This window comes from Pseudonocardia sp. (genome assembly GCF_035305885.1).
In the GTDB taxonomy this organism is placed as follows: domain Bacteria; phylum Actinomycetota; class Actinomycetes; order Mycobacteriales; family Pseudonocardiaceae; genus Pseudonocardia.
The window spans coordinates 1-56,380 of the sequence record NZ_DATGOP010000065.1; the positions used below are offsets into that span (position 1 = coordinate 1).

At 73.9% G+C, this 56,380-nt stretch carries 54 protein-coding genes (1 of these 54 cut by a window edge); 37 read left to right on the forward strand and 17 right to left on the reverse strand.

The window, feature by feature from the left end; all coding sequences use genetic code 11:
* Positions 1-184 (forward strand): transposase family protein (locus VKZ81_RS12950; protein WP_324240431.1); only part of this gene is annotated, 184 nt, incomplete at its 5' end.
* Positions 185-210: 26 nt separating this feature from the next.
* On the opposite strand, the gene VKZ81_RS12955 is transcribed toward VKZ81_RS12950, so the two are convergent.
* Positions 211-774, reverse strand: coding sequence for a TetR/AcrR family transcriptional regulator (locus VKZ81_RS12955; RefSeq protein ID WP_324241766.1), 564 nt, complete (start codon positions 772-774; stop codon positions 211-213).
* A gap of 49 nt (positions 775-823) precedes the next feature.
* Between VKZ81_RS12955 and VKZ81_RS12960 the strand changes: the two genes are divergently transcribed.
* From VKZ81_RS12960 to VKZ81_RS12975, 4 genes are all read left to right on the forward strand, one after another.
* The gene (locus VKZ81_RS12960) at positions 824-1,675 is read left to right on the forward strand and encodes a patatin-like phospholipase family protein (RefSeq protein ID WP_324241767.1); all 852 of its coding nucleotides are present in this window, start codon (positions 824-826) and stop codon (positions 1,673-1,675) included.
* A 29-nt stretch (positions 1,676-1,704) separates the two neighbouring features.
* Positions 1,705-2,532 carry an aldo/keto reductase gene (locus tag VKZ81_RS12965; protein WP_324241768.1) on the forward strand — a complete coding sequence of 276 codons (828 nt, stop codon included), beginning with the start codon at positions 1,705-1,707 and terminating at the stop codon, positions 2,530-2,532.
* Positions 2,533-2,577: 45 nt separating this feature from the next.
* On the forward strand, positions 2,578-2,883 hold the full coding sequence (locus VKZ81_RS12970; RefSeq protein WP_324241769.1) for an adhesin: 306 nt from the start codon (positions 2,578-2,580) through the stop codon (positions 2,881-2,883).
* Positions 2,884-3,006: 123 nt separating this feature from the next.
* Positions 3,007-4,011, forward strand: a complete 1,005-nt coding sequence (locus VKZ81_RS12975) for an aldo/keto reductase family protein (RefSeq protein WP_324241770.1) — start codon at positions 3,007-3,009, stop codon at positions 4,009-4,011.
* A 47-nt stretch (positions 4,012-4,058) separates the two neighbouring features.
* Here VKZ81_RS12975 and VKZ81_RS12980 read toward each other — a convergent pair whose 3' ends face one another.
* Entirely contained in the window at positions 4,059-5,696 is a 1,638-nt protein-coding gene (locus VKZ81_RS12980) for an ABC-F family ATP-binding cassette domain-containing protein (protein ID WP_324241771.1), read from the reverse strand.
* Positions 5,697-5,773: 77 nt separating this feature from the next.
* On the opposite strand from VKZ81_RS12980, the gene VKZ81_RS12985 reads away from it, so the two are divergent.
* Entirely contained in the window at positions 5,774-6,607 is an 834-nt protein-coding gene (locus VKZ81_RS12985; protein ID WP_324241772.1) for an alpha/beta fold hydrolase, read from the forward strand.
* On the opposite strand, the gene VKZ81_RS12990 is transcribed toward VKZ81_RS12985, so the two are convergent.
* A complete protein-coding gene (locus tag VKZ81_RS12990; protein ID WP_324241773.1) occupies positions 6,595-7,686 on the reverse strand; it encodes a spore photoproduct lyase family protein in 1,092 nt (363 codons plus the stop codon). The two genes, VKZ81_RS12985 and VKZ81_RS12990, sit on opposite strands and share 13 nt — an antisense overlap.
* 76 nt (positions 7,687-7,762) lie before the next feature.
* Between VKZ81_RS12990 and VKZ81_RS12995 the strand changes: the two genes are divergently transcribed.
* On the forward strand, positions 7,763-8,980 hold the full coding sequence (locus VKZ81_RS12995) for an MFS transporter (RefSeq protein ID WP_324241774.1): 1,218 nt from the start codon (positions 7,763-7,765) through the stop codon (positions 8,978-8,980).
* 11 nt (positions 8,981-8,991) lie between these two features.
* The gene (locus tag VKZ81_RS13000) at positions 8,992-9,348 is read left to right on the forward strand and encodes a MerR family transcriptional regulator (RefSeq protein WP_324241775.1); all 357 of its coding nucleotides are present in this window, start codon (positions 8,992-8,994) and stop codon (positions 9,346-9,348) included.
* Between the two features lie 10 nt (positions 9,349-9,358).
* Here VKZ81_RS13000 and VKZ81_RS13005 read toward each other — a convergent pair whose 3' ends face one another.
* The 3 genes from VKZ81_RS13005 to VKZ81_RS13015 are packed head-to-tail and all read right to left on the reverse strand — an operon-like array spanning position 9,359 to position 12,589.
* A complete protein-coding gene (locus tag VKZ81_RS13005) occupies positions 9,359-10,687 on the reverse strand; it encodes an MGH1-like glycoside hydrolase domain-containing protein (protein WP_324241776.1) in 1,329 nt (442 codons plus the stop codon).
* Positions 10,680-11,489 carry a sugar phosphate isomerase/epimerase family protein gene (locus VKZ81_RS13010; protein ID WP_324241777.1) on the reverse strand — a complete coding sequence of 270 codons (810 nt, stop codon included), beginning with the start codon at positions 11,487-11,489 and terminating at the stop codon, positions 10,680-10,682. The genes VKZ81_RS13005 and VKZ81_RS13010 overlap by 8 nt, the downstream gene beginning before the upstream one ends.
* Complete coding sequence (locus VKZ81_RS13015) at positions 11,486-12,589, reverse strand: zinc-binding dehydrogenase (protein WP_324241778.1); 1,104 nt, start codon at positions 12,587-12,589, stop codon at positions 11,486-11,488. The genes VKZ81_RS13010 and VKZ81_RS13015 overlap by 4 nt, the downstream gene beginning before the upstream one ends.
* Before the next feature lie 182 nt (positions 12,590-12,771).
* Here VKZ81_RS13015 and VKZ81_RS13020 point away from each other — a divergent pair, with 182 nt between their 5' ends.
* Genes VKZ81_RS13020 through VKZ81_RS13035 form a run of 4 tightly spaced genes read left to right on the forward strand, consistent with a single transcriptional unit; the run spans position 12,772 to position 17,287 of the window.
* Entirely contained in the window at positions 12,772-14,154 is a 1,383-nt protein-coding gene (locus tag VKZ81_RS13020; protein ID WP_324241779.1) for an ABC transporter substrate-binding protein, read from the forward strand.
* The gene (locus VKZ81_RS13025) at positions 14,151-15,167 is read left to right on the forward strand and encodes a carbohydrate ABC transporter permease (RefSeq protein ID WP_324241780.1); all 1,017 of its coding nucleotides are present in this window, start codon (positions 14,151-14,153) and stop codon (positions 15,165-15,167) included. The genes VKZ81_RS13020 and VKZ81_RS13025 overlap by 4 nt, the downstream gene beginning before the upstream one ends.
* A complete protein-coding gene (locus tag VKZ81_RS13030; RefSeq protein ID WP_324241781.1) occupies positions 15,167-16,090 on the forward strand; it encodes a carbohydrate ABC transporter permease in 924 nt (307 codons plus the stop codon). Before VKZ81_RS13025 ends, VKZ81_RS13030 begins: the two co-directional genes overlap by 1 nt.
* A 3-nt stretch (positions 16,091-16,093) precedes the next feature.
* Positions 16,094-17,287 (forward strand): ROK family transcriptional regulator, encoded by a 1,194-nt coding sequence (locus VKZ81_RS13035; protein WP_324241782.1) that lies wholly within the window; start codon positions 16,094-16,096, stop codon positions 17,285-17,287.
* Positions 17,288-17,643: 356 nt separating this feature from the next.
* Here VKZ81_RS13035 and VKZ81_RS13040 read toward each other — a convergent pair whose 3' ends face one another.
* Complete coding sequence (locus VKZ81_RS13040) at positions 17,644-19,524, reverse strand: glycogen debranching N-terminal domain-containing protein (RefSeq protein ID WP_324241783.1); 1,881 nt, start codon at positions 19,522-19,524, stop codon at positions 17,644-17,646.
* 102 nt (positions 19,525-19,626) lie between these two features.
* On the opposite strand from VKZ81_RS13040, the gene VKZ81_RS13045 reads away from it, so the two are divergent.
* Positions 19,627-20,343, forward strand: a complete 717-nt coding sequence (locus VKZ81_RS13045) for a PIG-L deacetylase family protein (protein ID WP_324241784.1) — start codon at positions 19,627-19,629, stop codon at positions 20,341-20,343.
* 10 nt (positions 20,344-20,353) lie between these two features.
* Positions 20,354-21,976, forward strand: a complete 1,623-nt coding sequence (gene menD, locus VKZ81_RS13050; RefSeq protein ID WP_324241785.1) for a 2-succinyl-5-enolpyruvyl-6-hydroxy-3-cyclohexene-1-carboxylic-acid synthase — start codon at positions 20,354-20,356, stop codon at positions 21,974-21,976.
* Here menD and VKZ81_RS13055 read toward each other — a convergent pair.
* The 5 genes from VKZ81_RS13055 to VKZ81_RS13075 are packed head-to-tail and all read right to left on the reverse strand — an operon-like array spanning position 21,948 to position 27,319.
* The gene (locus tag VKZ81_RS13055) at positions 21,948-22,895 is read right to left on the reverse strand and encodes a PfkB family carbohydrate kinase (RefSeq protein ID WP_324241786.1); all 948 of its coding nucleotides are present in this window, start codon (positions 22,893-22,895) and stop codon (positions 21,948-21,950) included. The two genes, menD and VKZ81_RS13055, sit on opposite strands and share 29 nt — an antisense overlap.
* Positions 22,892-24,328 carry a purine-cytosine permease family protein gene (locus VKZ81_RS13060; protein WP_324241787.1) on the reverse strand — a complete coding sequence of 479 codons (1,437 nt, stop codon included), beginning with the start codon at positions 24,326-24,328 and terminating at the stop codon, positions 22,892-22,894. Before VKZ81_RS13060 ends, VKZ81_RS13055 begins: the two co-directional genes overlap by 4 nt.
* Entirely contained in the window at positions 24,325-25,329 is a 1,005-nt protein-coding gene (locus VKZ81_RS13065; RefSeq protein WP_324241788.1) for an ADP-ribosylglycohydrolase family protein, read from the reverse strand. Before VKZ81_RS13065 ends, VKZ81_RS13060 begins: the two co-directional genes overlap by 4 nt.
* Complete coding sequence (locus tag VKZ81_RS13070; protein WP_324241789.1) at positions 25,326-26,027, reverse strand: GntR family transcriptional regulator; 702 nt, start codon at positions 26,025-26,027, stop codon at positions 25,326-25,328. Before VKZ81_RS13070 ends, VKZ81_RS13065 begins: the two co-directional genes overlap by 4 nt.
* Before the next feature lie 47 nt (positions 26,028-26,074).
* On the reverse strand, positions 26,075-27,319 hold the full coding sequence (locus VKZ81_RS13075) for an isochorismate synthase (RefSeq protein ID WP_324241790.1): 1,245 nt from the start codon (positions 27,317-27,319) through the stop codon (positions 26,075-26,077).
* A gap of 97 nt (positions 27,320-27,416) precedes the next feature.
* Here VKZ81_RS13075 and VKZ81_RS13080 point away from each other — a divergent pair, with 97 nt between their 5' ends.
* Positions 27,417-27,908 (forward strand): DUF3592 domain-containing protein, encoded by a 492-nt coding sequence (locus VKZ81_RS13080; protein ID WP_324241791.1) that lies wholly within the window; start codon positions 27,417-27,419, stop codon positions 27,906-27,908.
* Here the strand turns inward: VKZ81_RS13080 and VKZ81_RS13085 are convergent.
* The 3 genes from VKZ81_RS13085 to VKZ81_RS13095 all read right to left on the reverse strand — a co-directional run bounded on the left by VKZ81_RS13085 (position 27,905) and on the right by VKZ81_RS13095 (position 30,183).
* Complete coding sequence (locus VKZ81_RS13085; protein WP_324241792.1) at positions 27,905-28,312, reverse strand: MmcQ/YjbR family DNA-binding protein; 408 nt, start codon at positions 28,310-28,312, stop codon at positions 27,905-27,907. The two genes, VKZ81_RS13080 and VKZ81_RS13085, sit on opposite strands and share 4 nt — an antisense overlap.
* 10 nt (positions 28,313-28,322) lie before the next feature.
* Complete coding sequence (locus VKZ81_RS13090; protein WP_324241881.1) at positions 28,323-29,204, reverse strand: DMT family transporter; 882 nt, start codon at positions 29,202-29,204, stop codon at positions 28,323-28,325.
* Between the two features lie 145 nt (positions 29,205-29,349).
* Positions 29,350-30,183, reverse strand: a complete 834-nt coding sequence (locus tag VKZ81_RS13095) for an inositol monophosphatase family protein (protein ID WP_324241793.1) — start codon at positions 30,181-30,183, stop codon at positions 29,350-29,352.
* A 155-nt stretch (positions 30,184-30,338) separates the two neighbouring features.
* Here VKZ81_RS13095 and VKZ81_RS13100 point away from each other — a divergent pair, with 155 nt between their 5' ends.
* The 22 genes from VKZ81_RS13100 to VKZ81_RS13205 all read left to right on the forward strand — a co-directional run bounded on the left by VKZ81_RS13100 (position 30,339) and on the right by VKZ81_RS13205 (position 54,048).
* Positions 30,339-31,433: a glycosyltransferase family 4 protein gene (locus VKZ81_RS13100; protein ID WP_324241794.1), complete on the forward strand. Its 1,095-nt coding sequence runs from the start codon at positions 30,339-30,341 to the stop codon at positions 31,431-31,433.
* Between the two features lie 96 nt (positions 31,434-31,529).
* Positions 31,530-31,886, forward strand: coding sequence for a hypothetical protein (locus VKZ81_RS13105; RefSeq protein ID WP_324241795.1), 357 nt, complete (start codon positions 31,530-31,532; stop codon positions 31,884-31,886).
* An 11-nt stretch (positions 31,887-31,897) separates the two neighbouring features.
* Positions 31,898-32,590 (forward strand): demethylmenaquinone methyltransferase, encoded by a 693-nt coding sequence (locus VKZ81_RS13110; protein WP_324241796.1) that lies wholly within the window; start codon positions 31,898-31,900, stop codon positions 32,588-32,590.
* A gap of 130 nt (positions 32,591-32,720) precedes the next feature.
* On the forward strand, positions 32,721-34,013 hold the full coding sequence (locus VKZ81_RS13115) for a geranylgeranyl reductase family protein (RefSeq protein WP_324241797.1): 1,293 nt from the start codon (positions 32,721-32,723) through the stop codon (positions 34,011-34,013).
* A 103-nt stretch (positions 34,014-34,116) separates the two neighbouring features.
* Entirely contained in the window at positions 34,117-34,482 is a 366-nt protein-coding gene (locus tag VKZ81_RS13120) for an NADH-quinone oxidoreductase subunit A (protein ID WP_324241798.1), read from the forward strand.
* 1 nt (position 34,483) lies between these two features.
* Entirely contained in the window at positions 34,484-35,050 is a 567-nt protein-coding gene (locus VKZ81_RS13125; RefSeq protein ID WP_324241799.1) for a NuoB/complex I 20 kDa subunit family protein, read from the forward strand.
* Positions 35,051-35,056: 6 nt separating this feature from the next.
* Complete coding sequence (locus VKZ81_RS13130) at positions 35,057-35,923, forward strand: NADH-quinone oxidoreductase subunit C (RefSeq protein ID WP_324241800.1); 867 nt, start codon at positions 35,057-35,059, stop codon at positions 35,921-35,923.
* On the forward strand, positions 35,920-37,245 hold the full coding sequence (locus VKZ81_RS13135; RefSeq protein ID WP_324241801.1) for an NADH-quinone oxidoreductase subunit D: 1,326 nt from the start codon (positions 35,920-35,922) through the stop codon (positions 37,243-37,245). Before VKZ81_RS13130 ends, VKZ81_RS13135 begins: the two co-directional genes overlap by 4 nt.
* The gene (gene nuoE / locus VKZ81_RS13140) at positions 37,242-38,042 is read left to right on the forward strand and encodes an NADH-quinone oxidoreductase subunit NuoE (RefSeq protein WP_324241802.1); all 801 of its coding nucleotides are present in this window, start codon (positions 37,242-37,244) and stop codon (positions 38,040-38,042) included. The genes VKZ81_RS13135 and nuoE overlap by 4 nt, the downstream gene beginning before the upstream one ends.
* A complete protein-coding gene (gene nuoF / locus VKZ81_RS13145; RefSeq protein WP_324241803.1) occupies positions 38,042-39,358 on the forward strand; it encodes an NADH-quinone oxidoreductase subunit NuoF in 1,317 nt (438 codons plus the stop codon). Before nuoE ends, nuoF begins: the two co-directional genes overlap by 1 nt.
* Positions 39,355-41,808, forward strand: a complete 2,454-nt coding sequence (locus VKZ81_RS13150; protein ID WP_324241804.1) for an NADH-quinone oxidoreductase subunit G — start codon at positions 39,355-39,357, stop codon at positions 41,806-41,808. The genes nuoF and VKZ81_RS13150 overlap by 4 nt, the downstream gene beginning before the upstream one ends.
* A gap of 23 nt (positions 41,809-41,831) precedes the next feature.
* Positions 41,832-43,112, forward strand: a complete 1,281-nt coding sequence (gene nuoH, locus VKZ81_RS13155; protein WP_324241882.1) for an NADH-quinone oxidoreductase subunit NuoH — start codon at positions 41,832-41,834, stop codon at positions 43,110-43,112.
* The gene (gene nuoI / locus VKZ81_RS13160) at positions 43,113-43,655 is read left to right on the forward strand and encodes an NADH-quinone oxidoreductase subunit NuoI (protein WP_324241805.1); all 543 of its coding nucleotides are present in this window, start codon (positions 43,113-43,115) and stop codon (positions 43,653-43,655) included.
* Positions 43,652-44,479 (forward strand): NADH-quinone oxidoreductase subunit J, encoded by an 828-nt coding sequence (locus VKZ81_RS13165; protein WP_324241806.1) that lies wholly within the window; start codon positions 43,652-43,654, stop codon positions 44,477-44,479. Before nuoI ends, VKZ81_RS13165 begins: the two co-directional genes overlap by 4 nt.
* Positions 44,476-44,775, forward strand: a complete 300-nt coding sequence (nuoK, locus tag VKZ81_RS13170; RefSeq protein ID WP_324241807.1) for an NADH-quinone oxidoreductase subunit NuoK — start codon at positions 44,476-44,478, stop codon at positions 44,773-44,775. Before VKZ81_RS13165 ends, nuoK begins: the two co-directional genes overlap by 4 nt.
* Positions 44,776-44,835: 60 nt before the next feature.
* Positions 44,836-46,824 (forward strand): NADH-quinone oxidoreductase subunit L, encoded by a 1,989-nt coding sequence (nuoL, locus tag VKZ81_RS13175; RefSeq protein WP_324241808.1) that lies wholly within the window; start codon positions 44,836-44,838, stop codon positions 46,822-46,824.
* Complete coding sequence (locus VKZ81_RS13180) at positions 46,821-48,425, forward strand: NADH-quinone oxidoreductase subunit M (RefSeq protein ID WP_324241809.1); 1,605 nt, start codon at positions 46,821-46,823, stop codon at positions 48,423-48,425. The genes nuoL and VKZ81_RS13180 overlap by 4 nt, the downstream gene beginning before the upstream one ends.
* Positions 48,422-50,044, forward strand: a complete 1,623-nt coding sequence (gene nuoN / locus VKZ81_RS13185) for an NADH-quinone oxidoreductase subunit NuoN (RefSeq protein WP_414709369.1) — start codon at positions 48,422-48,424, stop codon at positions 50,042-50,044. Before VKZ81_RS13180 ends, nuoN begins: the two co-directional genes overlap by 4 nt.
* A 22-nt stretch (positions 50,045-50,066) precedes the next feature.
* The gene (locus tag VKZ81_RS13190) at positions 50,067-51,068 is read left to right on the forward strand and encodes a polyprenyl synthetase family protein (protein ID WP_324241810.1); all 1,002 of its coding nucleotides are present in this window, start codon (positions 50,067-50,069) and stop codon (positions 51,066-51,068) included.
* A 90-nt stretch (positions 51,069-51,158) separates the two neighbouring features.
* Entirely contained in the window at positions 51,159-51,326 is a 168-nt protein-coding gene (locus tag VKZ81_RS13195; protein ID WP_324241811.1) for a hypothetical protein, read from the forward strand.
* A gap of 13 nt (positions 51,327-51,339) precedes the next feature.
* Positions 51,340-51,732 (forward strand): hypothetical protein, encoded by a 393-nt coding sequence (locus tag VKZ81_RS13200; RefSeq protein ID WP_324241812.1) that lies wholly within the window; start codon positions 51,340-51,342, stop codon positions 51,730-51,732.
* Between the two features lie 39 nt (positions 51,733-51,771).
* Positions 51,772-54,048, forward strand: coding sequence for a sunset domain-containing protein (locus VKZ81_RS13205; protein WP_324241813.1), 2,277 nt, complete (start codon positions 51,772-51,774; stop codon positions 54,046-54,048).
* A gap of 471 nt (positions 54,049-54,519) precedes the next feature.
* On the opposite strand, the gene VKZ81_RS13210 is transcribed toward VKZ81_RS13205, so the two are convergent.
* Positions 54,520-55,593 carry a 2-oxoacid:ferredoxin oxidoreductase subunit beta gene (locus VKZ81_RS13210; RefSeq protein WP_324241814.1) on the reverse strand — a complete coding sequence of 358 codons (1,074 nt, stop codon included), beginning with the start codon at positions 55,591-55,593 and terminating at the stop codon, positions 54,520-54,522.
* 34 nt (positions 55,594-55,627) lie between these two features.
* On the reverse strand, positions 55,628-56,380 hold the 3' portion of the coding sequence (locus VKZ81_RS13215; protein WP_324241815.1) for a 2-oxoacid:acceptor oxidoreductase subunit alpha. Its footprint extends 1,149 nt past the window's final position; 753 of the gene's 1,902 nt are visible here — the last part of the coding sequence; its start codon lies off the right edge, out of view — the gene reads right to left on this strand; the stop codon is at positions 55,628-55,630.

Consider the following 56,380-nt stretch of genomic DNA (forward strand, 5'->3'; position numbering starts at 1 on the left):
CCCCAGCCAGCAGGCCTACAACCTGCTCCACACCTGCCTACGCGGCCTCGGTGAACGAGCCATGGCCATGTTGAAGACCCGGTGGCGGGCCCTGCAACGCGTCACCCTCAGCCCCAGCCGCATCGGCGCCATCACCCAAGCCGCCCTGGTCCTGACCCAACAGGAACACCAGGGCCGCTACTGAGAACACCTCATTCATGAAGCTGCACCTCAGGAATGTGGCTTTCCTGAAATCCGGGGTCGTGTCCCGAGCAGCGCGAGCAGCCCGCGGCAGGCCCGGTCGAGCGCGTCCGCGTCGTCGCTCAGCCGGGACGTGACGTAGCCGCCCTGCACGACGGCGCAGATGGCTTCGACGACGCCCTCGACGTCGTCGGCGCCGGTCGCCCGCACCGCGGGCCGCAGCAGGCCGCGCAGGTGCTCGAAGTAGGCGCTGACGGGTGCCCGCAGCGCGGCGTTCGCGCGGACCTCGGGGTCGAAGGCGAGCCGGCCCAGCCGGCAGCCGTCGAGCGCGGGGCGCGGCCGGGTCAGGTAGGCGCGCAGCTGCTCGGGTCCCGTGGGGTGCGCGGAGAACACCTCGTCGGTCTCGGCGGTGAGATCGGCGGCGAGCGCTGCGATCGCGGCCTCGGCCCACGCCGACTTCGTGGCGAAGTGGTGGTAGAGGCTGCCCTGCCCCACACCGCTGCGGGCCAGCAGCATGGCGGGGCTGGTGGCTGCCACGCCGCGTTCCCAGACGAGCTGCTTCGCGGCGTCGAGCAGCTTCGTGCGCGAGTCCACGCTGGCATACCTACTAGTAGGTATGCCAGTCGTCAACTACGGTTCCCGCATGCGCAGGGCGCTCGTCCTCGGCGGCGGCGGGGTCACCGGGGTCGCGTGGGAGCTCGGGATGCTGTGCGGCCTGCGGGAGCGCGGCATCGACCTCGCGGGCGCCGACCTGATCGTCGGCACCTCGGCCGGGGCGATCGTGGGCACGCAGCTCGCCACCGGCGTCGACCCGGAGGAGCGCTACGCCGCTCAGCTCGTGCCGCCCGACGGCGAGGTCGCCGCCGCGCTCGGCGTGGGCGCGGCGGCGCGGCTCGTCCTCGCCGCGCTGACCGGGAGCAGGGACCCGCAGCGGGTGCGGGCGCGGATCGGGCGGTTCGCGCTGCGCGCGCGGACCGGCCCGGCCGCGGAGCGGGTCGAGGTGATCGGGCGCCGGCTGCCGGTGCACGAGTGGCCGGAGCGTCCGCTGCGGATCACGGCGGTCGACGCCCGCACGGGCGAGTTCGTCGTGCTCGACCGCGACAGCGGGGTGCCGCTCGTGGAGGCCGTCGCGGCCAGCTGCGCGGTGCCCGGCGTCTGGGCGCCGGTCGGCACGGGCGGGCGCCGGCTCGTGGACGGCGGGCTGCGCTCCCCCGCCAACGCCGACCTCGCCGCCGGGTGCGAACGGGTCGTGGTGCTGGCGCCGACCGTGCGCGGCATCGGGCCCGTGACCCCGGTCGCGCCCCAGGTCGCGGCGCTGCGGGCGGCGGGGGCCCGGGTGGCGCTGGTGAGCCCGGACGCCGCGGCGCGGGCGGCCATCGGGCGCAACGCGCTGGATCCGGCGCGCCGCGCGGCCGCCGCGCGGGCCGGGCGGGAGCAGGCGGCGGCCGCCGCCTGCGAGGTCGCGGACGCGTGGGGTGACGGGTGTCGCCGGTAGGCGCGGGCCACGAGGGGTAGACAGGAGGCATGTCGCAGGTACCCAACATCCGTCTGAACAACGGCGTGCAGATCCCGCAGTTCGGCTTCGGCGTCTTCCAGATCGAGCCGGCGCGGACGGCCGAGGCCGTGCGCACCGCCCTCGAGGCCGGCTACCGGCACATCGACACGGCGCAGGGCTACGGCAACGAGGAGGGCGTCGGGCAGGCGGTCCGGGAGTCGGGGCTGCCGCGCGACGAGGTGTTCATCACCACGAAGCTCATCAACAGCAGGCACGGCTACGACGAGGCCATCGCCGCGCTCGACGAGAGCCTCCAGAAGCTCGGCCTCGACTACGTCGACCTCTACCTCATCCACTGGCCGCGGCCGCACGCCGACCGCTACGTCGAGACGTGGCGCGCCTTCGAGAAGATCCTCTCCGACGGCAAGGCCCGCTCGATCGGCGTGTCCAACTTCCAGGTCCCGCACCTGCAGCGGCTGGCCGCCGAGACCGGCACCGTGCCCGCCGTGAACCAGATCGAGCTGCACCCCTGGCTCATCCAGCGTGAGCTGCGCGAATACCACCGCGAGCACGGCATCGCGACGGAGGCGTGGAGCCCGATCGGCAAGGGTGGGGACCTGCTGCGGGAGGAGCGGATCGTCGCCCTCGCCGAGAAGTACGGCAAGACCCCGGCCCAGGTCGTGCTGCGCTGGCACATCCAGCACGGCAACATCGTCTTCCCGAAGTCGGTCACGCCGTCGCGGATCCGGGAGAACATCGACATCTTCGACTTCGAGCTCTCCGCCGACGACGTCGCCGCGATCGACGGCCTCGACCGCGGCACCCGACTGGGTCCGGACCCGGACACCTTCGGCTGAGCCACGCCCTGCGAGGTCGTCCGAACACGCCTACTCTGGCGCGGCATGTTGGCAATCACCGATACGGCGGCCGAAGCCATCAGGACCCTGACCGCTGACGCCGAGCTGCCCGAGGGGGGCGGGCTGCGCATCTCCGCCCCCGATCCCGAGCAGGGGCTGGAGCTGTCCCTGGCCGGCCGGCCGAACACGGACGACGTCGTGTTGTCCGGGGACGGAGTGAGCGTCTTCCTGGAGCCGGTGGTCGCCCAAGTTCTCGACGACAAGGTGCTGGACGTGCAGCCGGTCGCCGGCCCCGACGGGGGGCAGGAACTGCGCTTCGCGATCGGCGTGCAGGAACGACCCGAGGCCTGATCAGGCAAGATCCGACCGACCGGCGGGTGGCCCGCGACGCGGGCCGCCCGCCGCCCTCCTCGCGGCCTGCGCTCCTGCCCACAGCTCATCCGACACGTCGTCGGGTGGGCATAGGGTTTCGCCGTGGAACACCGTTACCTCGGCCGGTCCGGCCTGAAGGTCTCCGAGATCACCTACGGCAACTGGATCACCCACGGCTCCCAGGTCGAGAACGACGCCGCCATCGCGTGCGTGCGCGCCGCCCTCGACGCCGGGATCACCACGTTCGACACCGCCGACGCCTACGCCAACGGCGCGGCGGAGACCGTGCTCGGCGAGGCGCTGAAGGGCCAGCGGCGCGCCTCGCTGGAGATCCTCACCAAGGTCTACTGGCCCACCGGCCCGAAGGGCCCCAACGACTCCGGGCTGTCCCGCAAGCACATCATGGAGTCGATCGACGGCAGCCTGCGCCGGCTGCAGACCGACTACGTCGACCTCTACCAGGCCCACCGCTACGACCACGAGACGCCGCTCGAGGAGACGATGCAGGCGTTCGCCGACGTCGTCCGCGCGGGCAAGGCCCTCTACATCGGCGTGAGCGAGTGGACCGCGCAGCAGCTGCGCGAGGGCCAGGCCCTGGCCAAGGAGCTCGGCTTCTTGCTGGTGTCCAACCAGCCGCAGTACTCGATGCTGTGGCGGGTGATCGAGGCGGAGGTGGTGCCCGCCTCACGGGAGCTGGGCATCAGCCAGATCGTCTTCTCGCCGATCGCGCAGGGCGCGCTCACCGGCAAGTACAAGCCCGGTGCGCCGCCCCCGCCCGGTTCGCGCGCCACCGACGAGAAGGGTGGTGCGGCGTTCATCCGGCGCTGGCTGGACGACGACACGCTCACCCGCATCCAGGACCTCGCGCCGATCGCGGCCGACCTGGGCCTCACGATGGCCCAGCTCGCCGTGGCGTGGGTGTTGCAGAACGACAACGTCGCCTCCGCGATCATCGGCGCCAGCCGCCCCGAGCAGGTGGCCGACAACGTGCGCGCGAGCGGCGTGCGCCTGGAGCCCGATGTGCTCAAGCGCATCGACGAGGCGCTGGGCGACCAGGTGGAGCGCGACCCGGCGAAGACCCAGTCTCCGCCCACCCGCCCGAGCTGACGACGACGCGGCACGCCCGTCCGGGGCGCACCGGGCGGGCGCGCCGGTCAATGCTCGGTCAGCCGTCCGTCCCGCACGGTCCAGCGGCGGGTGGTGCGCACGGCGTCGAGCATCCGGCGGTCGTGGGTGACGAGCAGCACCGTGCCGGGGAAGGAGTCGAGCGCCTGCTCCAGCTGCTCGATCGCGGGCAGGTCGAGGTGGTTGGTCGGCTCGTCGAGCACGAGCAGGTTCACCTCGCGGGCCTGCAGCAGGGCCAGCGCGGCGCGGGTGCGCTCGCCCGGTGACAGCGAGGCGGCGGGGCGCAGCACGTGCTCCGCGGTCAGCCCGAACTTGGCCAGCAGCGTCCGCACGTCCGACTCGGTCCAGTCCGCGACCGCCTCACCGAACGCCCGCAGCAGGCTCTCCGGGCCGAGGAACAGGCCGCGGGCCTGGTCGATCTCCCCGACCCGCACCCCCGAGCCGAGGCCCGCGCTGCCCTCGTCCACCGGGATCCGCCCGAGCAGCGCGCCGAGCAGCGTGGACTTGCCCGAGCCGTTGGCGCCGGTGATCACGATCCGGTCGGCCCAGTCGACCTGCGCGTCGACCGGGCCGAGGACGAACGAGCCGCGGCGGACGACGGCGCCGGTCAGCGACGCCACCACGGTGCCGGAGCGCGGGGCGGCGGCGATCGTCATCCGCAGCTCCCACTCCTTGCGCGGCTCCTCGACCACCTCGAGCCGCTCGATCATCCGCTGCGTCTGGCGGGCCTTCGCGGCCTGCTTCTCGCTGGCCTCGGCCCGCATCCTGCGGCCGAACTTGTCGTTGTCGGTGGCCTTGCGGCGGGCGTTGCGCACGCCCTGGGCCATCCAGTTGCGCTGCATGAGCGCGCGCGCCTTGAGCTCGCTCAGCCGCTCGTCGTACTCCTCGTACGCCTCGCGCGCGTGCCGGCGCGCCACCTCGCGCTCGACGAGGTAGCTGTCGTATCCGCCGTCGTACACGCCGACCTTCTGCTGGGCGAGGTCGAGCTCGACGACGCGGTTGACGGTGCGGGCGAGGAACTCCCGGTCGTGGCTCACGACCACCGCCGGACTGCGCAGCCCCTGCACGAACCGCTCGAGCCGCTCCAGGCCGTCGAGGTCGAGGTCGTTGGTGGGCTCGTCGAGCAGCAGCACGTCGTAGCGCGACAACAGCAGCGCGGCGAGCCCCGCCCGCGCGGCCTGCCCGCCGGAGAGGGCGGTCATCGGCGCGTCGAGGTCGACGCCGAGCCCGACGTCGGCCGCGACCTCCGCGGCGCGCTCGTCCAGGTCGGCCCCGCCGAGGGAGAGCCAGCGGTCGAGCGCCGCGGCGTAGGCGTCGTCGGCGCCGGGCTCGGCGCGGGTGAGCGCCTCCGCCGCCGCGTCCATCGCGGCCTGGGCCGCGGCGACCCCGGTGCGGCGGGCGACGAACGCCGCCACGGTCTCGCCGGGCCGCCGCTCCGGCTCTTGCGGCAGGTGCCCGACCGTCGCGTCGGGCGGGCTGACCACGACCTTGCCGTCCTCGGGCTCCTGCTCGCCCGCGAGCAGCCGCAGCAGCGTCGACTTGCCCGCGCCGTTGGCGCCGACCAGCCCGACGACGTCACCGGGGGCGACGACCAGGTCGAGGCCCGAGAACAGGACGCGGGCGCCGTGGCCCGCCGCGAGGCTGGTGGCGTGGATCGTGGCGGTCATCTCGGGGTTCACGCTAGTGCGCGCCGCGAGCGGGTTCTCGCCCGACGTGGTGGGCGGTCACCGCCTAGCGTGCAGGGATGGACCTCGCCGAGACGCTGTCGTGGGAGGGGCGCCGCATCGCGTGGGGCCGCGCCGGGTCGGGCCCCGCCGTCGTGTTCTGCCACGGCACGCCGTGGTCGTCGTGGCTGTGGCGCCCGTTCGCCGAGGCCTTGCGCAGCGACTTCACCGTCTTCCTGTGGGACATGCCGGGCTACGGGCGCTCGTCGAAGGACCGGGGCCACCCGGTCGACTTCGGCGTGCAGGCCCGCGCGCTCGCAGCGCTGCTCGCGCACTGGGGCCTCGACCGGCCGCACGTCGTCGCGCACGACATCGGCGGGGTCGTCTCGCTGCGCGCCCACCTGGTGCACGAGGTGCCCTACGCGTCGCTGTTCCTGGCCGACGTCGTCGCGATCCCACCCGCGGGATCGCCGTTCTACCGGCTCGTGCAGCGGCACCCGGACGTGCTCTCGCAGGTGCCGCCGCACATCCACGAGGCGGTGGTCGGCGCGTACGTGGGCGACGCGGCACACCGGCAGCTGCGCGCGGACGACCTCGCCGCGCTCGTCGCCCCGTGGCTCGGCGACGCGGGGCAGCCGGCCTTCTACCGGCAGATCGCCGCGTACGACGAGCGCTTCCTCGTCGAGGTCGAGTCGCTGCTCGGCCGGATCGACATCCCGGTGACCCTGCTGTGGGGCGCCGAGGACGCCTGGATCCCCCTCGCCACGGGCGAGCGGCTCGCCGCCGCCATCCCGGGGGCGGCGCTCACCCGCGTCGAGGGCGCGGGGCACCTGATCCAGCTCGACGCCCCGGTCGCCCTCGCGACCGCGCTGCGCACCTGGCTCGCGACCCGCAACCCCGCTCAGAACGCGTAGCGCACCCGCAGCCACGGCGCGTGCGCGGCGATCAGGTCCTGCAGCGCCTGCACGCCCTCGCGCTTGGGGTGGTTGCGGTAGCGGACGTTCCACATGCCGGTCTGCGACCGCTTGGCCTGCTGCAGGTCGGGCCGCCAGAGCACGTCCTCGGCCTTGGGGTGCCAGCCGAGGTTGACCTCGTGCAGGTCGCGGTTGTGGGTGAGCATGATGATCTCGCACGCGGCCTGCTGCTTGAACGGCGCGCCGAGCTCGTCGTCGAGGCGCCGCAGGAGCTCGGCCCAGTCCCGCTCCCACCCGTCGCGCAGCACGACGGGCGAGAAGTTGAGGTGCACCTCGTAGCCGGCCTCGACGAAGTCGTCGATCGCGGCGATCCGCTCGCCGATGGTGCTGGTGCGGATGTCGAGCAGCTTGGCGTCGTTCTCCGGCATCAGCGAGAACCGGATGCGGGTGCGCCCGCGCGGGTCGTAGCCGAGCAGTTCGCGGTTGACGAACTTCGTCGCGAAGCTCGCCTTGGCCGTCGGCAGGTCGCGGAACGTGGCGACGAGGTCGGCCACGTTGTCGCTGACGAGCGCGTCCACCGAGCAGTCGCTGTTCTCGCCGATGTCGTAGACCCACGAGTGCGGGTCGACCTGGTCCGGCTCGGGCTTCGCGCCCTGCCGGGACACGTGCCCGCGCAGGTACCTCGTGATCCGGTCGATGTTGGTGAACACCGTGATCGGGTTGGCGTAGCCCTTGCGGCGCGGCACGTAGCAGTACGCGCAGGCCATGGCGCAGCCGTTGGACGTCGACGGGGCGATGAAGTCGCTGGAGCGGCCGTTGGGCCGGGCCGAGAGCGACTTCTTGACCCCGAGCACGAGCGTCTCGGTCGTGACCCGCACCCACCGGTCGACGTTGCCCGCGTTGCCGTGCAGTTCCGGGATCTGCCAGTGCGACGGCACCTCGACGATCTCGGCGTCGGGGAACCGGGACAGCACCTGTTGCCCGCGCGGCGAGGCGAGCGCCTCGGGTTCGGCGTAGATGGAGCGGACCTGGAGGAGGCGGGACGGGACGGTGGGCTGCGCGGTGGGTGGCGGCGTCACAAATCGGTTCAACAGTTGTTCATGACGGCCTGTTCCTTGACCTTGACGCGGGCGTCCACCTCTTAGCGTCCGCAGCATGATCAGGTCCGATCCGCGGCGGGGCTGGTTGCCCTGCCTGTTGCTGGTGACGTTCGTGGTGGGCACCGACGACTTCGTGATCGCGGGCCTGCTGCCCGCCATCGCGGGCGACCTCGCCGTCACCGAGGCCGCGGCCGGCCAGCTCGTGACGGCCTTCTCGATCACCTACGCGCTGGCGGCGCCGGTGCTCGCCGCGGCGGCGGCCGGGATCGACCGGCGGACGCTGCTGGGCGCGGGGCTCGCGGTGTTCGCGCTGGTCAACGCGGTTGCTGCGGTGGCGCCGTCGTACCCGGTTCTGATGGCGCTGCGGGTGCTCGCGGCAGCGGTGGCCGCGGCGATGACGCCGGTGGCGTTCACAGTGGCCGCGGCGCTGGCACGGCCGGAGCGGGTGGGGCGGGCGATCGGTGCGGTCGCCGCCGGGCTCACGGTCTCGCTGGTCGTGGGGGTGCCGCTGGGGAGCCTGCTGGGTGCCGCCTTCGGGTGGCGCTCGACGTTCTGGTTGGTCGCGGGGCTCGCCTCCGCCGGTGCCGCCGCGGTGGGGGCCGCCCTGCCCGCGCTCCCGGGGCGGCGGACCGGAGCCGGCCTCGGCACCGACCTGTTCGAGCGCCTGCGGCCGATCGGCGCCCCCGGGGTGCTGCCCGCGATCGGGGCCACCGCGGTCGCCGCCACCAGCAGCTTCGCGACCTACACCTACCTGGCGCCGGTCGTCCGCGAGCTCACGGGGGCGGGCGCGGAGCGGGTGGCGCTGGTCATCGGCGGCATCGGCGTCGCCGGCGCGCTGGGCACCGTGCTGGGCGGGCGGGCGACCGACCGCTTCGGTCCGGGCCGCACGCTCGTGTCCGCCCTCGCCGCGCAGGTCGCGGTGATCGCGGTCCTCGCCGTCGCCTGCGTCGTCGGCGCCGCCCCGTTCGCGCTGGTCGCGCTCTGCTACGCGGTGTGGGGCCTCGCCGGCTGGGCGTTCAACCCGCCGATGAACGCCCGCCTGCTCCGGCTCGCCCCCGAGGCGGGCACCGAGGTGGTCGCGCTCAACAGCAGCGCCCTGTACGTCGGGATGGCGCTCGGTGGCGCGCTCGGCGGCGCCGCGCTGGACGTGGGCGGCGTCGGCGCGGTACTCCTGGTCGCGACGGCGGTCGGTCTGGTGGGGCTCGTGCTGCTCGCCGGCTCGGTGGCCCGCGACCGGGCGCGGCGGCGCCGGACGGGGATCGGACTCGGATGAGGAGGTGCCGGGTGCGGATCGGTGAGCTGGCCCGCATCACGGGCGCGACCACCCGGGCCCTGCGCTACTACGAGGAGCGCGGGCTGCTCGGCCCGGGGCGCGGGGAGAACGGCTACCGCGACTACGGGCCGGAGGCCGTGGTGCGGGTGCGCAACATCCGCCGCCTCCTGGAGGCCGGCCTCACCAGCGACGACATCCGCGAGCTCGGGGCGTGCCTCGATCGCGACCTCGACCACGAACCCGCGTGCCGCGACGCCGTCGAGCGGTACGAGCGACGGCTCGCCGCGGTCGAGCGCCGCATCGACGCGCTGGTCGACGTGCACCGCAGCCTGCGCGAACAGCTCGAGCAGCTGCGCGCCCGCCGCTGACGGCCGCGGCTCAGTTCGGCGCGCCGGTGAGCCGCCGCGGCGGGGTGGGCGCGGGCGGCGAGCCCGGGGCGAGCAGGTCCAGGGTGAGCGCCGCCGACCAGCTGAAGTCCGAGACCCCGCGCCCGGCGCCGGTGGCCGGGTCGAAGTACTCGCGGAAGCCCTCCTGCCGGACGGCGTGGAGCATGGCCGCCCGCAGGGTCGCCGCCTCGTCGTGCCTGCCGTGGCGCTGCAGCCCGCGCATCACCAGCCAGCTGGTGTTGATCCAGGCCGGGCCGCGCCAGTACCGGGTGGTGTCGAAGGCCGGCCCGGTGAGGTCGTAGCTGGGCAGCGGCACGCGGTCGTTCAGCGCGAACCGCGGCCCGGTCATCCCGGCCACCAGCCTGTCGACCACGTCGGACGGTAGGTCGAGCACCAGCGGCACGAAGCCGCCGACGCAGCGCTCCGCGACGCGCGCACCGGTGCGGTCGAGCGCGAAGAAGTGCCCGGCCGCGGGGTCGTAGCAACGGGTGAGGAGGGCGTCGCGGATGGCCGCCGCGCGCTCGCGGTGCGGCTCGGACGGCTTGCCGATGATGTCGGCGATCTCGGCGAGCGCCTCCTCCGACCACGCGAGCAGCGCGTTGAACAGCGGGTCGACCGCGCGGAACAGGTGGGCGCCCTCCTCGTCGCGGTAGCCGTGCTCGCGGTAGTTCTCGACGATCGCGACGTAGCGGGCGTAGTCCGCGGCGGTGGGCCGCTCGGTGGGGTCGACGTGGTCGAGGTCGCGGCGCCGGTGTCCGGCGAGCACCTCGGCGCCCGCGTCCACCCGGGCCAGCTCCGCGTCCCACGCCGGGGAGTTGTCCTGGCCGGACTCCCACGGGTGCACGATCGTCACGAGCCCGTGGCCGTCGGAGCGCTCCCGCAGCAGGTAGTCGTGCTCGGCCTGAAGCGCCGGGTACAGGCGGCGCAGGAACCGCCTGCCCAGGGTGGGCGAGGCGCGGTGGACCGCGAGCGCCGCCACCGCGTGCACCGGCGGCTGCACGATCCCGGACGTCTCGCGGTGCGGCGCGCCCGGGACCTCCCGGGAGCGCCAGAAGTCGGGCCCGGGGAAGTAGGCGTCGCGGGCGACCGCGGGATTGAACACGATCTGGGGCACGCGCCCGTCGGCCCACTGCGCGGCGAAGAGCGACTCCAGCTCGAGCCGCCCGCGGCCGGGCGAGGTGCGCGCCCAGCCGATGGCGATGAACGCGGAGTCCCAGCTCCACTGGTGCGGGTAGAGCCTTCGCGACGGCACGGTGTGGCCGCGCTCCCAGTTGCCGCGCAGGACGGCGGCCGCGGCGCGGCCCAGCTCGAGGTCACGCATCCGCTGCCCCCGCGGCGCGCAGCGTGGCGGCGGCCTTCGGCAGGGCCTGCTCGGCGGGCCCGGACAGGCGGCACTCGACGGCCAGGTCGCCGGCGTAGCCGATGGCCGAGAGCGCGGCGACGAACGCGCCCCAGTCCAGGTGGCCCGCGCCGGGCTCGAGCCGGTTGGAGTCCGATACCTGCACGTGGTGCAGCCGGGGCGCGGCCGCGGCCAGGGCCGCGTGCGGGTCGGCCTCCTCGATGTTCATGTGGTAGGAGTCCGCGACCACGCCGACGGCGTCCAGCCCGGTGGCCTCGGCGAGCTCCACGGCCTGGTCGAGGCGGTTGACCATGTGGTCCTCGTAGCGGTTCAGCGGTTCGAGCAGGATCCGCACGCCCTCCCGCTGGGCGTGCTCGCCCAGCGCGCCGAGGGCGTCGAGCAGCACGGCGCGGTCGCCTGCCTCGTTGCGCGGCGGCGGGTCGAACGGGGGCAGCCGCCGGGAGAACATCCCGTACGACGCGGGCGTCATCGCCGCGGTGCCGCCGACCTCGGCGATCACCGACAGCATCGTGCGCATGTTCTCCAGCGCGTCGCGCCTGCGCTCGGCGTCGAAGTCGCCGATGAAGTGCAGCATCTCGACGCACACCGTGGGCATCACGACGCCGTCGCGGCGGGCCCGCCGCAGCTCGGGGAGTCGCTCCCGGATCCGGTGCCCGCCCTGCCCGCGCAGCTCGATGCCCGCGTAGCCGAACGCCTGCGCGGCGTCCCACTTCTCCTGCAGCGTGGCGCCGGGCAGCAGTTGCTCCTGGCAGGTGAGCCTCATGAGGCGCTCCGGAGGTCGGCGGGGGGTTCGGGGCGGAAGTCGAGGACGACCTGCAGCGCCGCCGCCGGGTCGGCGTCCAGCAGGGCGTAGGCGTCGGCGGCGTGCCGCGCGGGCACGACGTGGCTGACCAGCGACAGCACGTCGAGCCGGCCCGCCGCGACGAGGTCGACGACGGTGCGGTGCAGCCGCTCGGGGGTCCACCGCTGCGCGACGTGCAGCGGCGCCGATGAGATCTGCGAGGAGACGATCTGCACCTGGTTGTGGTGGAACTCCTCGCCGAGCCGCAGCCCGAGCCCGTCACCCTGGTAGAAGCCCGCCGCGACGACCCGGCCCCCGACCGCGCAGCTGCGCACGGCCTCGTGCAGGGCCCGGTAGGAGCCGCTGATCTCGATGCACACGTCGGCGCCGCGGCCGTCGGTGAGCCGCCTGACCCGCTCGCCCACGTCGTCGGCCGCCGGGTCGAGTACGTGCGCGGCGCCGAACGCGGCGGCCCGCTCGCGCCGGGCCGCGATCCCGTCGACGGCGACGACGTCCGCGCCGCTGCCGCGGGTGAGCTGGGTGGCGATCAGCCCGAGCACGCCCTGGCCGAACACGGCGACGGTCTCGCCGATGTGCACGTCGGCGGCGAGCACGGCGTTGAGCGCGACGGCGCCGACGCGGGCGAACGTGCCCGCCAGCGGGTCGAGGCCCGCCGGGAGCACGCGGCCCTCGACCTTCTCGACCGGCAGCACGACCTCGCCCGTGTGGCTCCACAGCCCCCACGCGGTGACGCCGAGCAGCGCGTCGTCGACGCCCGCCCCGAGCTCGACGACCTCGCCGACCTCGCTGTAGCCCCAGGCGGTGTTCGGGTAGGCGCCGGTCGCGGGCTCGGCGACGAACAGCCTGCGGTCGGGGTCCCAGCGCCGGTCGAGGTGCGGGTTGGTGCCCCGGTAGAGGGTCAGCTCGGTGCCCGCGGAGATCCCGGAGTAGAGGGTGCGCACCCGCACGTGACCAGGCGGGACGGCGGTGCGGGGGGACCGCAGCAGCTCGACCCGGCGGGGCCCGGTGAGCGCCACCGTGAGCGGGTCCCCGTCGGGGGCCTCCGCCTCCTCGGATTCCATGCGGCCGACCTCGCTCTCTGCGTCATGTCTGACGTTTAAGACGCTAGCATCACGCGTATTACGACTGTGCATCAGTCAAAAAAAGACCCGCCCAGCGGTTGTGGATCACCCGTCCGGCGGGTTCACTTGCGGCGCGTTCAAGCGCACCGACGCTGCTGCCGGAGGGACAAGTGATGAGAACCGTGACCCGCCGTGTCGGAATCGCCGTCGGGCTCGTGGCCGTCATGGCGGTCTCCGCCTGCGGCGGGGGCGGCGACGGTGACGGCGAGGGCAACACGATCACCGTGTGGACCGCCGACACCCTGCCCGACCGCGTGGCCGCCACCCAGGCGATCATCGACCGGTTCACCCAGGAGACCGGGATCCAGGTCGAGCTCGTCGGGGTGGAGGAGGACCAGTTCAACCAGACGCTGACCGCGTCGGCCGCGGCCGGTGATCTCCCCGACGTGATCGGTTCGATCCCGCTGTCGTCGGTGAACACCCTCGCGATCAACGACCTGACGAACACCGACGCCAACCAGGCGGTGATCGACGCGCTCGGCGCGGACACCTGGAACCAGCCCGCCCTGGAGCTCACGCGCGACGGCGACCGCCAGCTCGCGGTGCCGAGCGAGGCGTGGTCGCAGCTGCTGTACTACCGCCGCGACCTGTTCGACGCGGCGGGCCTGCCCGCGCCCACCACCTACGACGCGATCATGAACGCGGCGCGCACCCTGCACACGCAGGGGCGGGTCGGCTTCGTCGGCGCCACGGCGCCGGGCGACGCGTTCACCCAGCAGACGTTCGAGCACTTCGCGCTGGCCAACGGCTGCGAGATGGTCGACCAGGCCGGCGAGATCACGATGGACAGCCCGCAGTGCGTGGCGGCGTTCGACTTCTACCGGCAGCTGATCACCGACTACTCGGTGCCGGGTGCGCAGGACGTCGACAGCGTGCGGTCGAACTACTTCGCGGGCGGCGCGGCGATGGCCGTCTGGTCGACGTTCCTGCTCGACGAGCTCGCCGGGCTGCGCGACGACGCCATGCCCAGCTGCCCCGAGTGCACGGCCGACCCGCGGTTCCTCGCCGGCAACACCGGCATCGTCGCCGCGCTGCAGGGGCCGGACGGCACCCAGCCCGCCCAGTTCGGCGAGGTGATCTCGTGGACGATCACCGCCGAGGCCGACGCCGAGGCGTCCCAGCGGTTCGTGCAGTACATGATGAGCGACGGCTACGTCGACTGGCTGGCGTTCGCGCCGGAGGGCAAGTACCCGGCCCGCACCGGCAGCTCGCCCGGCGCCGCCGACTTCGTCGACCGGTGGGAGACGCTGCCGATCGGCGTGGACCGCAAGGCGCCGATGACCGAGCTGTACTCGCAGGACGTGCTCGACGCGCTCCAGACCGGCCCGGACGAATTCTCCCGGTGGGGCTTCCCGCAGGGGCAGGGCCAGCTGATCGGGGCGTCGCTCGGCGAGCTGCCCGTGCCGGCCGCGGTCGCCGCGGTCACCAGCGGCGGGACCGACGCCCAGGGGGCCGCCAGGCAGGCCGCCGACGCCCTGCGCGCCATCCAGGACAGCCTGCGGTGAGCACGGGCACCGGCCTCGGGTCGGCGCCACCCGGCCCGGTCTCCGGTTCGGACGCCGCCCGGCCCCGCAGCGGCCGGGCGGCGCGCACCCTCACGCAGTCCGACGCGCGGGCGGGGATCGCGCTGATCTCCCCGACGCTGGTCGTCGTCCTCGTGATGGTCGTCGTGCCGATCATCTGGACGGTGCTGCTGGCGTTCCAGCGGCTGCGCCTGCTCAACCTGCGCAGCTCGGGGCTCTTCGGCGAGTTCACCCTCAACAACTTCGACAACGTGTTCACCGCGCCCGGGTTCTGGGGCGCGCTCGCGACCACGCTCACCTACTCCGTGCTGGGCACGGCGGGGGCGATCGGGCTCGGCCTGGTGGCGGCGCTCGCGCTGCGCAGGCCGTTCCGCGGCCGCGGGATCGTGCGGGCGCTGATGCTGCTGCCGTACGTGGCGCCGATCGTCGCGGCGACGTTCGCGTGGTCCACGATGCTCAACCCGCAGTTCGGCGTCGTGAACCACTGGGGAGCCCGGCTGCTGGGCTGGGACGAGCCGATCGCGTTCCTGTCCCAGCGCAGCAGCGACATCTCGCTCTTCGGCCTCACGATCGGCGTGCCGACGGCACTGCTCACCGTGATCGCGTTCGAGGCGTGGCGGTCGTTCCCGTTCGCGTTCCTGTTCCTGACCGCGCGGCTGCAGGCGGTTCCCGCCACGCTGGAGGAGGCCGCCACCGTCGACGGGGCCACGCTCACCCAGCGTTTCCGCCACATCCTGCTGCCGCAGCTGATGCCCACGATCGCGGTGCTGGCCGTCCTGCGGTTCATCTGGACGTTCAACAACTTCGACGACATCTACCTGCTCACCGGCGGTGGCGCGGGCACCGAGGTGGTGGCGGTCTCGGTGTTCAACGCCCTCACCGCCCGCGGGGACATCGGCGGCGCCGCCGCGCAGGCGCTCGCGCTCGCCGCGATCCTCGCCGCCCTCATCGGCCTGTACCTGTGGCGGTTCGCACCGCGCGAGGAGCGCTCCTGATGGCCACCACCACGACCGAGACCGCGCCGCCGCCTGCCGCCCCGCAGCGGCGGGGCTGGAGCCGTGACACCGTCGAGACCCGGGTGTTCGGGGTGCTGCGGGTCGTGACGATCGCGTTCCTGCTGGTCGTCACGGTCTTCCCCTTCTACTACACGGTCCTGCTGTCGCTGCGGCCGCTGGACCGGGTGCTGCAGGACCCGGGGGCGCTGTGGGTGCCGCCGTCCGAGGTGAGCCTCGGTAGCTACGGAGCGGTGGTCGCCCCGCAGAGCGCGGGCGGCCAGGGCTTCCTGAACTTCATCGTCAACAGCGCGCTCGTCGCCTTCGGCACGGTGGCGGTCACGCTGCTGATCGCGCTGCCCGGCGCCTACGCCGTGAGCCGCCTGCAGTTCTTCGGCCGCCGCCAGGTCAGCGTGCTGTTCCTGGCCGTCTACCTGTTCCCGCCGATCCTGCTCGCGGTGCCGCTGTTCGTGTTCTTCACGCGGATCGGGCTGCGCGGCACGCTCGTCGGGCTGCTGATCGTGTACGTGTCGCAGGTCGTCGCGGTGTCGATCTACATGCTGCGCAACTACTTCGACACCGTGCCGGCGAGCCTCGAGGAGGCGGCGGCGATCGACGGCTGCTCCCGGCTCGGGGTGATGTGGCGGATCAGCCTGCCGCTCGCGATGCCGGCGATCATCGCGAACGCCCTGTTCATCTTCATGATCGCCTGGAACGAGTTCCTGTTCGCGCTGCTGTTCCTCATCGAGTCGCGGGACCGCTGGACCGTGTCGCTCGGGCTGTCGCAGCTCGCGGGCAGCATCGAGATCCCGACGACCGTCCTGATGGCCGGCTCGGTCATCGTGACGGTCCCGATCGTCGTCCTGTTCTTCGCGAGCGAGCGGCTGCTCACCGAGGGGCTCACGGCGGGCGCCGAGAAGGGCTGAGCGGTGTCGGTGATCGACCCGGAGCGGGTCGGGCCCGGCAACCCGGTGTCGGCGGGCCGGCTGCTGCTGCTCGTGCGGAAGGGCGTCGCGACCACGCGGCGGGACCTGATCCGGGTGACCGGGCTCTCGCGCTCCACCGTCACGCAGCGGGTGGACGCGCTGCTCGGCGCCGGCCTGCTGCGCGAGTCGGCCGGGGAGGCGGAGGGCCGCGGCCGCCCCGCGGGCGCGCTCTCGTTCGACGAGGGCGCGGGCCACGTGCTCGTCGCGAGCGTGCGCCGCGACCGGGTCGAGCTGCACGCCGTCGACCTGGGCGCGCGGGAGCTGCACCGGCGCGAGTTCGAGATGTCCGTCGCGGAGGGGCCGGAGGTCGTGCTCGAGGCGGTCGAGACGGAGCTGGACCGGCTCGTCGCCGACGCGGGCCTGGACCCGGCGCGCACCGCCGCGCTCGGGGTGGGCGTGCCCGGCCCGGTGGACGTCTCGGTCGGGCGGGTGATGCAGCCGCCGGTGATGCCGGGCTGGCACGACTACCCGGTGCGCGACCGGCTCGCCGAGCGGCTCGGCGTGCCCGTGTTCGTCGAGAACGACGCCAACCTCATGGCGCTGGGCGAGCAGCGGGCGAACTGGCCGGACGTGCCCGCGCTGCTGCTCGTGACCGTCGGCAGCGGCATCGGCGCCGGGATCGTCATCGACGGGCGGCTCTACCGCGGTATCGACGGCGGCGCGGGCGACATCGGGCACATCCGCATGCACGGCTACGACGACCGGTGCGCCTGCGGCGCGGTCGGGTGCCTGGCCGCGGTCGCCTCCGGCGACGCGCTCGCCCGCAAGCTCGCCGCGATGGGCAAGGACGTCGGCGGCGTCGCGGACGTGCGCCGCCTCGTCCACGGCGGCGACCCCGACGCCATCGCGGCCGTCCGGACGGCGGGGCAGCTCGCCGGGGAGGTGCTGACCACGGTCGTCTCGGTGCTGAACCCGGAGATCCTCGTCCTCGCCGGCGAGATGGCCGAGACCAACGAGTACTTCGTCACCGGCATGCGGGAGATGATCTACCAGCGGTCGCTGCCCCGGGCGACCCGCCGCCTGCGCGTGGTCACCACGGCCCTCGGCGACCGCGCCACGGTGATCGGGATGACCGAGCTGGTGGTCGACGAGGTGTTCGCCCCGGAGGCGGTCGACGCCCGCCTGGGCACCCGCTGACGAGGCCTCGGCGAGTCGCGCCCCGGGTGCCCGCGAGTCGCGCTCTGGCTGTCGGCGAGTCGCGCTCTGCGTGTGCGCGAGTCGCGGTCCTGTGTGGGCGAGTCGCGTTCTGGGTGCGTGCATGTCGGGGGCCAGGTATGAGCGAGTCGCGGTGTGGCTCCCGTGGCCCGGTGGGATCGCCTGGACGACCGCCTGTCGTACGTGCCGGGCGAGCTCCGGGCGGATGCCTCCAGCACGCACTCAGCCCGCGACTCGCCCACACCGAGCCCGCGACTCGCCGGCACTCAGCCCGCGACTCGCCGACGCCCCGGCGAGTCGCGGCGTGGGTGCGGGCGAGTCGGGGTCCGGGTGCGGGTCTACCGCGGCGTGGCCCAGGCCGGCACGACGCCCGTCTCGAGGTACGACACCACCGCGACGGCGCCCGCGGCGGCCCACGCCTGCGGGCGGCAGGCCGTGGGGTAGCTCACCACCTCGCCGTCGACCTCGGCGTAGAGCTCGGGCAGCCGGTCGTCGAACTCCCCGGCCGCCGCGACGAGCCCCTCGGCGAGCGAGCGGGCCACCTCGTGCCTGCCGATGCCGGCGAGCCCGAGCACGGCGATCGCGGTGTCGTGCGGCCACACCGAGCCGCGGTGGTAGGTGAGGGGGTCGTAGCCGCCGTTGGTGTTCGCCAGGGTGCGCAGGCCGCGGCCGCAGTCGAGGTCGGGGCGCGCGAGCCGGTCGGCGACGAGCTGGGCCTCCTTGTCGTCGAGGATCCCGGTGGTCAGCAGGTGGGCCATGTTGGAGGCCGGCCCGGTGACCGCCCGGCCGTGCCCGTCGAGGGCGATGGCGGGGTAGCGGCCGTCCGGGTCGTCGATCCAGTAGGTCGCTCGGAACAAGGCGGCCAGCCGGTCGGCCCACTGCCGCCACTCGTCGGCGCCGGGCCGGTCGAACGCCGCGAGCAGCTCCGCCCCGCCGCGGGCGGCGGCGTAGGCGTAGCCCTGCACCTCGCAGAGCGCGAGCGGCTGGGCGGCGACCGTGCCGTCGGCCCAACGGACGGCGCCCACCGAGTCCTTCCAGCCCTGGTTGGCGAGGCCGCTTCCGGAGACGCGGCGGTAGCTCAGGAACCCGTAGTCGCCCGCGGTGCGCTTGAGCCAGCCGAGCGCCGCCTCCAGGTGCGGGATCAGCTCGGCCACCTCGGCCTCGGGCAGCCCGGCCCGCCACGCGTCGTGCAGCAGGCAGCACCACAGCGGGGTGGCGTCGACCGTGCCGTAGTAGCTGGGCGGTAGGTCGAGCCCACCCGCCTTCAGCCCGTTCGGCCGGAACTCGTGGATGATCTTGCCGGGTTCCTCCTCGCCGCGCGGGTTCGTGACCCGCCCCTGCCGCCGGGCCAGCACGCGCAGCGTGCCGCCCGCGAGCTCGGTGGACATCGGCAGCATCATCCGCGCCGTCCAGAGCGAGTCGCGCCCGAACAGCGTGCAGAACCACGGGCTCCCGGCGGCGGCGAACCGGTCGGCGGTCGCGACGGGGTCGGCGAGCAGCAGGCCCTCGAGGTCGGCGAGGCTGCGCCGCAGCAGATCGCCGCGCCGCCCGCCGGTGGCGCGGTCGTCGAGCCGCCACGGGAGCGGCGCGGCGGGGCGGAAGTGCTCCGGCCCGGCGGGCGACGGCGCCAGCACGACGCGCACGCTCCACCGCTCGCCCGGCGCGAGGCGCAGCGGCCAGCGCAGGACGGCGTCGGTGCCGTCGACCTCGATCACGCCCGGGGCCGGGTCCGCGGTGAGCGAGGCGGACACCTCGCGGCGGGCCCAGCGGACCTCACCGCCCTGGACGGTGGGCGGCACGTCGGTGAGCGGCACGCCGGACTTGACCACGGGGGTGGCGGACAGGTCGCTGCGGGCGTGGACGACCAGCCCCAGGTCGACGGGCCCGGCCCCCGGGTTGTGCAGGGTGATCTCCTCGAAGGCCGTGCGCTCGGCGACACGCCGCTCGCGCCGCAGCCGCACGCCCCGCAACTCCCCCTCGAAACGCGCACGGCCGGCCCCGTCGAGGCCGGCCGGTGCGAAGCGGAGATCGACGCCCTCGACGCCGACCTCCAACCGGTTGCAGTACCGGGTATCGCCCACGTAGAAGCCCTGCGCGCCCTCCGGCCGGACCTGGCCGTCGGGATCGGAGAGCAGTTCCGCGGGCGCGGCCAGCACGGTGAGGAGGTGGTCGAGGGTCGTTTCGCCGGGCCGGTCCGTGGCCGGGCGGGTGGCGGTCATCAGTTCCAAGCTCCTGGTCCGGGCACGCGTCGTGCCCCCCTCGTCCTTCGTGAACCTACGCCTCCCTCGCGGCGCGGCGTCCGGGAGGGCAGGATCTTCACCATGTCCGGTCCTCTCGAGCCGTTCCCCGAGGAGTTCGAACGGGGGCTCGCCGTCGTGGCCCATCCCGACGACCTGGAGTACGGCGGTGCGGCCGCCATCGCCCGGTGGACGGCGCAGGGCCGCCAGATCGCCTACCTCCTCGTCACCCGCGGGGAGGCGGGCATCGACACGCTCCCGCCCGCCGAATGCGGGCCGCTGCGGGAGGCCGAGCAGCGCGCGGCGGCCGCCGAGGTCGGCGTCGACGTCGTGGAGTTCCTCGACCACCCGGACGGCCTGATCGAGTACGGGGTGCCGCTGCGCCGCGACATCGCGGCCGCGATCCGCCGCCACCGCCCGGACGTGGTGATCACGGTCAACCACCGCGAGACGTTCCCCGGCGGGCACTACAACATGGTCGACCACCGCGTGGTCGGCCAGGCCACCCTCGACGCCGTCCGGGACGCGGCGAACCGCTGGCTGTTCCCCGAGGTGGGCGAGCCGTGGAGCGGGGTGCGCCAGGTGCTGGTGCTGGCCTCGCCGCTCGCCACGCACGCCGTCGACGTCGAGGAGCAGTTCGACCGCGGGGTGGCGTCCCTGCGCGCCCACAAGGCCTACCTCGAGGCGCTCGGCGGGCCGATGGCCGACCCGGAGGCGTTCCTGCGGGGCGCGGCCGAGCAGACCGCAGCCCGGCTGCCCGGCGCCCGCCTCGCCACGGCGTTCGAGGTCATCGCCACGTAGGCTCGCGCCCGTGAACGAGTCGACGACCCGGGCCCGGCTGGTCGTCGACGAGCTGGTCCGCTGCGGCGTCACCGACGCCGTGCTCTGCCCCGGCTCCCGCAACGCGCCGCTGGCGTTCGCCCTGCACGCCGCGGACGCCGAGGGGCGGCTGCGGCTGCACGTCCGGATCGACGAGCGCACGGCCGGCTTCCTCGCGCTCGGCCTCGCGCTGCGGTCCGGGCGCCCGGTGCCGGTGTGCACGACCTCGGGCACGGCCGTGGCCAACCTGCACCCGGCGGTGCTGGAGGCGTCGTACGCGGGGGTGCCGCTGCTCGTGCTCAGCGCCGACCGCCCACCGGACCTGATCGGCACCGGCGCCAGCCAGACGATCGAGCAGGCCGGGCTGTTCGGCGGCGCGGTCCGGCTCGCGGTGAACGCGGGGCTCTCCGGCGAGCCGGGCCGGCTGCGCGCCTCGGTCGACCGGCTGGTCGCGGCCGCCACCGGCGCACCGCCCGGCCCCGCGCACCTGAACCTCCCGTTCGCCGAGCCGCTGGTGCCCGACGGCGCAGGCGAGATCCCCGCCGGGCGCACCGACGGCGGCCCGTGGACGCGGGTGGCGCCCGCCGAGCGGCGGGCGGAGCAGCCGCTGCCGCTCGACCCGGCGGCGCCCACGCTCGTCATCGCGGGCCACGGCGCCCCCGACGGCGTGGCCGACCTGCCGGTCCCGATCGTCGCCGAACCCGCGTCGTCGGCGTGGCCGTCCGCGGTGCGCACCGGGCCGTGGCTGCTCGGGGCCTCGCCCGCGCTGCGCCCGGCCCAGGTGGTGGTGGCGGGCAGGCCCACGCTGCACCGCCCCGTCCAGCGGCTGCTCGCCGACCCGGACGTCGCGGTGCACGTGCTGGCCGACCCCCGCGGCCTGCCGTGGCCGGACGTCGCGGGCACCGTCCGCGCGATCGGGAGCCTCCCCGCGCTGCGGCCCGACCCGGCGTGGGTGGACCGCTGGCGCGCCGCCGACGCCGCCGCGGCGGACGTCCTCGACAAGGCCCTCGACGACCCCGCCGCCCCCGGCGGGCTGCGGCTGGCCCGGGAGCTGGTGGCCGCGCTGCCCCGCGGCGCGCAGCTGGTGCTGGGCTCGTCCAACCCGGTGCGCGACGTCGCGCTCGCCGCCGTGCCGCGCGGCGACCTCGTGGTGCACGCGAACCGGGGCGTGGCCGGCATCGACGGCACGGTGTCCACGGCGGTCGGCGCGGCCCTCGTCCACGACGGCCCCGGCTACGCGCTGCTCGGCGACCTCACGCTCCTGCACGACACGACCGGCCTGGTCATCGGGCCGGACGAGCCGCGCCCCGACCTCACGATCGTCGTGCTCAACGACGACGGCGGCGGCATCTTCACGCTGCTCGAGCAGGGCGCCCCCGAGCACGCGGCCGCGTTCGAGCGGGTGTTCGGCACGCCGCACGGCGTGGATCTCGCGTCCCTCTGCGCGGCGACCGGTGCGCGGCACGCGCGGGTGGAGGTGGCCGAGCTCGCCGACGCGCTGACCCCGGCGCCCGGGCTGCGCGTGGTCGAGGTGCGGGCGGGACGGCGGGAGCTGCGGGACGGGCACGCGGCGCTGCGCGTGGCCATCACCGCAGCGGTGGCCGGGGCCTGCTGATATCGCTGCTCAGCAGCTGGTCCACCTCGGCCCGGGTGGGAGCGGTGGCGGGCCCGGGGCGGGTGACGGCGATGGCCGCGGCCGCGTTGGCGCGGGTCGCGGCGGCGACCAGGTCCGCGCCGCGCAGCAGCTCGGCAGCGAGCACGCCGCAGTGCGCGTCGCCCGCGCCCGTGGTGTCGACGGCGTCGACCGGGAAGCCGGGGACGTGCACGGTGGTGCCGTCGCGGGTGACGAGGCAGCCCGCGGCGCCGTCGCGCACGATGACGGCCGCCGTCGACGGCAGGCGCCGGGCGAGCTCGGCCGACGCGGCCCGGGGGTCGGCCTCCCCGGTGAGGATGCGGGCCTCCCGGGCGTTCGCCGACAGGATCGTCGTGCGGTCGAGCAGGCGGGCCCACGTGGCGGGGTCGACCTCCCCGACGAGCGGGCCCGGGTCGACCAGCACCGTCGGCCCGTCGAGCCGGTCGATCCGGTCGAGCAGGACCGCGGCCTTGTCCGGGGCGAGCAGGCTGTAGCCGCTCACGTAGACCACGTCGGCGGCGTCGACCGGCACGGCCGCGAGCGCGGCGGCGTCGACCTCCGACTCGGCGCCGGTGCCGGTCACGAACGTGCGCTCGCCCGTGTCGTCGACCAGCACCACGCAGATCCCGGTGTCCGCGCCCGGGGTGGGCGGCAGCGCCGCCGTGATGCCCTCCGCGTCGAGCGCGGCGCGCACGAGGTCGCCGAACCGGCCGTCGCCGTGCCCGCCCGCGTAGACGACCTGCCCGCCCGCCCGCGCGGCCGCGGCCATGACGTTGAACCCGCCGCCGGGGTGCAGGTCGGTGTGCGAGGCGAACACGTCGCCGCCGACCGGCGGGAGTTCCTTCACCCGCATCACCAGGTCCAGCACGACCTGGCCGGTGTGCACGAGCCGCCCGGTCATCGCCGCGCTCCGCCGAGCCCGCCGTAGATCCCCGCGGCCACGAGGAACGTCACGACCCAGCCCAGGCCGTTCTCGCCGAGCCAGCTGCCCGCGAGCGGCCCGCTGAACCACGGCGCCTCCTCGGGCCCCGCGGTGACGAACAGGTAGCCGGCGACGATCGCGACCGCCCAGGCGGTGAGGGCCCGCCACTCGACCCCGCCGCGGTACCAGTACGCGCTGGTCCGGCGCACGTCCATGAGCGCGTCGGGGTCGTAGTGGCGACGGCGGAGCATGTCGGTGGCGAACACGCCGACCCAGGCCGTGATCGGGACGGCCAGCATGCTGATGAACGCGATGAACGGGCCGTAGAAGTCGCCGGCGACGAGCATGAAGTAGATCGCGCCCGCGAACGTGACGACCACGTCGACGACCACGGCCCACACCCGCGGCACCCGCAGGCCCAGGGTCAGGGTGGTGAGCCCCGCCGAGTAGACCGACAGGTGGTTGGACAGCAGCAGCCCGCCGAACGCCGCCACCAGGTACGGCACCGCCATCCACGGCGGCAGCAGGGCGCGGATGGCCGCCACCGGGTCGCCCGCCTCCGCGAGCGACGGGTCGCCCGCGGCGAGCAGGCTCCCCAACGAGATCAGCAGCACCAGCGGGATGCCCGCGCCCGCCGCGGCCGAGAGCACCAGCGAGCCCGCGGTGACGCCGGGCGCCTGGTAGCGGGAGACGTCGGCCGACGCGTTCGCCCACCCGATGCCGGTGCCGGCCGCGATGATGCCCACACCCGCGATCATCGTGCCGACGGGTGCGGGCGCCGCCGCGCCGACCGCCGCCCAGTCGACGTGCGCGACGAGGAACGCGCCGACCACGATGTTGAGCGCGCCGAAGACCCAGGTCGCCCACCGCTGCACGGCGACGAGCACCGCGTGCCCCAGCCCGGACACGACGACCGTGAGCAGCACGAACACGGCGATGCACGCGACGGTCAGCACCGGGTGGTCGGTGGCGGCCTGCCCGGCCCCGAAGAGGATCGTGCACAGCGACAGCAGCGCGAACGCCGCCGTCGTCGTGTTGACCGTCTCCCAGCCGAGCCGGGAGAGCAGCGACACCGCGGTCGGCCCGATGTTGCCCCGTACCCCGAAGACGGCCCGCGACAGCGTCAGGCCGGGCGCACCCCCTCGGCGGCCCGCGATCGACACCGCCCCGACGATCGCGAACGAGCCGACGGAGCCGATCGCCGCGACGATCACGGCCTGCCAGACGGTGAGCCCCAGCGCCACGAGGGTGGCGCCGAGCGGCAGGCCGAGGATCGAGATGTTGGCGGCGAACCACACCCAGAACAGCTGGGCGGGGTGCCCGTTCCGGTCCTCGACGGGGACCGGTTCGATGCCGCGCGTCTCGAGCGCGGCCTCGACCCTCCCGGTGCTGGGCTCGTTGGTCGTTGTCATGGTCGACTCCCGTGCCGGAGCTCGAGCAGCCCGTCGGCGACGGGTGCCAGGTCGATGCGGTTGACGCGGCGCACCGTGTCGAGCAGGTCCGCGGGCAGCCCGCCGACGCCGTGGTGGGCGCCGAGCACGGCGCCGCAGATCGCCGCGACGGTGTCGGTGTCGCCGCCGATCTCGGCGGCGAGCGTGAGCGCGTCGACGGGGGTGTCGCCGAGCGCCTCGGCGAGCGCGAACGCCGCCACCACCGACTCCTGCGCCGCCACCGAGGTGCCGATCACGTCCGCGACGGCGTCGGCGAGGCCGGCGCGGTCCCGGCCGCGCACGAAGCCGCGGGCCCACCGGATGCGGGCCGCGACGTCGCCGCCCGCGGCCCAGTGGCCCCGCCGAGCTCCGGCGGCGGCCGCCTGTTCGGCCGCGTCGAGGGCGGCGCCCAGCCCGGCGCCGTCGACCCCGGCGGAGACGGCGGCCGCCACCGCGGCGGCCGCGGCGATCCCGATGGAGGAGTTGTGCGTCACCCGGCTGGCCTGCACCACCGCGTCGAGCAGCGCGTCTGCGTCGGACCCGGGCACGGCGATCCCGACCGGCGCCACCCGCATCGCGGCCCCGTTCGTCGTGCCGTCGCGGCCGGCCTCGTCGGGAGGCTCGCCCGCCCGCAGCCGTTCGATCGCGCGCTTCGTGGAGGGTCCGAGCAGGTCGGCCGAGCCGCGCCGGGCCATGTCGGCCTCCCAGCGCTCCAGCGCGTCGGCGAACACGGTCGGGTCCACGCGGCCCGCCCCGTCGATCAGCAGCCGGGCGAGCAGCAGCGCCTGCTCGGTGTCGTCGGTGACCGAGCCGGCCGGCCTGCCCGGCGCGATCGGCTGGTCGGGTGCGGCGTCGCGCAGCGTGGTGATCGGCCCGTAGCGGGCCGCGATCTGCTCCCGTGACATCGACTGCGTGGGCATCCCCAGCGCGTCGCCGAGCGCCAGCCCGGCCAGCGCGCCGATCGCGCGGTCGCGCTCGCTCATCGCGCCCCGAACGTCAGGTGGAACCGGAACCGGGCCGGGTCCAACAGGCTCTCGACGTGCTCGACGAGGGCTCCGTCGTCGGTGAGGGTCGTGCGGGCGGAGTGGAGGAACAGCTCGCCCGGGCTGCGCTCGAGGAGCGTCGCCGACTCGTCGTCGAGCGGGGCGGTGGAGATCCACTGTTCGCCGCGGATGCCGGTCAGCCCGGCGGCGCGCAGCGTCTTCGTGATCGAGCCGTCGACGAGGCCGCGGGCGGGCAGGTCGGCGAGCGCGCCGGTGGCCGGGAGCGTGGAGCTCTCCAGGGAGACCGGACCGGTCGCCGCGCGGCGCAGCCGCCGGACGGTGACGACCGGGCCGTGGCGGTCGACCACCTCGGCGGGCCCGCCGCGCTCGATCCCGAGCAGCTCGACCGTCACGTCCGACCCCGCGTCGGCGAGCGCGCGGGCCCAGCCGACGCTCTGGTCGAGCGCGACCCCGTCGAACGTGACGAACGAACCGACGCCGGTCTCGGTGGCGATCAGCTTGCGGCGCTGCAGCTCGGACAGGGCGCTGCGGACGGTGCCGCGGCTGACCTGGTACGCCGCCGCGAGTTGGTTCTCACCCGGCAACCGCTCGCCGCGGGCGAGCCGGCCGGAGCGGATCCGCTCGGTCAGGTCTTCGACGAGCCGCGCCCGCTTGCTGAACCCCACCTGTCCAGACATGTACAAACATGTACACCCCGTGGGGACTGCTGTCCAGGGGTGGGCCGTCAGACCTGGCCGGCGTCCTCCAGGGCGTCGCGAACGGCGACCATCTTCGCCGCGGCCTCGCGCACCTCGGTGTCGGGATCGGAGTCGGCGACGATGCCGCACCCGGCGAACAGCCGGGCGACCGGCCCGTCCAGCTGGGCACACCGCAGCGCGATGCCGAGCTCGCCGTCGCAGTTGCCGTCCATCCAGCCGACCGGACCGGCGTACCGGCCGCGGTCCATGCCTTCGAGCTCGGCGATGAGCGCGAGCGCGGCGTCGCGGGGCGTGCCGCCCACCGCGGCCGTCGGGTGCACGGCGGACGCGAGCTGCAGGAGCGACGCGGGCTCCTCCGGGTCGAGCGTGCCGTGCACGTCGCTCGCGAGGTGGGAGACGTTGCGCAGGGCGATCACCGACGGTTCCTCGGGCACGTCGAGCGAGGTGCACATGGGCCGCAGCGCGTCGGCGAGCGACTCGACGGCGAGCGCGTGCTCGTGGCGGTCCTTCGCGGAGCCGAGCAGCTTGCCCGGGAGGTCGTCGCACTCGCCCGGCCAGATCGTGCCGGCCAGCACCCGGGACGAAACCTTGCCCTCCGCGCGGCGGACCAGCAGCTCGGGGGTCGCGCCCACGAGCCCGTCGACGGAGTAGGACCAGCAGGTGGGGTAGCGGCGGGCGAGGCCGGCGAGCAGGAACCGGGGGTCGAGCGGGGCGTCGCCGACCGCGAGCAGGTCGTGGGCCAGCGCGGCCTTGTCCAGCTCGCCCGCCCGCATCCGCCGGACCGCCTCCGCCACGGCCTTCCGGTAGCCGGAGACGGGCAGCAGCCCGTCGGCGAACCGCAGGCTGCCGCTCGGGCGCACCGGTGTGACCGCGCGCACCGCGGGCGGGCCGTCGCCGTGGGAGAACTCGGTGATCCAGGCGACCCCGTCGCGCCGCCCGACGAGCACCCGCGGGACGACCAGCACGGAGCCCGGCGAGCTGTCGGCGAACGTGAAGCTGACGAACGCCACCGGGCCGGTGCCGGGCAGGCCGACCTGGTCGTCGACGCGCAGCCCCTCGGTGAACGAGCGCCACCACGCGTCGGCCTCGGCGAACCGGTTCTCGCCCACGACGCTGATGCGGGCGACCTCGCCCCAGCCGACGAGCCCGTCGGACCCACGGACCCACGACAGCGGGTTGCGGTCGTCCGGGAGCAGCTCGAGCAGGCCCCCCGGGTCGCCGACGAGCCTGGTCCGCACGCCCAACCCGGTCGGTAGCGGCGCGATCGTCACGAACCCGAGAGTAGGAGGCGTTTCACCCGCGCGTGCGCGCGGGCCGGGAGGCACCGGCCACACCGGCGTTCCTACCTGGCCTCCTACGATGGGCGACGTGACCAGCGGCACCCGGACGACGACCGTCGAACGCACCCGTGCGGTCGACGAGCTGGCCTCGCTGCTGCGTCCGGTCTGGCGGTTCACGGTCGACCGGGCCGCCGAGATCGTCGCCGGGGTCGCCGTGCTCGCCACGGTGCTCGGCCTGCTCGCGCTGGCCGGGGCCGCGGTGGACGACTACTCGATCTCCTCCAACCCGGGCTACGCGCAGGCCGAGGTGCTGGAGGGCTCGACGTTCGCCCGCACGGTCGTCCGCTTCACCGTGGCCAGCGGGGAGACCGTCGTCCCCGAGCACGGCGTCTTCCACCCCTCGGGGCTGCAGGTGGGCGACTCGGTGGCCGTCGAGTACGACCTGGCGAACCCCGAGCTCGTGCGCGTCGCCGGCCGCACCGCGCTGGACCAGGCCGGGCCGCTCGCCATCGGCATCGCGCTCGTGTGGGTCGTGCTGGGGCCGATCGCGTACTGGCTGCGCCGCCGCAGGCGCGCCTAACCGGGCCGGTAGCGCTCGGCGAGCTGCGGCGGGGCGCAGGCCAGCCAGCCGTCGAGCAGCGCTTCCCGCAGCGCCTCCTCGCCGACCTCCTCCAGCTGGACGAGCACCGCCGGGTAGCCGTCGAAGTGCGGGATCGTGAAGAACCCGCCGGGGTTCGCGGCGAGCACGGCCTCCTTCTCGTGGAGGTCGGCGACGCGGATCGCGAGGATCGGGCCCGACGGCGGGGTCTTCGCGCCGTACCGCTCGATGTCGGCCTTGCTGAACGGCCGTTCCCAGGCGAAGACCTTCGGCCCGCCGCGCTTCGTGGTGCCGGGCACGGCCCAGGCCCGGTTGCCGTAGCGCTCGACCTCGCTGACCTCCGGCAGCTCGCAGGCCATGCGGGCGGCGTCGTCGAGGCTCACCACGCGCGGCACGCTACTCCGCCCTGCGCGTGGCGAGCGCCACGCCGAGGACGGTGAGCCCCATCCCGGCGATCGCCACCGGCCCCAGCGCCTCGCCGAACATCGCGAACGCCATCAGCGCCGTGAGCCCGGGCACCAGGTAGAAGTAGCTGGTGACCTGGGCCGCCGCGCCGCGGCGCAGCATGAGGAACAACAGCGAGATGCCGCCTCCGGTGAGCACCAGCACCGACCAGGCCAGCGCGCCGACCAGCTGCGGCGTCCAGTCGAAGCGGAACGACTCGAACGCCAGCGCGAACGGCACCGTGACCGCGAGCGAGGCGACGAACTGCACGACCTGGCCCGTGCGCAGGTCGAACTGCGGGCAGAACCGCTTCTGGTAGAGCGTGCCGGTCGTGATCGCGAGCAGGGCCGTGGCGGTGAGCCCGAGCGTCACCGGTGACAGGCCCTCGGTGGTGAGGCGGTTGGCGACGACCAGCGCGACGCCGGCGAACCCGAGGAGCAGCCCGACCGCCTGCCACCTGCCCAGCCGCTCGCCGAGCAGCGCGGCGAACGCCGCGGTGAGCACCGGCTGCAGGTTCACCACGAGCGCGGTCACGCCCGCCGGCATGCCCTCGGCGACCGCGGCCCACACCCCGCCGAGGTAGCCCGCGTGGATGCCCACGCCCGCCACGGCGATGTGCAGGACCTGGTGGCCGCGCGGCCACGGGGCGCGGGCCACGGCGGCGAGCACGAGCATCAGCGCGATCACGCCCGAGTAGCGCACCACCAGGAAGCTCAGCGGCTCCGCGTACGGGGCGGCGTACTGGGCGACGACGAAGCCCGACGCCCAGATGACGACGAACGCGAACGGCGTGGCGCGAACGGCGAGGTCGGCGCGGGAGGCGGTGGTGCTGATGGGCTGACCTTAACCCGGACCCCGCCCCCGACCCAGCCGCATTCGGAGCGCGACTCGCCCGCACCCACAGCGCGACTCGCCGGAGCCTCGGCGAGTCGCGATCTGGGTGTGCGCGAGTCGCGGGCTGGGTGCAGGTGAGTCGCGGTCAGGGTGCGGAGTCGCGCCACCAGCCCAGCACGGTGTCGAGCGCGCCCGGCACCGCGACGATCATCGTCCCGGCCGGGAGCGGGTCCGGCCGCCCCTCCCCGTCGACGATCACGGCGCCGGCCTCCAGCGCGAGGCAGGCCGCGCCCGCGACGTCCCACTCGTGGTGCTCCTCCAGCACCGCGGCGACGGCGTGGCCGAGCGCCACCTGCGTGATCGCGAGCGCCGAGGAGCCGAGCGCGCGGATGCCGGCGTGCCCCGCGGCCGCGTGGCGGGCGAGCGCACCGGCGCGCTCCGCGCCGAGCTCGGCGCAGATCAACCCGCCCGCCGTCGGCCGTGGGACGACCCGGACCGGGACGCCGTTCGCCCGCACCCCTCGCCCGCGGGCGGCGGCGTAGATCTGGGCCCGGCTCGGGTCGGCGATCACCCCCACCACGGGTCCGGAGGTGTCCACCAGCGCGAGACTGTAGGCGCACCACGGGAATCCCGCGACGTAGTTCGCGGTCCCGTCGACGGGGTCGACGACCCACCGGTACGGGGCGGCCTGGGCGGCCGCGTCCGCGCCGAACTCCTCCCCGATCACGGGCACGCCGGGGAACTCCGCGGCGAGCACGCGGCGGGTGTGGCGCTCGAGGGTCCGGTCGGTGTCGGTGACCCAGTCGAAGGGGTTGGCCTTGTGCGCCGCGCCGCTGTGGTGCTCGCGGCCCGCGGTCGCCGCGATGACCTCGGCCGCGTCGTTGGCGAGCCGCCCGGCCACCTCGAGGGCGCGGGACACCAGCCCGGCCTCGTCTCCGCGCGGCGCCGGGGGTGCGCTCGGTTCCTGCTGGACGGTCATGTGGCCCGAGCGTCACCGGCTCCGGTGTCCCCGGTGCGTCCCGCAGGTGACGGGCCGACGATCACCCGGCCAACTGTGTGACCGGACACGGGCTGTTCCCGCGCCGTTCCGGGGTTCGCCACCGGCGCGATCACCGGCCGGAGACGGTGCCGGTCGTGCGCGTCGCGATCGTCTCCGAATGCTTCCTCCCCGTGGTCGACGGCGTCACGAACTCGGTGCTGCGGGTCGTCGAGCACCTCACCGCGGCCGGGCACGAGGTGCTCGTCGTCGCGCCGGGCGTGGACGGGCCGAGCGAGTACGCGGGCGCCCCGGTGGTGCGGGTCAGGGAGCTGAACCTGCCGGTGGTGCGGTCGATGCCGGTCGGCGTGCCGAGCAGGCGGGTGCTGACGGCGCTGCGCGGGTTCCGCCCGGAGGTCGTGCACCTCGCCGCGCCGTTCGTCGTCGGGTACCGCGGGCTGGCGGCGGCGCAGCGGCTGGGGATCCCGACGGTCGCGGTGTACCAGACCGACGTCGCCGGCTTCGCCTCGTCGTACGGGCTCGGGCTCACCGCGCGCGCCGCGTGGCGCTGGACGTGCCGGCTGCACGGCCGGGCCGACCGGACGCTCGCGCCGTCGAGCTGGGCCACGGCCGAGCTGCGCGCCCGCGGGGTGCCGCGCGTGCACCGGTGGGCGCGCGGCGTCGACACCCGGCGGTTCGACCCGGCGAAGCGCGACGACGCCCTGCGCGCCCGGCTCGCGCCGGGCGGGGAGCTGCTGGTCGGGTACGTCGGGCGGCTGGCGCCCGAGAAGCAGGTCGAGCGGCTCGCCGCACTCGAGTCGCTGCCGAGCGCCCGGCTCGTCGTGGTCGGCGGCGGGCCCAGCGAGGAGCGGCTGCGGGCGGCCCTGCCGGGCGCGGCGTTCCTCGGTTTCCGGGAGGGCGAGGAGCTCGCCCGGATCTACGCGTCGCTCGACGTGTTCGTGCACACCGGGCCGTCCGAGACGTTCTGCCAGGCGGTGCAGGAGGCGCTCGCGTCCGGCCTGCCCGTGGTGGCGCCGGACGCGGGCGGCCCGCGCGACCTGGTGCGGCCGGGCCGAACCGGGTTCCTGGTTCCGCCGCACCCGCGCGGGGCCTGCCCGGACGACCCGGCCGCCGTGGTGGCCGACGCCCGGTTGCGGGCCGCGGTGACCGCGCTGGCCGACCCCCAGGTGCGCGCCCGGTTCCGGGCGGCCGGAACTTCAGGAAAGCCACTTTCATGCAGCCCACGTTCATGAAAGTGGCTTTCCTGAAGATGGGCCCTGGCGACCTCCCCCAACCCGCCGCGGCCCGATCGGGTCGTCCCGCCGTGACCGGAGCGGAGAGGGGGTCGGATGGACGACCGGTCGGGAGCGGCGTCGCACGTCGGGCCGGGCTGCGCGCTCGGTGCCGTCGTGGGCGGCGCCGCGGGGTTCGTCGCGATCAGGCAGGTGCTCGTCGCCTGGGCCGAGTGCGACGTGGGGATCAACGCGAGCGCCAACCTCTACTACCTCGTGTTCGTCGTCTGGCCGCCGCTGGCGTTGCTGAACGCCGTCGTGATCACCGCGGCGTACGCGGCGGCGGCCCGCCGGGCGGGCCGGTGGGTGGCGCTGGGGGTGGCGCTGCTCGCGGCCGTCCTGCTCGCCGTGGTCGCGGCGGTCGCGGTGCCCGGACTGCTCACCCCCGACGACTACCCGTTGACCTGCGCGTAGCGTTCCCGTCCGTGAGCCGCGCCGACCTCGACAAGGACCCGCGTGACGTCGCTGCGATGTTCGACGGCGTCGCGCGCCGCTACGACCTGACCAACACGGTCCTCACCGCGGGCCAGGACCGGCGGTGGCGGCGGCTCACCCGGCAGGCGCTCGCGCTGCGGCCCGGCGAGCGGGTGCTCGACCTCGCCGCCGGCACCGCGGTCTCGACGGTCGAGCTGCAGCGCTCGGGCGCGTGGTGCGTGGCGGCCGACTTCTCGCTCGGCATGCTGCGGGCGGGCGCCCACCGGCCGGTGCCGAAGGTGGCGGCCGACGCGCTGCGCCTGCCGTTCTGCGACGGCGCGTTCGACGCGGTCACGATCTCGTTCGGCCTGCGCAACGTCGCCGACCCCGACGCGGCGCTCGCCGAACTCGCGCGGGTGACCCGGCCGGGCGGGCGGCTCGTCGTCTGCGAGTTCAGCCGGCCGACCCTGCCCGGGTTCCGCGGCGCCTACTACGTGGGGTTGGAGCACGTGCTGCCCGCCATCGCCCGCCGGGTGTCGAGCAACCCGGACGCCTACGTCTACCTGGGCGAGTCCATCCGCGACTGGCCCGCTCAGGCCGAGCTCGCGAGCCGCATCGCGAAGGCGGGCTGGGGCGAGGTCGCCTGGCGCAACCTGGCCTTCGGCGTGGTGGCGCTGCACCGGGCCACCCGCCCGGCGCGCTGACCCCGGCGGGCGCCGTCGAACCCCGCCTGCGGCGGGTGGGGCACCCGGGTCGACCAACCTGCGCGGGCGTCGCTGGACCAGGGTGCTTAGACTCGGGGGCGACTTCGTGAATCCGTTCACAAGGAGCCGCATGGCCGCGCCCGTACCCACCACAGCGGACGCCGACGTCATCGTCGTCGGCGCGGGTCCTGCCGGATCCACCGCCGCCGCGTACCTCGCCAGGGCCGGGCTGGACGTCCTGCTGCTGGAGAAGTCCACCTTCCCGCGCCCCAAGGTGTGCGGCGACGGCTTCACCCCGCGCGGCATGAAGCAGCTCATCGACCTCGGCATCGACTGCTCCGAGGCCAACGGCTGGCTGCACAACAAGGGCCTGCGGGTCGTGGGCGGCGGGGTCACCCTCGAGCTGGAGTGGCCCACGCTCGCGAACTTCCCCAACTACGGCGCCGTGCGCCCCCGGCAGGACTTCGACGAGCTGCTCGTGCGCCACGCCGAGAAGCTCGGCGCCCGCCTGCAGGAGGACACCACGATCAGCCAGGCGATCGTCGACGACCGCACCGGGCGCGTCGTCGGCGTCAGCGGCAGCGTGGGCAAGGGCAAGGAGAAGCGGCCCGTCTCCTACCGCGCGCCGATCACGCTGGCCTGCGACGGGGTGAGCGCCCGCCTCGCGCTCTCGGTCGGGCTGGTCAAGCGCGAGGACCGCCCGATGGGCGTGGCCGTGCGCCGCTACTACAAGTCCCCCCGGACCAACGACGACTACCTCGAGAGCCACCTGGAGCTGTGGGACCGCTCCGACCCGCGCAACCCGAAGCTGCTGCCCGGCTACGGCTGGATCTTCGGGATGGGCGACGGCACCTCGAACGTCGGGCTCGGGATCCTGTCCACGTCGAAGGCCTACGGCAACACCGACTACCGGGCGCTGCTGAAGTCCTGGTTGGACGGCACGCCGGAGGAGTGGGGCTACCGCGACGAGAACGCGGTCGGCCCCGTCGGCGGCGCCGCACTGCCGATGGGCTTCAACCGCACCCCGCACTACCGCCCGGGCATGCTGCTGGTCGGCGACGCGGGCGGCATGGTCAACCCGTTCAACGGGGAGGGCATCGCCTATGCGATGGAGTCCGCGTCGATCGCTGCCCGCTGCGTGGTGCAGGCCCACGCCCGCTCCGGCGCGTCCGCCGAGGCGGCGCTGGCCGGCTACCCGGCGGCGATGAGCCAGGCGCTCGGCAGCTACTACCGCATCGGCAACCTGTTCTCGAAGCTCATCGGCAACCCGACGATCATGGGCATGGCCACGAAGTACGGCCTGCCGCGCACCACGCTCATGCGCTTCATCCTGAAGCTGCTCGCCAACCTGTACGACCCGAAGGACGGCGCGGTCAGCGACCGCGTCATCACCGCGATGACCAGGCTCACACCGAGCTTGTAGTAAGGCTTGCCTGGGTCCGGGCGGGCCGCCCGCCCGACCTAGGGTCCCCGGCGGAATCAATAAAGCGATTCGAAGACGAAGACGAGACGACGAGGGTGAACGGATGCTGGACCCCTACCTCCCGCTGGTGCTGCTGTTCGCTCTGGCAGGGGCGTTCGCCCTGTTCTCGGTGGCGGTAGCGCCGCTGGTCGGCCCCCGGCGCTACAACCGCGCGAAGCTCGACGCCTACGAGTGCGGCATCGAGCCCTCGCCGCAGCCCGTCGTGGGCGGCGGCCGCATGCCGGTCGCCTTCTACCTCACGGCGATGCTGTTCATCCTGTTCGACATCGAGATGGTCTTCCTCTACCCGTTCGCGGTGAGCGCCGACGCGCTCGGCCTGTTCGGGCTGGTGGAGATCGTGCTGTTCATCGTCACGGTCGGCTTCGCCTACGTCTACGTGTGGCGGCGCGGCGGGCTGGATTGGAACTGAGATGGGTCTCGAAGAGCACCTGCCCAGCGGCGTACTGCTGACCAGCGTCGAGAAGCTGGTCAACTGGACGCGCAAGTCCTCGCTGTGGCCCGCGACGTTCGGGCTCGCCTGCTGCGCCATCGAGATGATGACCACCGGCGCGCCCCGCTACGACCTCGCGCGCTTCGGCATGGAGGTCTTCCGCGCATCTCCGCGCCAGGCGGACCTGATGATCGTCGCGGGCCGCGTGAGCAACAAGATGGCGCCGGTCCTGCGCCAGATCTACGACCAGATGCCCGAGCCCCGCTGGGTGCTCGCGATGGGCGTGTGCGCCTCCTCCGGCGGCATGTTCAACAACTACGCGATCGTCCAGGGGGTCGACCACATCGTGCCCGTCGACATGTACCTGCCGGGCTGCCCGCCCCGGCCGGAGATGCTGATGGACGCGATCCTCAAGCTCCACGCCAAGATCATGGACGAGCCGCTCGGGCGCAGGCGGGCCGCCGAGCTGGCCGAGAGCGGCCACAAGACCGAGCTGGTGCCGTCGTCGATCAAGTTCGCCCCCAAGAAGAAGCTGGCGGGGAAGTGACCCGGAATGGCTGACGAGAACACCGGCACCTCCAAGGACGACGCCGAGCGCACCGGCGCCCCGCACTCCTCGGCGCAGGAGAGCGGCTCGGACGCCGCCGAGCGGCGCGAGCGCGGCGCCCAGGACGCGAAAGCCGGCCAGGTCGAGCAGGCCTCGGCGCCTGCCGACGCCCCGTCCGCGGGCGGCGACCTGACCACCCCCGAGGGCGGCACCCGCGTTCCGCCGATGCGCGAGCGCCGAGGCATGTTCGGCGTCGCCGACTCCGGCGACACGTCCGGGTTCGGCGGCCTGCGCCTGCCCGGGTACGTGCCCGCCCCCGCCGAGCGGCCCTTCGGCGGCTGGTTCGACGACTTCGTCGACGAGTTCGCCGAGGCCCTGGACGAGCGCGGCGTCCCGCGCGGCGCCGTGCAGCAGATCACGATCGACCGCGGCGAGATCACCTTCTACGTGCGCCGCGAGTCGATCGTCGACATCTGCCGCACCCTGCGCGACGAGGACGGCCTGCGCTTCGAGCTGTGCTCCTCGGTCTCCGGCGTCGACTACGGGGTGGACGTGCCGCAGCGGCTGCACGTCGTCTACCACCTGACGTCGATGACCTACCGGCGCCGCATCCGCCTCGAGGTGTCGCTCGACGTCGACGACCCGCACGTGCCCAGCATCGTGTCGGTCTACCCGACGGCCGACTGGCACGAGCGCGAGACCTGGGACATGTTCGGCATCGTCTTCGACGGCCACCCGGCCCTCACCCGGATCCTCATGCCGGACGACTGGGAGGGCCACCCGCAGCGCAAGGACTACCCGCTCGGCGGGATCCCGGTCGAGTACAAGGGGGCGGAGATCCCGCCGCCGGATCAGCGGAGGTCGTACACGTGAGCAGCGACACCTTCGACGCCTACGCCCCCCAGCGGGAGACCACCGAGGGCACGGTCTACACGGTCACCGGCGGTGACTGGGACACGCTCATCGACGAAGAGCACGACGACCGCATCATCATCAACATGGGCCCGCAGCACCCGTCCACCCACGGGGTGCTGCGCCTGGTGCTCGAGCTCGAGGGCGAGACGGTGCAGCAGGCCCGCTCGGTGATCGGCTACCTGCACACCGGCATCGAGAAGAACTGCGAGTACCGCACCTGGACCCAGGGCGTCACGTTCGTGACGCGCATGGACTACCTCTCGCCGCTGTTCAACGAGACCGCCTACTGCCTCGGCGTCGAGAAGCTGCTCGGGGTGGAGGCGCCGCGGCGGGCGCAGATCGCGCGGGTGCTGCTCATGGAGCTGACCCGCATCGGCTCGCACCTGGTCTGCCTCGCCACCGGCGGCATGGAGCTCGGCGCGCTCACCGGCATGACGGCCGGCTTCCGCGAGCGCGAGGAGGTCCTGCACCTCATGGAGTTCCTCACCGGCCTGCGGATGAACAACGCGTTCGTCCGGCCGGGCGGGCTCGCGCAGGACTTCCCCGAGGGCTGGGAGGAGCGGGTCGCCGACTTCCTCAAGGTCATGAAGAAGCGGCTGCCCGACTACGACAAGCTGCTCACCGAGCAGCCCATCTGGCGCCAGCGCCTGGAGGGCGTCGGCTACCTGCCGATCGACGGCTGCATCGCGCTCGGCGCCACCGGCCCGATCCTGCGCTCGGCCGGCCTGCCGTGGGACCTGCGCAAGGTCGAGCCGTACTGCGGCTACGAGGAGTACGACTTCGAGGTCCCGGTGGCCACCGAGGCCGACTGCTACGCCCGCTACCGGCTGCGCGTGGCCGAGATCCACGAGTCGCTGAAGATCATCGAGCAGGCGGCGGAGAAGCTGAAGGCCGAGCCCGGCCCGGTGATGGTCGAGGACCGCAAGATCGCCTGGCCGGCGCAGCTGTCCATCGGCGCCGACGGCATGGGCAACAGCCTCGAGCACGTGCGCAAGATCATGGGTCAGTCGATGGAGTCGCTGATCCACCACTTCAAGCTGGTCACCGAGGGCTTCGCGGTGCCGCCCGGCCAGGTGTACTCCACGGTCGAGTCGCCGCGCGGCGAGCTCGGCTACCACCTGGTCTCCGACGGCGGCACCCGGCCGCTGCGCGTCCACGTGCGCGAGCCCAGCTTCGTGAACCTGCAGACGATGCCGGCGATGTGCGAGGGCGGCATGGTCGCGGACGTCATCGCGTCCGTCGCGTCGATCGACCCCGTCATGGGAGGTGTTGACCGGTGACTCTCCCCGAGGGGACGCCGGAGTCCTACGGCCCGATCAGCGGGCCCGATGAGGTCGTCCGCGAGCCCGCGGTCGAGGACGCCGGGCCCGTGGTCGAGAAGTTCGACGAGCTCACCCGGCAGCGCACGAAGGAGATCATCGCGCGCTACCCGCAGCCCCGGTCGGCGCTGCTGCCGCTGCTGCACCTGGTGCAGTCGGTGGAGGGCTACGTCAGCCAGGACGGGATCCGGTACTGCGCCGACGCGCTGGACCTGACCACGGCCGAGGTCTCGGCGGTTGCGACCTTCTACACGATGTACAAGCGCAGCCCGTGCGGCCAGCACCTCGTGAGCGTGTGCACCAACACGCTGTGCGCCGCGCTGGGCGGCGACGAGATCTACCAGCGGCTGTCGGAGAAGCTCGGCGTCGGACACGAGGAGACCGCGGGCGAGCCGGGCACCGAGGGCTCCATCACGCTGGAGCACGCCGAGTGCCTCGCCGCCTGCGACTTCGCCCCGGTGCTGCAGGTCAACTACGAGTATTTCGACAACCAGACGCCGGAGAAGGCCGAGGAGCTGGTCGAGGCGCTGCAGCGGGGCGAGAAGCCGCACCCCACCCGCGGCGCCCCGCTGACCGACTTCCGCACCGCCGAGCTGGAGCTCGCCGGGATCTTCCCCGACCTCGACTCGAGCGTGGAGGGGCCGACGGCGGCGCCGGAGTCGCTGCGCGGCGCGCAGCTGGCCTCCGAGCGCGGCTGGACCGCCCCCGCGATGCCCGACACCCCGCCCGCGTTCCCTGCGCTGCCGGAGAAGAACTGATGGTGGACCAACTCACACCGGTGCTGACCCGGCGCTGGCAGTCCCCCCGCTCGTGGTCGATCGACACCTACGAGCAGCTCGAGGGCTACCAGGCCCTGCGGCACGCGCTCACCGCGCACCCGGACCAGATCATCCAGCTGGTGAAGGACTCCGGGCTGCGCGGCCGCGGCGGCGCGGGCTTCCCGACCGGCATGAAGTGGAGCTTCATCCCCCAGGGGCCCACCGGTCCGGGGGCGAAGCCCAAGTACCTCGTCGTCAACGCCGACGAGGGCGAGCCGGGTACCTGCAAGGACATCCCGACGATGATGGCCGACCCCCACGCGCTCATCGAGGGGTGCATCATCACCTGCTACGCGATCCGCGCGAACTTCTGCGCGATCTACGTGCGGGGCGAGGCGCTGCACTGCATCCGCAGGCTGCGCAAGGCCGTGGACGAGGCCCGGGCCAAGGGCTACCTCGGGCCGAACATCCTCGGCTCCGGGTTCGACCTCGAGATCGTGGTGCACGCCGGCGCGGGCGCCTACATCTGCGGCGAGGAGACGGCGCTCCTCGACTCCCTCGAAGGACGTCGCGGCCAACCTCGCCTCAAGCCTCCCTTCCCGGCCACCTCGGGGCTGTACGCCTCGCCGACGGTGGTGAACAACGTCGAGACGATCGCCTCGGTTCCCGCGATCGTGATGGGCGGCAGCGACTGGTTCCGCTCGATGGGCACCGAGAAGAGCCCCGGCCCGAAGATCTACTCGATCTCCGGGCACGTCGAGCGCCCCGGCCAGTACGAAGCGCCGCTGGGCACCACGCTGCGCCAGCTCCTGGAGCTGGCGGGCGGCATGAAGGACGGCATCCCGCTGAAGTTCTGGACGCCGGGCGGCTCGTCCACCCCGATCTTCACGGCCGAGCACCTCGACGTCCCGCTCGACTTCGAGGGCGCCGCCGCCGCGGGCTCGATGCTCGGCACCACGGCCGTGCAGGTCTTCAACGAGACCGTGTCGGTGCCGTGGGCCGTGATGAAGTGGACCGAGTTCTACAAGCACGAGTCGTGCGGCAAGTGCACGCCGTGCCGCGAGGGCACCTACTGGCTGGTGCAGATCCTCGAGCGGATGGTGCACGGCCAGGGCACCGAGGCCGACGTCGAGACGATGCTCGACATCTGCGACAACATCCTCGGCCGGTCCTTCTGCGCGCTGGGTGACGGCGCGACGAGCCCGATCACGAGCGCCATCAAGTACTTCCGCCAGGAGTTCCTCGACCTCATCGCGGAGCAGCCCGGGGTGAAGCGTCCGGAACAGCTGGACGATCTGGTTGGAGCCAAGGCATGACCATCGCCCCCGAGGAGAAGAAGGAGGCGCGGCCCGTCCCCGAGGGCCACGTCCGCCTCACGATCGACGGGATCGAGGTCGACGCCCCCAAGGGCGAGATCCTGATCCGCACCTGCGAGCGGCTCGGGATCGTCGTCCCCCGCTTCTGCGACCACCCGCTGCTCGACCCGGCGGGCGCCTGCCGCCAGTGCCTCGTCGAGGTGGAGATGGGCGGCCGGCCGATGCCCAAGCCGCAGGCCAGCTGCACCATGACCGTCGCCGACGGCATGGTCGTGCGCACGCAGCACACCTCCCCCGTGGCCAAGAAGGCCCAGGAGGGGGTGATGGAGCTGCTGCTCATCAACCACCCGCTCGACTGCCCGATCTGCGACAAGGGCGGCGAGTGCCCCCTGCAGAACCAGGCGATGAGCACGGGGCGCACCGACTCGCGGTTCGTCGACCAGAAGCGGACGTTCCCGAAGCCGCTGCCGATCTCCACCCAGGTGCTGCTGGACCGGGAGCGCTGCGTGCTGTGCCAGCGCTGCACCCGGTTCTCCGAGCAGATCGCGGGCGACCCGTTCATCGACCTGCTCGAGCGGGGCGCGCAGCAGCAGATCGGCACCGCGCAGGACAAGCCGTTCCAGAGCTACTTCTCCGGCAACACCATCCAGATCTGCCCGGTCGGCGCGCTCACCAGCGCGGCCTACCGGTTCCGCTCCCGCCCGTTCGACCTCGTCTCCACGCCGGGCGTCGACGAGCACACCGCAAGCGGCGCCGCGATCCGCATCGACAGCAGGCGCGGCACCGTGATGCGCCGCCTCGCGGGCAACGACCCCGAGGTCAACGAGGAGTGGATCGACGACAAGGCCCGCTTCGCGTTCCGCTACCTGCGCTCGAAGGGCCGCATCACCCGGCCGCTGGTCCGCGGCGCCGACGGGCAGCTGCACGAGGCCTCGTGGACCGAGGCGATGCGCGTCGCGGCCGACGGCCTGCTCGCCGCCCGCGAGCGGGGCATCGGCGTGCTCGCCGGCGGCCGGCTCACCGTCGAGGACGCCTACGCGTACGCGAAGTTCGCCCGCCTCGCGGCCGGCACCAACGACATCGACTTCCGGGCCCGCGTGAACTCGGCCGAGGAGCTGGACTTCCTCGCCTCCCACGTGGTCGGCCGGGGGCCTGCGCACCTGAGCTACAACCGGCTCGAGGCCGCGCCCGCGGTGTTGTGCGTCGCGCTGGAGCCGGAGGAGGAGGCGCCGATCGTCTACCTCCGGCTGCGCAAGGCGGCCCGCAAGCACGGCCAGCGCGTGTTCCACCTCGGCCAGTGGACCACCCCCGCGGTCGAGCGCACGTCGCTGGAGACCGGCTCGGCGGCGCCCGCCGCCAAGGACAACCTGATCCCGGCGGTGCCGGGGGCCGAGGCCGCGGTGCTCGCCGAGCTGCCGGAGCACGTCGTCGAGGCGCTCCGCGGCGGGGGCGTGATCCTCGTCGGCGAGCGTGCCGCCGAGGTGCCGGGCCTGTACTCCGCGGTCGCGGCGCTCGGCGAGCGCACCGGCGCGACGGTCGGCTGGGTGCCGCGCCGCGCGGGCGACCGCGGCGCCCTCGACGCGGGCGCGGTGCCCACGCTGCTGCCCGGCGGCCGCCCGGTGGCCGACGCCGCCGCGCGCGCCGAGGTCGAGAAGGCGTGGGGGCTCGCGGAGGGCACGCTGCCGGCCACCCCGGGCCGGGACACCGACGAGATCCTCGCCGCGGCGGCGAACGGCGAGCTGGCGGCCCTGGTCGTCGGCGGCGTCGACCCGTACGACCTCGCCGACCCGGACGCCGCGCTGGCGGCGCTGCGCGAGGTCGGGTTCCTCGTGAGCCTCGAGCTGCACACCTCGGCGGTCACCGAGCTGGCCGACGTGGTGCTGCCGGTGGCGCCGGACGCGCAGCGCTCGGGCAGCTACCTGAACTGGGAGGGGCGGCGGCGCGAGTTCGGCCCCGCGCTCGACGCGAGCGGCGTGCTGCCCGACTGCCGGGTGCTCGACACGCTCGCCGTCGAGATGGACGTCGACCTGTTCACGCAGACGCCCGCGGCCGCGGCGGGCGAGTTCGCCCGGCTCGGGGCGTGGGCGGGCCCGCGTCCCGCCGCGCCGTCGGTCCCGGCGGGCGAGCCGCTGCGGCCCGGGTTCGGGCAGGCGGTGCTCGCCACGTGGCGGCAGCTGATCGACAACTCGACGCTCGCGGTGGACGAGCCCGCGCTGGCCGGCACCGCGCGCCCGGCATACCTGCGGATCAACGCCGCGACGGCGCAGGTGCTCGGCCTGACCGAGGGGCGCCCGGGCACGGTGCGCACCGACCGGGGCGAGATCACGCTCCCGGTGGCGTTCGCGGACCTGCCCGACGGCGTGGTGTGGCTGCCGGGCAACTCCGGTGACTCCCGCGTCCGCGCCGTCCTCGGCGTCGGGCACGGTGACCTGGTGGGGGTGACGGCGTGACTGCCGACGTGCTTGCCCAGGGCATGACCCGCACGCAGGAGCTGCTGGCGGACGACCCGCTGTGGCTGATCCTGCTGAAGGTGGTCGGGCTCTTCGCGCTCGGCGTGGTCATGACCTTGTTCATGATCAACTGGGAGCGCAAGGTCGTGGCCCGGATGCAGCAGCGTCCCGGCCCGAACCGGGTGGGGCCGAACGGCTGGCTCCAGTCCTTGGCGGACGGGCTCAAGCTCGCGTTCAAGGAAGACATCATGCCGACGCTCGCCGACAAGCGGGTGTACTTCATCGCCCCGGTGATCTCGACGATCCCGGCGTTCGTGGCGTTCTCGGTGCTGCCGTTCGGCGGCGAGGTGTCGATCTTCGGCGAGCCGACGGTGCTGCAGCTGGTCGACCTGCCGGTCGGCGTGCTGGTGGTGCTCGCCTGCTCCTCGATCGGCGTCTACGGGATCGTGCTGGGCGGCTGGGCGTCCGGCTCGCCGTACTCACTGCTGGGGTCGCTGCGCTCCGCGGCCCAGGTGATCTCCTACGAGATCGCGCTCGGCCTGTCGATCGTCGGCGTGATCCTCTACGCGGGGTCGCTGTCGACGGCCGACATCGTGTCGGCGCAGGCGAGCGGCTGGTACCTGGTGCTGCTGGCGCCGAGCTTCGTGGTCTTCGTCATCTCGATGGTCGGCGAGACCAACCGGGCCCCGTTCGACCTGCCCGAGGCGGAGTCGGAGCTGGTCGGCGGCTTCCACACCGAGTACTCGTCGCTGAAGTTCGCGCTGTTCTTCCTGGCCGAGTACGTGAACATGGTGACCGTCTCGGCGATGGCCACCACCCTGTTCCTCGGCGGCGGGATGTGGCCGTGGCCGCTGTCGTTCCTGAACGGCAACGGCTGGCTCCAGTTCGTGGCCTTCCTGGTGAAGACGTTCGTCTTCCTGTTCGTGTTCATCTGGCTGCGGGGCACGCTGCCGCGGTTGCGCTACGACCAGTTCATGCGTTTCGGCTGGAAGGTGCTCGTTCCCGGCTCGCTGCTGTGGATCCTGGCGATCTTCGCGATCCGCACCTGGCGGACCAGCGGCGGCCAGGTCTCGGCGCTGCTGATCGGGCTGGGCATCGCGCTCGCGGTGGTGCTGCTGGTGGCGTTCCTGGTGCCCGACCGCAAGGTCGAGGGCCCGCCGCCGGTCCAGCCGGCGTCGGACTACCCGATCCCGCCGCTGGACCTGGAGGTGCCCAAGCCGCCGCGGCACAAGCTTCGCCCCCGCCGCGTGGAGCCGACCGCGGCCGAGCGCACGCCCGCGCTGAGCGGGAAGGAGAGCGAGTAGATGTTCGAGTTCTTCAAGGGCTTCGGCGTCACCTTCGGGACGATGTTCAAGAAGGTCGTCACCGAGGAGTACCCGGAGGACTTCCCACCCGCCGCGCCGCGCTACCACGGCCGCCACCAGCTCAACCGGCACCCGGACGGGCTGGAGAAGTGCGTGGGCTGCGAGCTGTGCGCGTGGGCCTGCCCCGCCGACGCGATCTACGTCGAGGGCGGCGACAACACCGAGGAGGAGCGCTACTCGCCCGGTGAGCGCTACGGCGCGGTCTACCAGATCAACTACCTGCGCTGCATCGGCTGCGGCCTGTGCATCGAGGCCTGCCCCACCCGGTCGCTCACGATGACCAACTTCTACGAGCTGGCCGACGACAACCGGCAGGACCTGATCTACACCAAGGAGCAGCTGCTCGCGCCGCTGCTGCCCGGCATGGAGGCGCCGCCGCACCCGATGCGGCTCGGCGACGACGAGCAGGACTACTACGTGCAGGGGCCCGAACTGGCCCGCAAGGGCGCCGAGAACGATCCGGTGGGGGAGCAGGTCAAGTGACTGTCGATCTCCTCGCGCAGGCCGCGCCCGACGCCGGCGCGGTCACCACGGGCGAGGCCATCACGTTCTGGATCATGGGCCCGCTCGCCCTGCTCGGCGCGCTCAGCATGGTGTTCGCCCGCAACGCCGTGCACTCGGCGCTCGGGCTCATCGGCGCGATGTTCTCGCTCGCGGTGCTCTACATCGTGCAGCAGGCACCGTTCCTCGGCTTCGTGCAGATCATCGTCTACACCGGCGCCGTGATGATGCTGTTCCTGTTCGTCCTGATGCTGGTCGGGCGGGACAGCTCGGACTCGGTCGTCGAGGTGCTGCGCGGGCAGCGGCTCACGGCGCTGGTGCTGGGCCTCGGGTTCGCGGTGCTGCTGGTGGCCGTGATCGGCCGCTCGCTCACCGCCGTCACCCCGGTCGGCCTCGCCGCGGGCGGCGCGGGCTCGACCGGCAACGTCACCGGCCTCGGCCGGCTGATCTTCACCGAGTACCTGTTCGCGTTCGAGCTCACCTCGGCGCTGCTCATCACCGCCGCGCTGGGCGCGATGGTGCTCGGCTACGCGCAGGGCCGCGGCCACGCCAAGCGCGGCCAGCGCGCCACCGTCGAGGCGCGGCTGCGGGGCGAGCACGACCGGATCTCCCCCCTGCCCGGCCCCGGCGTCTACGCCACGGGCAACTCGGTGGCCGTGCCCGCCGTGCTGCCGGACGGCTCGATCGCGCCCGAGTCGATCTCGGAGATCATCGACGCCACGCCGGTGCGGGAGGTCGCGGACGAGCCCCGTCCCGACGCGCGCGCCCTGACCGGGGGCCGCGCCGAGAACGAGGAGTCCAAGTGACCCCCACCTACTACCTGCTGCTCTCCGCGCTGCTGTTCTCGATCGGCGCGGTCGGTGTGCTGGTGCGGCGCAACGCGATCGTCGTGTTCACGTGCATCGAGCTGATGCTGAACGCCGTCAACCTCTCGCTCGTCACGTTCGCGCGCATCAACGGCGCGCTCGACGGCCAGGTCATGGCGTTCTTCGTGATGGTGGTGGCCGCGGCGGAGGTCGTCGTCGGTCTCGCGATCATCATGTCGATCTTCCGCACCCGCCGGACCGCGTCGATCGACGACGCGAACCTGCTCAAGTACTAGCCCACAAGGAGTGCTCCCCGTGCTCAGCCCACGCCACTGCAGGCGGTCAGAGGTGAACCGGTGAACGCCGTACTCGCCGCCGAGCTGCCGCAGGTCGCGGCGGCCACCGGGACGGCTTCGCTCGCATGGCTGCTCTTCGCGCTCCCCGCGGCCGGCTCGCTCGTGCTGTTCGTCCTCGGGCGGCGCGCCGACGCCTGGGGCCACTGGCTGGGCGTGCTCACGATCGCCGGCTCGTTCGTCATCGGCCTGCTGATCTTCCTGGAGACCGCGGGGCTCGCCCCGGAGCAGCGCACCCGGGAGCTGCCGCTCTTCGAGTGGATCGCCGTCGGTGGCCTGTCCATCGACTTCGGGCTGCGGCTCGACCCGCTGTCGCTCGTGTTCGTCCTGCTCATCACCGGCGTCGGCGGGCTGATCCACCTCTACGCCGTCGGCTACATGGCCCCGCACGGCGGGGAGGGCGACCCGGACGGGGCGACGGCGCGGCGCCGCTTCTTCGCCCAGTTCAACCTGTTCGTCACCGCGATGTTGCTGCTCGTGCTGGGCAACAACTTCGTGATGCTCTACCTCGGCTGGGAAGGCGTCGGCCTCGCGTCGTACCTGCTGATCGGCTTCTACCAGGACCGCCCGTCGGCCGCCACGGCCGCGAAGAAGGCGTTCCTCATGAACCGCGTCGGCGACGTCGGGCTCGCGATCGCGATCTTCCTGCTGTGGACGAACCTCGGCACGCTGCAGTACACGGACGTCTTCGAGCGGATCGGCGAGCTGTCCGGCGGCACGATCCTCGCGATCACCGTCCTGCTGCTGCTCGGCGCCTGCGGCAAGTCCGGCCAGTTCCCGCTGCAGGCGTGGCTCCCGGACGCGATGGAGGGCCCCACGCCGGTCTCCGCGCTGATCCACGCGGCCACGATGGTGACCGCGGGCGTGTACCTCATCGCCCGCACGAACCCGATCTACAACCTCACCGAGACGGGGCGGCTGGTCGTCGCGCTGGTCGGCGTGATCACCCTGCTGATCGGGGCGATCATCGGCTGCGCCTACGACGACATCAAGAAGGTGCTCGCCTACTCCACGGTGAGCCAGATCGGCTACATGATCCTGGCCGTCGGGCTCGGCCCCGCCGGCTACGCGCTCGGCATCTTCCACCTGCTCACCCACGGCTTCTTCAAGGCCGGGCTGTTCCTCGGGGCGGGCTCGGTGATGCACGCGATGCACGACGAGGTCAACATGCGCCGCTTCGGCGGCCTCGCCCGGTACATGCCCATCACGTTCGTCACGTTCGGGCTGGGCTACCTCGCGCTGATCGGCTTCCCGTTCTTCGCCGGCTACTACTCCAAGGACGAGATCATCGGCGCGGCCTTCGGTCAGCCCGGCTGGCAGGGCTGGGTGTTCGGTGGCGTGGCGACGTTCGCGGCCGGGCTCACCGCGTTCTACATGACGCGGCTGATGCTCATGACGTTCTTCGGCGAGAAGCGCTGGGAGAGGCTCAAGACCTCCGACGGCCACGACTACCACCCGCACGAGTCGCCCGCCGTGATGACCGTGCCGATGATCGTGATCGCGGTGGGTTCGGTCTTCTCCGGGATCGTGCTCGCCAGCAACCACCTGCTGGTCGACTGGCTCGTCCCGTCGCTGGGTGAGCTGGAGGAGCCGCACGGCGGCGCGATCGCCCACGAGTACGTGCCGTTCCTCGTGGTCGGGTTCTCCGCGCTCGGTGTGCTGATCGCGTGGCTGACCGTGGGCCGCAGGCCCACCCCGGTGGAGCGGCCCGAGCGGGTCTCGTTCCCCGTGCGCGCGGCCCGCAAGGACCTGTACGCCAACGCGATCAACGAGGCGCTCGTCGCGCGGCCAGGCACCTGGCTCGCGCGGGCGCTGGTCTACCTGGACAACCGGGGCGTCGACGGGCTGGTCAACGGCACGGCCGCCCTGCTCGGGGGCAGCTCGGGCCGGCTGCGCAGGCTGCAGACCGGGTTCGTCCGCTCCTACGCGCTCTCGATGCTCGGCGGCGGGGTGCTCGTCGTCGCGGCGCTGCTGGCGGTGCGGTTCGCATGAACGACGGAGGAAGCGTGCTTCTCCTGATCCTGCTGGTGCTGCCGCTCGTCGGCGCGCTGGTCGTGGCGCCGATGAGGGGCAACCCGAGCGGCGCCAAGCTCACCGCGATGGGCTTCGCGCTCGTGTCGCTGGTGTTCACGGTGATCGCGTGGCTGGCCTACTCGCCCGCGGCCGTCGAGCGGGGCATGCGGTTCCAGCTCGAGCTGAGCGTGCCGTGGATCCCGGCCTTCGGCACGAGCTTCTCCCTCGGCGTGGACGGCATCGCGCTGGCGATGATCGCCCTCATCGCGGTGCTCATGCCGATCGTCATGGGCTTCTCCTGGAACCAGGAGATCCCCGAGGGCCGCACCGCGTCGGGCTTCTTCGCGCTGCTGCTGGCCACACAGGGCCTGCTCGTCGGCGTGTTCGCGGCCACCGACGTGTTCCTGTTCTACGTGTTCTTCGAGGCCATGCTGGTCCCGATGTACTTCCTCATCGGGCGCTTCGGCGGCCCGCGCAGGCAGTACGCGGCGGTGAAGTTCTTCCTGTACTCGCTGCTCGGCGGGCTGATCATGCTGGCCTCGGTGATCGGGCTGTACGTGGTCAGCGGCTCCCGGCTGGAGCGGGCCACCTTCTCCTGGGAGGAGCTGCAGTCGATCGCGGCCACCGTGCCGGAGTCCACGCAGATCTGGCTGTTCCTCGGGTTCTTCGTCGCGTTCGCGATCAAGGCGCCGCTGGTGCCGTTCCACACCTGGCTGCCCGACGCCGGTGCCGAGGCACCGATCGGGGCCGGTGTGCTGCTCGTCGGCGTGCTGGACAAGGTCGGCACGTTCGGGTTCCTGCGCTACTGCCTGCCGCTGTTCCCGGCCGCGTCGCAGCGGCTCGCCCCGCTCGTGCTCACGCTCGCGGTCATCGGGATCATCTACGCGGCGCTGCTCGCCGTGGCCCAGAGCGACCTGAAGCGGTTCGTCTCCTACACCTCGGTGGCCCACTTCGGGTTCATCGCGCTGGGGATCTTCGCGTTCTCCTCGCAGTCGTTCGCGGGCGCGACGCTCTACATGGTCAACCACGGCATCTCGACCGGGATGCTGTTCATCGTCGTCGGCCTGCTGATCGCCCGCGGCGGCTCGCGCCTCATCCCCGACTACGGCGGCGTGCACAAGCTCGCCCCGCTGCTCGCGGGCACGTTCCTCGTGGCCGGGCTCTCGTCGCTGGCGCTGCCGGGCACCAACTCGTTCGTGAGCGAGTTCCTGGTGCTCGTCGGGTCGTTCCCGCGGGAGCCGGTCTTCACGATCGTGGCGACGGTCGGGATCATCTTCGCGGCCCTGTACGTGCTGTGGGTCTACCAGCAGACCATGCAGGGCCCGGTGCGCGGCGCCGCCGTGCTCGGCGCGCTGGAGCGCGCGGGCGGCCCCGGCACCATGATCGCCCCGGAGGCCGCGGCGAGGAAGGGCGCGTTCCCCGACCTGTCCGGCCGTGAGATCGCGGTGCTCACGCCGTTGATCGTGCTGATCATCGTGCTCGGCTTCTTCCCCGGGCCGGTGCTCGACGTCATCAACCCCTCGGTGGTGGCCACCCTCAACGAGGTGGGCCTCGCCGACCCGGTGGGAGGTATCCAGTGACCGAGTTCGCGAGCGGGCCTTCGGCGCTGACCACGCTCGCCCAGGGCAGGTTCAGCGTGCCACCCATCGACTACCCCGCGATCGCGCCGCTGCTGATCATCCTCGGCGCGGCGTGCGTCGCCGTGCTCCTGGAGGCGTTCCTGCCCCGCCACCAGCGCTGGCCGGCGCAGGTGGCGCTCTCGATCGCCGCGCTCGGCGGGGCCGGGCTCGCCCTCGGCCTGTACGCGGGCGGCAGCCCCGACGCCATCACCACGCTGGCCGACACGGTCGCCGTGGACCGCCCCACCCTGTTCCTGTGGGGCGCGCTGCTGGCGCTCGGGCTGGCCGGCGTGCTGCTGATCGCCGACCGTTCCGTGGAGCCGGGCGGGCCCATCCTCGCCTCGGCCGCCGCGCGGGCCGCCGCGGGCGGGGGCACGAGCACGCTCACCGAGCCGCCGCACGACCGCTCCTACGGCGCCCCCGGGCTCCCGCCCACCATGCAGACCGAGGTCTTCCCGTTCACGCTGTTCGCGCTCGGCGGGATGATGACCTTCGTCGCGGCGAACGACCTGCTCACGATGTTCGTGGCGCTCGAGGTGCTGTCGCTGCCGCTGTATCTGATGTGCGGGCTCGCCCGGCGGCGCAGGCTGCTGTCGCAGGAGGCGGCCGTCAAGTACTTCCTGCTGGGCGCGTTCGCGTCGGCGTTCTTCCTCTACGGGCTCGCGCTGATCTACGGCTACGCCGGGTCGGTGCGGTTCACCGAGATCGCGACCGCCGCCGTGGGCTCCGCGGCGTCCGATGCGCTGCTGCTCGGCGGGCTCGCGCTGCTCGTGGTCGGCCTGCTGTTCAAGGGCTCGGTCGGGCCGTTCCACACCTGGACGCCGGACGTGTACCAGGGCGCGCCGACGCCGGTCACCGCGTTCATGGCGGCCTGCACCAAGATCGCGGCGTTCGGCGCGATCCTGCGCGTCCTGCACGTCGCGTTCGGCGACATGCGCTGGGAGTGGCGCGGCGTGCTGTGGGCCGTCGCGATCGTGTCGATGGCGATCGGGGCGGTGCTCGGTCTCACCCAGACCGACATCAAGCGCATGGTCGCGTACTCGTCGGTGGCCCACGCGGGCTTCCTGCTCGTGGGTGCCATCGCCATCACCGAGGCGGGCGTGTCGAGCACGATGTTCTACCTGCTCGCCTACGGCTTCACCACGCTCGCCGTGTTCGGGGTGATCAGCCTCGTCCGCGACGCCGACGGCGAGGCCACCCACCTGTCGCAGTGGGCGGGGCTGGCGAAGCGCTCCCCGATGGTGGCGGGCGTGATGACGTTCCTGCTGCTCGCGCTGGCGGGCATCCCGCTCACGAGCGGCTTCACCGCGAAGTTCGCGGTGTTCGCCGCGGCCCTCGGGGACGGGATGGCGCCGCTCGTGGTGATCGCGCTCGTCGCGAGCGCCGTGGCCGCCTTCTACTACATCCGCGTGATCGTGCTCATGTACTTCAGCGAGCCGGCCGCGGACGGCCCGACGGTCACCGTGCCCGGCGCGTTCACCACGGCCGCCATCACGCTCGGCGTGATCGTCACGCTACTGCTCGGAATCGCCCCGACGCTGGCCCTGAACTGGGCCGCGGGCGGCGGGTTCACAGGCTGACGACCGTGAAAAGCTGGGGGACGTGAACGCGAACGCGATTGCGGGCGTCGAGCTCGCAGACCCGGGGCTCGCCGCCTCCACGGCGGAGGGCCTCTCCCGCGTGGAGGAGCTGCTGCACCGGGAGGTGCACAGCGACTACCAGTTCGTCACCGAGACGTCGCTGCACCTGATCGACGCAGGCGGCAAGCGGTTCCGCCCGCTCTTCACGCTGCTGGCGGCGCAGGTCGGCCCTCGGCCGGACGACGAGAACGTGCTCACGGCCGCGGCGGTGGTCGAGCTGATCCACCTCGCCACGCTCTACCACGACGACGTCATGGACTCGGCCACGATGCGCCGCGGGGCGGAGAGCGCCAACTCGCGGTGGGACAACACCGTGGCGATCCTCACCGGGGACTTCCTGTTCGCCCACGCGTCGCGCCTCGTGGCCGACCTCGGGCCGGAAGCCGTGCGGATCATCGCCGAGACCTTCGCCGAGCTCGTCACGGGCCAGATGCGCGAGACCCGCGGCCCGCGCCCCGGCGAGGACCCGGTGGAGCACTACCTCGCCGTCGTGGCGGAGAAGACCGGCTCGTTGATCGCGACGTCGGGGCGGTACGGGGGCATGTTCTCCGGGTGCGCACCGGAGCACGTGGAGGCGTTGCGCCGCTTCGGCGCGATGATCGGCACCGCCTTCCAGATCTCCGACGACGTCATCGACATCGCGTCGTCGGCGGCGAGTTCCGGCAAGACCCCCGGCACGGACCTCCGCGAGGGCGTCCACACCCTGCCGATGCTGTACGCCCTCCAGGAGACCGGTCCTGCCGCCGACCGCCTGGGCGTGCTGCTGTCGAAGCCCATCAGCGACGACGCCGAGGTCGACGAGGCGCTCGACCTGCTGCGCACCGGCCCGGGCCTGGCCCGCGCCCGCGACGTGCTGGCCGAGCAGGCGGCTGCCGCGCGTGAGGAGCTGCGCAAGCTGCCGGAGTGCCCCGCCACGGAAGCGCTGGCCTCCCTCACGACGTACGTGGTGGACCGCACCGCCTGACCGGCGCTTCCGCCCGCCGGGAGAGCACTGGCCTGACGCCGCAGATCATGTCACCGTAATGGGGCGACTGCGGAGGGTCAGGGGGGACCGGTGGCGCACGCCCGAGCGTGGTGGTTGGTGGCGCTGATCGCGGTACCCGCCGTTCTCGCGGGCATCGCCCTGCTGTGGGTCGAGCGGCCACCCCCGGATCCCGCCGGCTCGGCCGCGGGGCTGGGCGTCCCGGCCGAGCGGGTCTCCGCACGGGGATCCATCGGCTAGAGGGGGAGGCGGCGTGTTGGCGACGTTCGGGCAGGTCTGGTTCCTGTGCGTGCTCGCGTTCCTCGCGGGGTCGGCGGTGACGTGGCTGTTGTTCGTGCGCCCGCACCGGCGGAGGACCGCGCACCCGCTGTTCCGCCCCGCGCCGCCGCGGATCCTCCACGCGGCGGCCGGCCCGCTGCGCCGCACCCGGCGGCCCGAGCCGCCCGAGCCGCCGGCACCGTCGGAGCCCGCGCTCGCGAACCTCGACACGCACGGGAGGGAACCGACGACGCGGCGGCCCGGGTCGAGCGCGGCCGGCGCTCTCGACCGCCTCGGCGTGGCCGGCGGGGCGGAGCCCTCGCCGCCGATCGAGATCCCCACGCAGGGCGGGCCCGTCGACGAGCCGGGATCCGGCGAAAGCAGGTGATCGCACCCCACGGCCGGGTGGTCGGGCGCCAGCTGCCCGGTGCGCCTCGCCGGATCGTGGTATGCAGCTGGTCCGGCCCCTCACGGGAGAGGATGCGTCGTGGATCAGAGCTGGTGGTGGGTGGTACTGGCCGTCGTGGTCGTCGCGCTGCTCGTCGCGGTGATCCTCCTCCGCGCGCGGCGCAGGCGATCCGCCGAGGGCGGCGCCTCGAACGCCGGGATCGCGGCTGCGGCGGCTGGTGGCGCGGCCGGAGCGGCGGGTGCCGCCGCGGTCGCGGCGGTCCGCGGGGAGGACGAGGCCAGGACCGCCGACCGGCCGGAGGGCGAGGCGATCCCGCACGAGCGCGCTCCCAGCGACGCGGACGAGGGTGGGCGGGCCGCTGATCGGCCGGGAGGCGCCGCCGACGAGACGGGCGCCGGATCGCCGAGCGGTTCGGGCGGGCCGGGAGCGGGCGCGGCCGGGGAGCGGGTCGGGCGGCACGCTGCGGCGGCTCCGGCGGGCGCGGGTGCGGGGAGCGCAGCCGATGGGGGCGCGTCGCCGACCGATCGGCCGGGGGGCGCGGCCGGGGAGCGGGTCGGGCGGCACGCCGCGGCGGCTCCGGCCGGTGAAGGAGCGGGAAGCGCCGGCGCCGAGGCGGGCTCGCGGGCCGATGCGGGCGAGCCGCGGAGCGACCGCCCGGAGGGCGCTGCCTCCTCCGGTCTCGGCGCCGCCGGCCTGGGCGCCGCCGCGGCGGGGGCGTCGGCTGGTGCCTGGGCCGGTTCGGGCGAGCGGGCCGCTGATCGCCCGGAGGGCCCTGTCGAGCGGCGGGCCGGACAGCCGGCCCCGGCCGGTGGGGAGGCGAGCAGCGCTGCCCCTGGGGCGGGCGCGGGCTCGGCGGAACCGGGTTCGCCGTCGGGTTCGGGCGCAGCGCGGGAGGGCGGTGCTCGCGGGCTGGGCGCTGCCGCCGAGGAGGCGCCCGCCGATCAGGACGCGGGGACACGGGCCGAGGCGGGGTCCGGCGGGTCCGGGTCGGGTGGCGTCGAGGTGGGCGCGGGTTCTGCGGAGCCGGGTTCGGGGTTCGACGGGGGCGAGTCGCCGACCGGCCGGTCGGAGGGCGCGGCTGTCGCGGGTTCGGAGCCGGGATCGCGGTCCGGTGTGCGCGTGCCGTCGACCGACCGCCGGGAGGGCGCGGCCATCGCGGGGACGGCGGGGCCGCCCGAGTCCGGGTCGGGTGCCGCCGGGGTGGGCGCGGGTTCTGCGGAACCGGGTTCGGCGTCCGAGGCCGGCGAGATCGCGTCCGAGCGGCAGCAGGGTCCGGCCGGGGCGGCGGCTGCCTCGTGGGCCGCTTCGCCCGCGGGTTCGGCCGAGGGTTCGGAGCGCGGCGGTGCGGGCGTGCCGTCGGCCGATCAACCGGAGGACTCGGCGGCCGGCGTGGGCGGCGCCTCGGGCGGGAGCGCGGCTGATCGGCCCGACGGCGGTGCCGGCTCGGGTGTTGCGGAAGCCGGCGCGGATTCCGCGGAACCCGGTGCTGCGGACGCGGCCCAGGCGGGGCCCGAGCGCGACACCCCGGCCCGGGCGACGAGCGGTGCCGGCGACGTACCGGGGTCGCGCGCGCCGTCGGCCGATCGGCCGGAAGGGGAAGCCGAAGCCGGCGGCCCGGACGCGCGGGCCGGCCGGGTCTCGGCGGCGTCGCCCGAGGAGGGCACGGCGAGCGCCGCCGCCGGTGAGCCGGACACCGGCTCGACGGAGCCGGGCGGCGCCGGGGCAGCCGCCGTCGGCCTGGGCGCCGCCGGGCTGGCGGCTGCCGCCGCGGCGGGTGCGGGCGCGTTCCAGCGCGGCGAGCCCGCCGACGAGGGCGGAGAGGCACCCGCCGACCGACCGGCGGGCGTCCCCGATCGGCGCGCGGAGATCGACGCGGCGGCGGACGCGGCCGGTGCCACCGAGCCGGAGGCGTTCGCGTCGGACGAGCAGCGGTCGGCGCAGATCCCGGCGCCTCGGGAGGAGCAGCAGCCCGAGCCGCGGACCTCCGAGGCGGCGGGGCCGGCGATCGCGGCGCTCGACTCCGGGCTCGTCGGCAGGCCGACCTCCTTCGGTGCCGCCGCCGCGGCCGCGGCCGCCGCCGTGTCGGCCCGCCCGGGGCCCTACCCCGGTTCGCTCCTGCCGGAGCCGGACGGGTCGAGCCCCTCGCCGATGCACGAGATCAAGGCGAACGAGGGCTCGCGCCGCTTCCACACCCCGGATTCGCCGTACTACGTGCGCACCCGAGCGGACGTCTGGTTCCGCACGGCGGAGGAGGCCCGCACCGCCGGCTTCACCGCGTGGGACGAGCGCCGCTGACCGGCGTGCGCTGCGTGACCGCGCGGTGAACGAATCCGGATCGCCGTCGGTGCGATGGCGGTTCTGGCCCCGACCGGGGTGGCCTCGGCCACCGAGATCCTGCCGCTCCCCCGATCACCGCGCCCGCGGGCGGCGTGACCACCACCCCCGCGCCGGACGAGGAGGAGGATGCGGACGACACCGGGTTCACCTCCGCCCCCGAGCCCGACGAGGACTCGACGGACGGCTCGTCGCCGACCACGGACGAGTCCGACGAGTCCGACTCGTCGACCGAGCCGACGACCGAGCCGAGGACGAGGGCGCCGACGAGGACGGGGACGTCGACGAGCTGGTCGAGCCGGCCCCGGCCGAGCCCACGGGTCTGCTCGGCGCTCTCGTGTCGCTGGTGTCGTCGCGGTTCGGCTGACCAGCAGGACGAGAACGGGCCCCGCCGGTGCACTCCGGCGGGGCCCGTTCCGCGTGCTGGTGCGGTCAGCCCGCGATCGTCCAGGTGTCGCGGCCGGTGAGCAGGGCCTGCAGGTCCGCGGAGCCCTTCGCCTTGGCCTCGGCCACCTGGGCGCGGACGGCGTCGTCGTAGGTGGGGCGGTCGGCGTTGCGGAAGATGCCGGTGACGGTGTGGTTGAGGTCCTGGTCCGACAGGCGGGACAGGGCGAACGCCAGGTTGATGTCCGTGGCGTCGTGCACGACGACCTGGTCGGGGTCGACCTCGTTCATCTTCGCGACGGTGAGCCCGAAGCCCTCGCGGACGACGGCGTAGCTGCCGAGCCCGTCCTCGGCGGGCGGGCCGAAGCGGATGGGCTCGCCGTGGCGGACCGGGATCACCCGCTCCTCGGCCTCCTCGCCCTTGCGGAGCACGTCGAAGCTGCCGTCGTTGAAGATCGGGCAGTCCTGGAAGATCTCGACGAGCGCGCTGCCGCGGTGCGCCGCGGCCGCCGCGAGCACCTCGGTGAGTCCCTTCCGGTCGGAGTCGAGGGCGCGCCCGATGAACGTGGCCTCGGCGCCGAGCGCGAGCGAGATGGGGTTGAACGGGTAGTCGACCGAGCCCATCGGCGTCGACTTGGTGATCTTGCCCTGTTCGCTGGTGGGCGAGTACTGGCCCTTCGTCAGCCCGTAGATCCGGTTGTTGAACAGCAGGATCTTGAGGTTGACGTTGCGCCGCAGCGCGTGGATCAGGTGGTTGCCGCCGATGGACAGCGCGTCGCCGTCACCGGTGACGACCCACACCGACAGGTCGGGCCGGGTGGTGGCGAGCCCGGTGGCGATGGCGGGGGCGCGCCCGTGGATCGAGTGCATCCCGTAGGTGTTGAGGTAGTACGGGAACCGCGAGCTGCACCCGATGCCGGACACGAACACGGTGTTCTCGCGCTTGATGCCCAGCGTCGGCAGGAACTGGCGGACCGCGGCGAGCACGGCGTAGTCACCGCAGCCGGGGCACCAGCGCACCTCCTGGTCGGAGGTGTAGTCCTTGGCGGTCTGCTTCGCGTCGGTGGTCGGAACCCCGTCGAGCCCGCCCAGGGTGGGGAGCCCGAGGTCGATCGCGGTCACGATTGCGCCTCCGTGGGAGGGAGTGCGTCCGCCGTCATGCGCGCACCCCGTTGAGGTACTCCAGGAACACGTCCTGCAGCTCTTCTGCCTTGAAGGGAAGGCCTGCGACCTTCGTGTAGCTCTTGACGTCGACGAGGTAGCGGGCGCGCAGCACCGAGGCGAGCTGCCCGAGGTTCATCTCGGGCACCACGACGGTGCGGTAGCGCGACAGCACCTCGCCGAGGTTGGCCGGGAGCGGGTTGAGGTGCCGCAGGTGGGCTTGCGCGACCTTGTGGCCGAGCGCCCGGACCCGGCGGGCGCCGGCTCCGATGGGGCCGTAGGTGGAGCCCCAGCCGAGCACGAGCATCTCGGCGTCGCCGTCGGGGTCGTCGACCTCGACGTCCGGCACCGGGATCCCGTCGATCTTCGCGGCCCGCAGCCGCACCATCCGGTCGTGGTTGTCCGGGTCGTAGGAGATGCCGCCGCGGCCGTCGGCCTTCTCCAGGCCGCCGATGCGGTGCTCGAGGCCCGGAGTGCCGGGCACCGCCCACGGGCGGGCGAGCGTGTCGGCGTCCCGCAGGTACGGCCAGAACTCGCCGGAGCCGTCGGGCGCGTTCGGCTCGGTGGCGAACCCGGGGTCGAACCGCGGCAGCGACTCCGCGTCCGGCACCTTCCACGGCTCCGAGCCGTTGGCCAGCGAGCCGTCGGACAGCAGGATCACCGGCGTGCGGTAGGTGACGGCGATCTTCGCGGCCTCCAGCACGGCGTCGAAGCAGTCGCCCGGCGAGCGGGGCGCGATCACCGGCAG

Bases quoted from the DNA above. Each gene is read 5' to 3' on its own strand.
- VKZ81_RS12960 (WP_324241767.1), top strand. From the start codon at position 824: ATGCGCAGGGCGCTCGTCCTCGGCGGCGGCGGGGTCACCGGGGTCGCG.
- VKZ81_RS12965 (WP_324241768.1), top strand. From the start codon at position 1,705: ATGTCGCAGGTACCCAACATCCGTCTGAACAACGGCGTGCAGATCCCG.
- VKZ81_RS12970 (WP_324241769.1), top strand. From the start codon at position 2,578: ATGTTGGCAATCACCGATACGGCGGCCGAAGCCATCAGGACCCTGACC.
- VKZ81_RS12980 (WP_324241771.1), bottom strand. From the start codon at position 5,696: ATGACCGCCACGATCCACGCCACCAGCCTCGCGGCGGGCCACGGCGCC.
- VKZ81_RS12985 (WP_324241772.1), top strand. From the start codon at position 5,774: ATGGACCTCGCCGAGACGCTGTCGTGGGAGGGGCGCCGCATCGCGTGG.
- VKZ81_RS12995 (WP_324241774.1), top strand. From the start codon at position 7,763: ATGATCAGGTCCGATCCGCGGCGGGGCTGGTTGCCCTGCCTGTTGCTG.
- VKZ81_RS13005 (WP_324241776.1), bottom strand. From the start codon at position 10,687: ATGCGTGACCTCGAGCTGGGCCGCGCCGCGGCCGCCGTCCTGCGCGGC.
- VKZ81_RS13010 (WP_324241777.1), bottom strand. From the start codon at position 11,489: ATGAGGCTCACCTGCCAGGAGCAACTGCTGCCCGGCGCCACGCTGCAG.
- VKZ81_RS13015 (WP_324241778.1), bottom strand. From the start codon at position 12,589: ATGGAATCCGAGGAGGCGGAGGCCCCCGACGGGGACCCGCTCACGGTG.
- VKZ81_RS13030 (WP_324241781.1), top strand. From the start codon at position 15,167: ATGGCCACCACCACGACCGAGACCGCGCCGCCGCCTGCCGCCCCGCAG.
- VKZ81_RS13040 (WP_324241783.1), bottom strand. From the start codon at position 19,524: ATGACCGCCACCCGCCCGGCCACGGACCGGCCCGGCGAAACGACCCTC.
- VKZ81_RS13045 (WP_324241784.1), top strand. From the start codon at position 19,627: ATGTCCGGTCCTCTCGAGCCGTTCCCCGAGGAGTTCGAACGGGGGCTC.
- VKZ81_RS13055 (WP_324241786.1), bottom strand. From the start codon at position 22,895: ATGACCGGGCGGCTCGTGCACACCGGCCAGGTCGTGCTGGACCTGGTG.
- VKZ81_RS13060 (WP_324241787.1), bottom strand. From the start codon at position 24,328: ATGACAACGACCAACGAGCCCAGCACCGGGAGGGTCGAGGCCGCGCTC.
- VKZ81_RS13065 (WP_324241788.1), bottom strand. From the start codon at position 25,329: ATGAGCGAGCGCGACCGCGCGATCGGCGCGCTGGCCGGGCTGGCGCTC.
- VKZ81_RS13070 (WP_324241789.1), bottom strand. From the start codon at position 26,027: ATGTCTGGACAGGTGGGGTTCAGCAAGCGGGCGCGGCTCGTCGAAGAC.
- VKZ81_RS13095 (WP_324241793.1), bottom strand. From the start codon at position 30,183: ATGACCGTCCAGCAGGAACCGAGCGCACCCCCGGCGCCGCGCGGAGAC.
- VKZ81_RS13105 (WP_324241795.1), top strand. From the start codon at position 31,530: ATGGACGACCGGTCGGGAGCGGCGTCGCACGTCGGGCCGGGCTGCGCG.
- VKZ81_RS13115 (WP_324241797.1), top strand. From the start codon at position 32,721: ATGGCCGCGCCCGTACCCACCACAGCGGACGCCGACGTCATCGTCGTC.
- VKZ81_RS13120 (WP_324241798.1), top strand. From the start codon at position 34,117: ATGCTGGACCCCTACCTCCCGCTGGTGCTGCTGTTCGCTCTGGCAGGG.
- VKZ81_RS13125 (WP_324241799.1), top strand. From the start codon at position 34,484: ATGGGTCTCGAAGAGCACCTGCCCAGCGGCGTACTGCTGACCAGCGTC.
- VKZ81_RS13130 (WP_324241800.1), top strand. From the start codon at position 35,057: ATGGCTGACGAGAACACCGGCACCTCCAAGGACGACGCCGAGCGCACC.
- nuoF (WP_324241803.1), top strand. From the start codon at position 38,042: ATGGTGGACCAACTCACACCGGTGCTGACCCGGCGCTGGCAGTCCCCC.
- VKZ81_RS13150 (WP_324241804.1), top strand. From the start codon at position 39,355: ATGACCATCGCCCCCGAGGAGAAGAAGGAGGCGCGGCCCGTCCCCGAG.
- nuoH (WP_324241882.1), top strand. From the start codon at position 41,832: ATGACCCGCACGCAGGAGCTGCTGGCGGACGACCCGCTGTGGCTGATC.
- nuoI (WP_324241805.1), top strand. From the start codon at position 43,113: ATGTTCGAGTTCTTCAAGGGCTTCGGCGTCACCTTCGGGACGATGTTC.
- VKZ81_RS13180 (WP_324241809.1), top strand. From the start codon at position 46,821: ATGAACGACGGAGGAAGCGTGCTTCTCCTGATCCTGCTGGTGCTGCCG.